Here is a 57,671-nt window from a genome sequence, read left to right as displayed (position 1 = left end):
ATGGGAATTTACTGCCTGATAGGGCTTTATCTTTTCCTTTCTAATCGAGGTTATTTTATCGGACCTTTCCTGGCCATTTACACGGGAGGTTTCCTATATGTTTCGCTGCTTACCTTCGTTCATTCTTTTTCCGGACAAAATGGGGTACTTTATAATCTTTGGAAGACCCTTACCCAACACAAGGGAATCTGGTTGGTCCTCTTGATAGGTTTTATTCTGCGTTTCCTCAAGGTCTTTCAAGGGGATTTTTCAAATCCGCAGGAATATGGTTTCATCCCTGCCAGTTGGATGGGAGTCCCTCAACATCTGGATCCGGATAAGTTATGGTTACCTCTCTACACCATCTTCAGCATATTTATCGACTGCCTGATCAGCTCCTGGAGCTTGCTGACCTTGAAATTGAGCAATATCTTCCTTTCTTTGATTATTATCTTTCTGGTTTATATCAATTCAAAGAACTGGAAATCCGGCCTGATTGCTTCCTTAATTCTCTCCCTAACTCCCATGGACATTCTGGCCTCCTCCATGTCTATCCGGGAGCCTTTGATGACCTTTTTCCTCCTGGTTGCCCTCACCCTTTTTCTAAAAAACGAACAGGTTTTCCTCCCCTCTATTTTCCTGGGTTTGGCTTCCCTGACAGGATATGAAGCCTGGATTTTTAGCCTCTTTTTTCTCGGATATTTTTCCCTGGCAACTCTTAAAAATCGACTCCTGGCATCCTACAAAAAGTTAAGATATCAGAATCTTACTGAAAAGGAACTCTTTACGCTTCAAAGAATTCTTTGGCTATCTCTACCTTCACTGCTCATTATGATAATAGGGTTGTGGGGCAATCGCTCCAGGTTTCTGGAAGCAGGGGGTATGGCGCCGGGTGTATGGAGTCCTTTTCTGGTTCCTGATTTCTGGTTCTCGGTCATAAGCTGGCGCTATTGGAATCCGTCGAGGTGGTTCCAGGCTTTTTCTTTCATGAAGCTTATACTCATCTCGGCTCTTCCCCTCTTTGTGGGATGGATTTTAACCTATAAAAACAGTCGAAACAATCCCATATGGAATTTCACTTTAGTTTATTTTTTGCTTTTCGTTCTCTGCATTGGACTGGGGCTTTTTTCTGAAAATTATCGCTATATTTATTTAATTCTACCCCTTATTGCCATGTATGCAGGGGAATATTGGTCGCGGCATCACAAACTCGTTATCTTGATAGTCCTGATCACCATGCTGGGAAGTTGTTGGTACTACTTCCATATACTGGAAAGGTTTGCAGACCTTAACTTCTACTTCTACAGAACCGTTAATTATTCGCTGGGTTTATAACGGGAGGGATTCGATAGAATTGTTCTTAAAAAGAAGATCATAGCGCGAGAATTATTCTCTCAAGACAACGAGTTCCCCAAACCAGATTTAAACGCTAATACTTATGAACCGCCACTTAAGATTATCCATTCTTTGCCCGATACTGCTCCTTGTATTAATCGGCTTCCATCTCCTTATCAACTATATCTGGCTCATCAGGGATACCGCGCCTCCTACCTGGGATCCAGCCGATTATCTTTACAAAAGCGAACTGCTTTACCGTTCCTTGAAAGAGGGGGGCCTCTCGCTCTTCATGAAAAATTTTATCTATGAAGGCTATCGAACCCTCTCTTTATTTTTGACATTCCCTTTTTACTTCCTCTTTGGAGAATCAGAAATGTCGGCCATGATGGTTCATATGACCAGCCTGGCGGTCCTTTGTCTTTCCCTATATGGAATCGGTAAAGTTCTCAAAGATGAAAAAACAGGCCTGCTGGCTGCTTACATCACAACGACCATGCCGCTCATATTCGGCTTATCTCGCATGTTTTTCCCGGAATTCCCCCTGGTAGCCATTGTAGCGCTGAACGTCTACCTGTTACTTAAATCCGATTATTTTAAAAAAACCAGGTACAACATCTACCTGGGTCTTTCCATGGGGCTTGGGATGTTAATCAAGATCACATTCCCCCTTTTTATGATCGGCCCCTTCCTTTTCATCCTTTTTAAACGAATTTCCGAAGAAATTTTCCTTCATAAGCAAACTCATCCCATAACCCCCTCCCGATTCATTCAAGATGTAGGCATCATGATCTTACTGACTCTGGTGATCTCCTCGATTTGGTATTTTCCGAACACAGCCTATGCCATCTGGATATTCCTATGGGGAGGATATGGACACTTAACGGAAGTTCATGGGTTTGATCAAAATGTTTTTTCCCCCAAAACGATTTTAGACTACCAACATCTTGTAATCTATCGAGGAATCTCCAATTACTACTTTACACTCTTCACGGTTGCACTTCTTTATTATGTCTTCCTCAGAAGGATCCTTCACAAAAATCTTACACTGAGTCAGACCCCTTATTTGCCGGTAATTGTACTCTGGTTTTTACTTCCCCTTTTCGCTTTTACCTTTGCCACAAATAAAGATCTGCGATTCTTCGCTCCTTCTTTACCGGCTTTCGGAATTTTTTTAAGTTTACTTCTGACATCTTTTTTTCAAAAGGATTTGTATCCTGTCTATGGGATTCTTTTAGGAATCCCTCTCTTTAGTTTCTACTCCCTTTCCTTTCTCCCTTCTGAGATGTTCAACCATAAACTTTATTACGTTTTGTTTGGAACCAAATTTGTAGCCATGGGACGAGGTTATTATAACCTTCCTCCAGTTCAGGAGGACTGGAAGACAGAACAGATCCTTAACACCTTACGAACTTCTATTGGAAACTCCAACGGTGCATCCCCTCAGATCGCAATTATTTCTAATCAAAAATATTTTAACTGGGACATTTTTAAGTACTTTTCCTATCACCAAAAATTAGGTTTAGGCATCAGGCACTGTGATCACTACTCTATCACATTTTCCCTTGAAGAATGCCTTTGGGTTGTGAACATGTCCGATTATGTTTTGTTTAAAACCGGAGATCAGGGACCGGCCTACTCGGTTCCTTATAATGCTTCCATTATAAAGATGCTTGAAGAAAATAAATTACCTTTTAAAGAAGTCGCCTGCGATATTAGCCTTCCAGATCAATCCAGGGTACGCCTTTTCAAAAAAGTGCCTAAAAGCCAAGCCGAGGCCATGAAAAATGACTCTCCAAAACAGGAAACTCCAACATCTACAAGCGTACTATGATTTGGTCTGGTCCTCTCCCAATACAGAGATCCTAACCAGACTTCGGTTCCAGACTTCCTGTAGGGAATTTGCCTTTGAGTGTTTGGGTGACCTGAAAGGTAAAAGACTTCTAGAAATAGGCCCAGGACAGGGACAGGAAACCCTCTTTTTTGCTAAAGAGGGTGCACAGGTTTATGCTGTGGATATATCCTGTAAAAGCCTCCGACTAATTAAAAACATATCTGTTGCCCATGAGATGGAGGATCTTACCCTACCTGAGGGGCCACGAATCACCCAGAGTGAACAACGGACAGTAAACCATAGACACATCACGCTCATTCAGGCCAATGCAGAACAACTGCCGTTTAAGGAAGAGACCTTCGATCGGATTTTTGCACAGACCATGCTGATGCATACGGACTTTCTCCAGGTTGCCAGAGAAAGCGCCCGAATCTTACGTCCTGGAGGAATAGCCGTTTTCATGGAACCTCTCCGACTCAACCCTCTTCTTTACTTCTATCGAAAGTTCCGATCAACATTTAAATTGACGTCTCCTCACTATATAAACCTGAAAGACGTCGAGCAGATGGGAAGTTTTTTTAAAACCTCCTTTCATCGAGAATTTTATTTAACTGCTTTGTTGGGTATTTGCTTAAACAGAGAGAGAAAGGTTTATCAGAAAATAAAACAAAATTTAGAATACATAGACTCCTGGTTAATCCAATGGGTTCCCTTTCTCCGTTCCTTTTGTTGGATGACCGTGATGAGGTTTGAAAAATAATCAATATGGAGACCCTCGATTTAAGTCTTGTGATTGCCTGTTACAATGAAGAACTGGTTTTAGAACAGAGTGTGAAGGAGATCCTTCAAGTTTTAGACTCCACCCGATATACCTATGAACTCATCTTTGTCGATGATTGTAGCCAGGATGGTACAAGAAAAATTATTGACGAGCTGGTAAGTAGATATAAAGACAAACCCGGACGGTCTTTACGATCCATAAAAAAAATCTTCCATTTAGAGAATCAGGGACGAGGTCAAACGGTAGCCGATGGTTTTCGGCAGGCAGAAGGGAGGGTGGTCGGTTATATAGATATCGACCTGGAAGCCCATGCCCGCTATATCCCCTCCATGATTATGGCTATCGATAATGGAGCTGATATTGCCGTAGGCTGGAGGATTTATAAGCTTCAGTTAAGAACTTTGCATCGGGCGATTTCCAGTAAAACTTATATCACCCTGGTTAATCGGCTCCTTCATACCCGACTCAAAGATACCGAAACCGGTTATAAATTTTTTAATCGAGAGAAGATTCTTCCCATTTTAGATGAGATCGAAGATAAACGGTGGTTTTGGGATACGGAAATTATGGTACGGGCCTATTACAAGCAGTTGAGAATCGAAGAAATCCCCATCCTCTTTATCAAACGCTATGAGGTACCTTCTACGGTAAGATTCTTTAGAGATTCCTGGGAGTATCTTATTAAACTTTTGAAATTCCGGAAGGTGGTTAAAACCTGGAAAGGCTATGAATCCTGAAGTATATCAACGGCATTATGATTTTGAAGAAGATTACTGGTGGTTCAGAGGTAGAAGAAAAATAATCTTCGATCAAATTGCCCTGTTGCCCCTTCATTCAGAAAAGTCCCTCATCCTGGATGCGGGGTGTGGAACGGGACTGACCACCAAACTTTTAAGTGCCTATGGAAAAACTTTTGGAATAGAACTCTCCAAGGAAGGACTTCTGTTTTGTAAATCTCGAAATTTAAAAAATCTGATTCGAGGAAATATCCAAAATTCTCCCTTTGCCTCCAATCAGTTTGATCTGATTACCATGCTGGACCTTCTGGAACATCTGGATGAGGATGTCGAGGTACTCAAAGAGATGCATCGGATCTGTAAAGATGGGGGGTATCTGCTTCTTTTCGTTCCGGCCTATGCATTTTTATGGAGCGGAGAGGATGTGGTCTCCCAACATCGGAGAAGATACACGGCAAAAGAACTCTTGAGCAAAATCCAGAAGAGTGGATTCCTGGTCAAGAAACTCTCCTATGTCAATACGTTTTTATTCCCTGTGATTTTCTCCATCATTACCTTCAACAAATTTTTCAGACCCAAAACCTTATCTAAATCTAACCTGGAACCTCTACCCATTTTTATTAATAACCTACTTACCCAAATCTTCAAGAGTGAATCCTTCTTCCTGAGAAAAATGAATTTTCCGTTCGGTACCTCGCTTCTCTGTTTAGCCGTAAAAACCAGGCCCCGGCCTTGTTTCAAGGAAGAAAGCGATGTTTAAATCTTTTTAAGTTCTTTAAGGGAATGACGGGTGAGGACATTCCGTCTCTTACGCCGGGTCCGCAACCCGGGATGTCTTTGTGAGGAGCGAGGTGAGCTGAAATCCAAAGTAAAGGGAAGGGGATAAAATCTTCCCATGACTTGAAGGGATGGCTTTGCTTGACTTGTCAGGACACGTGGAGGAATCCGTTATACTTTCTGAAACTATCATTATAAGATAAAAACACGAACTTTTTTCTTGAAATTATTTTGTAAGTGTGATTCAATTTTTCCTGAATGTCCTAAGGTTATAAGAACAAGATTGACAAATTTGTCCCTTGTCAAGGCCAGGTTCTGAGCTGGGTTCAGAATAGCCAGCCAAAACCTCCCCACAGAGGCCTTTATCATCAGCTTATATGCTCAAAAGCTATCGAGGTATCGTTCCTGAAGTTCATGAAACTGCTTTTGTAGAGGAAAGTGCCCAGGTTATTGGCGATGTAAAAATTGGAGCCCATTCCAGTGTCTGGTTTAATGCAGTTATAAGGGCAGATGTTAATTCTATACGGATTGGGGAAAGAACCAACATCCAGGATGGATGCCTTCTCCATGTTACCCTGGATAGACATGACCTTATCATAGGAGATAATGTGACGATTGGCCACGGTGCCATTATTCACGGATGTCATATTGAATCGAATTGTTTAATCGGTATGGGAGCCATCATCCTGGATGGAGCCAAGATTGGAGAGAATTGCATAGTAGCCTCTGGAGCCGTAGTGGCCGAAGGAAGCATCATTCCACCTAATACCCTTGTAATGGGTATTCCGGCAAAGCCAAAACGGGCCGTAACCGAGAAGGATCTGGAAAGAGTTCGGGCAGGATGCGAACGGTATGTTTTAAATAAGGAAACTTATAAAAGAGAAGTTCAGAATGTCCTAAGAGGGAGGTGAAGATGTGAAAGAAATTGTGGATGAAAAGACGGTGGTGATGATCATTAATTGGATAGCCGTTATAGGTCCCCTTTCAGGTATTCTTATAGGCTTTATCGTAGGGAAAATCCGCCATCGGGTCCATTCGGATACAATTAAAGGGTTTGTGATAGGATGCTTTGGGATTTTAAATTGGGTCATGTGGAATGTCTACGACCGGATAACAAACTATTATGGGTTGGATACGGTTAAAAATCTTGTGGTTAATCTTGTTATTTTCATCGCTGTAGGAATCATCGTAGGGCTTGTTTTGGGTATTTTTTGGAGAAAAGACTCTGTGGATAAATAAAGAGAACGGATAGGTGTCTTTTATCCGTGATGATGGGGTGGTGAAGCAGTGAGATGGTGAGGGGATAGGAACAGGATAGGAGATGAGACCCCACCACCCCCCTTTACCTCACCATCTCATATTGAACCAAAAAGGAGGTTTCCTTATGCGTTTCACAATAAGCTGTAGGGTATTTTTTCTTATAAGTTTCTTAATGGCTGGCTTATTATTAAATTCATATTTTGCTCTACCGACCGGAGCCCAGGAACGTTCTCTGGTTCCTTCAACTTCACCTCAAGAAGTTTATCCTTCTCGATGGTCGGATTATAGTTGGAGTTATCCCGAGTGTTATAACTCCCAATATCCTTATTCCTGTGGGGATAGATATAGAGGATGTAGTGAGATTTGTTATCGTTGGATCCCGGGCCATTATAAATACTACAAACGTTGGGTACCGGGATATTGGTCCTATCAGCCGATTTGGATACCGGATTATTGGAAATATGATAAAAAATGGGTACCGGGACGTTGGGAATCACGGTGTACCTCCCCATCTTGCTATGGTTACTACAACTATGGCTATTACAACTCTGACTATTACGACTCCTACCGTTCACCATGGCAGGATTATAGAAGTAGCGGGATGCCCGCAACAGTACCCGATACGGGAAGAGGGGGATCCACTCCCTACGGGTACTTCGATGCCAATGGGGTCTGGGTTCCCTACCGGCAGTAAAGACGCCCTTAATCTGTTGTCTGTTGTCCGTTGCTCTTGAAGAGCCATAACGGACAACAGATCACGGATCATGGAAAGTATTGATTTTATTTGAAGCTTTTCTGGCTATTATACAAAAACCCCTTCAATATGCTGCTAAAAATAACTTCGCCAACATAGAGCGCGTTCAAGATCTGGAGAAAACTGTTTTAAGTTGTATTCGAAATTTAGATATCCAATCCCTTCCTTCTGGAATTCAACAAAAACTTCAGGTCTTAGAAGGATTGTTCCAAGGATATGATACGGTTCCTCGACAGAGAAAAATAGAGATTATCACCGAAGCCTTACAGGTGATAGACGCCATTTCGGGACGTGGGGAGGAGGAGACCCGAAGATACGGAGACGAAAAAGTAAGCCCCGTATCCCAATCTCCCTACACCTCCGGGCCTCAGAACGCCTCAGAGTCTCAAAATGATGATTTCGATGTCTCCCCCTTTAGCTTAAGTACTCCACTTCAGTATATCAAGGGAGTGGGCCCAAAGCGGGCCCAAATTTTAAAGAAGCTTAACCTGACGACCGTTGAAGATGCTCTTTTCTTTCTTCCCCGACGTTATGAAGATAGAAGGCATATTAAAACCATTGCAGCGCTGGAAGCCGAGGCGTGGGAAACAGTTTATGGAGAAGTTAAAAATACCGGCGTGGTTACAACACCTCGACAGAAAACCAAAATCTTCGAGGCTTTCATCGGAGATGATAGCGGCACCCTGGTGGCTAAATGGTTTAATCAGCCTTATTTAAAACAGATCTTTAAAAAAGGAAGCAAAGTCATCCTCTATGGAAAAGTTAAATTCAGTAAAGGAGGGTTTCAAACCAGCTTCCGCTATGCTCCCAGGGAAATGATCCAACCGGAATATGAAATCCTGGATGAGGAAGAACCCGACCTGTCTGTTGGGGCAGGAGCCCGGCAAACGACCCATGTCCATATGGGACGCATTGTACCCATCTATCCCCTCAGTGAAGGACTCTACCAAAAGACTTTACGAGGGGTTATGAAGTCCATCGTAGATCGCTACGCAGATGCTTTGGAAGAAATACTTCCGCCTGGAATCAAAGAAAAGTACGGCCTGTTGGATCTGCCGGAAGCAATACGTCGGGTCCATTTTCCCGAGGAGGAGGATGACATTGAAAAACTGAATCGAGGAACTTCCGAACCCCATCGCCGATTGGTTTTCGACGAATTTTTTCTCCTGGAACTGGGACTTGGTTTGAAGAAGCGTGGGGTTGCCACCAAACAGAAAGGAATTCAGTTTCAGTTTACCGGAGAACTGGAGCAGCGCCTGAGAGCTTTACTTCCGTATCAATTGACCAAGGCCCAGGAGCGTGTGCTTTCTGAAATTAAAAGGGATATGCAATCCGTCCATCCCATGAACCGGCTGCTTCAAGGAGATGTGGGTTCCGGAAAAACAATTGTGGCCCTTATTGCGCTGCTCTGGGCTGTAGAAGCCGGCTATCAAGGAGCCATCATGGTTCCCACAGAAATCCTGGCGGAACAACACTATCGAAATATCTCCGGGTTTGTAGAAAAACTAGGACTTACGACCTGCCTGCTGACCAGCAAGCTTCGGAAGAAGGAACGAGAGCAATACCTGTCCAACATAAGGGAAGGACGGACTCAGATAATTATCGGAACCCACGCCTTAATTCAGAAAGATGTAGAGTTCCAGAAATTGGGACTTGTTATTATCGATGAGCAGCATAAATTTGGGGTTATGCAGCGAGCCACTCTAAAAGAAAAGGGATATCAACCGGATGTTCTTATCATGACGGCAACTCCGATTCCCAGGACGCTTTCACTAACAATTTATGGGGATTTGGATGTATCCATTATCGATGAGTTACCTCCGGGTCGAACTCCGGTGACAACCCTTTTATTTTATGATCGGGACCGGGATCGGGTCTATAACCGGATCAGACAGGAAGTAGAACAGGGCCGTCAGGCTTATGTGATCTATCCGCTGGTGGAGGAATCTGAAATCTTAGACTTGAAAGCCGCAACAGAAATGGCAAATCAATTAAGCACCGAAATCTTTCCCCAATTCAAAGTAGGATTAGTCCATGGGCGAATGAGTAGTGAAGAAAAGGAACAGATCATGACGGCTTTTAAAAACCGGGAGATTCAAATCTTGGTTTCTACAACGGTTTTAGAAGTAGGGATCGATGTGCCCAATGCCTCTGTGATGTTGGTAGAGCACGCAGAACGATTCGGTCTTTCTCAACTCCATCAACTTCGGGGTCGTGTCGGGCGAGGTCCTTATAAATCCTACTGCCTGCTTCTGGCCCATCAACCTGTTGGCGAAGAGGCTAAGAGGCGTCTTAATGCCATGATCGAAACTACCGATGGATTTATCATCGCGGAACGAGATCTGGAAATTCGAGGGCCTGGAGAATTTTTCGGTACCAAGCAATCGGGTTTGCCCGACCTGAGGGTAGCCAATATCCTTCGCGATGCGAAAATTCTGGAACTGGCCCGAGAAGAAGCCTTTCGGATTGTCCGACAAGATCCTACCCTTTCCCGACCCGAACATCAAAAACTTAAATGGGCTCTAGAAAAACGTTGGGCTAAGAAATTGGAGCTGATCAGCGTAGGGTAAGTAGAGGGGTGTGGAAGTGTGGAAGTATGGGGGTATGGGAGAATTTACACCCATACTTCCATACCCCCATACCCCCATACTTCCACACTTCCACACTTCCCTACTCTTTTATGAGTATGAACTGGCCTCCTATTTATGATGAAACTTATTTGCCGGAGTTGCATCAGAAATATTGGTTCCCACGAGAAGAAACCATGGATCCTGAAGAACGGGAGAAAATCATTTTGAAAAAGCTTCAGGCTCAAATTACCTATGCCTATCAACACGCTCCTTTCTATCGTAAAAAATGGGATGAAGCTGGACTTCAACCGGGAGATATTAAAACTCTGGAAGATTTCCACAAGATGCCCGTAGTGACTAAGCAGGAAATTCGAAAGGATCAGATGGAGCACCCACCTTTTGGATCCTATCTCTGTATACCCCGGGAGCAGGTGTTAAGAATCCATGGGACTTCTGGAACAACGGGAAAACCAACGGCTTTTGCCATTAGTCGGGACGATTGGAGACGAATTGCCAATGCCCACGCGCGGGTCATGTGGGGAATGGGATTACGACCAGGGGATACCGTTTTTATCGGCTCTTTTTTTAGCCTTTATTTGGGAAGTTGGGGGGCTCTCGTTGGCGCCGAGCGACTTGGTTTGACCTGTTTTCCCTTCGGAGCCGGAGTTCCCGGGCAAACCGAACGGGGAATTGAATGGATGCGAGACATCAAACCAACTGCCTTTTATGGGACCCCTTCCTATGCTTTATATATTGCCGAGAAAACCCGGCAAGCCGGATACGATCCCAGGGACTTCGGATTGAAAATCATGTTCTTTTCTGGAGAGCCCGGAGCCGGAATCCCCTCCACCAAGAAACTCATAGAAGAAACTTACGGGGCTATTTGTATTGATACGGGAAGTACGGCAGAGATGACTCCCTGGATGAGTAATGGGGAATGTGCAGATCGTCAGGGAATGCACCTGTGGCAGGATATTGTTTACACAGAACTCATCGATCCGGATACCCGGCAGGTCGTCCCCTATGGAAAAGAAGGTGTTCCCGTCTATACCCACCTGGAGCGGACTTCTCAACCTATGATTCGCTTCTGGTCCGGAGATTTATCTACCTGGACCCAGGAACCCTGCAGTTGTGGAAGGACGTATCCCAGACTCCCCAAAGGGATATACGGTCGGATTGATGACATGTTCATTGTTCGCGGCGAAAACATTTATCCCAGTGCTATTGAGGATGTACTAAGGGCCACCGAGGGATTTGGTGAAGAGTTTCGTATTTTCATTACCCGGGAACGGACCATGGACGAACTGACCGTCCAGGCCGAGTATAGCCCCCGCTTCCAAAAGGAAGCTGAAGAGAATCCCCAGATACTGGAGAGATTACGGGAAACCCTGGAAACCAGGCTACGGGTCCGCCTTGGAGTTCGAACGAGAGTTGAGTTGATAGAGCCAGGAAAACTAGAGCGGACCCAGTTCAAAGCGCGAAGGGTTATTGATAAACGTTAAAACCGGAAATCAGAATCCAGAAATTTACATCCTGAATTCTGATTTCTGGATTCTGAAAGCTATGACTTTTCAAGTCCAGAGCGCTCTCATCGCAGCTATCGTAAATCTCTGCTTTGCTGTTTACTTTATCCTTAAGGATCGAAAGAACCAACTTCACCGAACTTTCTCCTATCTCAGCTTTAATATTTTTGTCTGGAATCTAGGATTTTTCCTTTATAAGCTCACCCAAAGTGATTTCTGGTACCGGATTCTTTTTCTCGGTTCTCTTTTTATTCCTCCCAGCGCGCTTCACTTTACCCTTGTATTTCTTTCGGCTCGAAATCCCATAAAATGGAGACTTTTAAGATATACCTACGGAATCAGTATCGGTCTCTTCATAACCGTTCTGACTCCCTTCTTTTTCATGCGAGAGTGGAGTATCATAACGGTTTGTTATTTCTTTCCGGTTCTTTATCTTTGCCTGTATTTGATCTATAAACGGTATTCTGAAACAGAATCAACTACAGAAAGGGCTAAGCTCAAATACATGATAATCGGTGGAGTTATTGCCACAACTGCCGGAATCACAGATTTTTTACCGGGAATAGGAATTGACTTTCCCCAGTTGGGAAACCTGGCCGTTATGGTTTATATGTATTTTATCTCTCAATCTATTGTAAAGTATCGATTACTGGATCTCCACGAAATCATCGGAAGGGGAATCGTGCTTGTTACCCTGGCTTCTATAACTGGAGGTATCTATGGAGCTCTGGTGTTATGGATTGGGAACAAGCCGGGACTTGCTATCTTTAACACTTTTATTGCCTCTTTACTGATTTTACTTCTTTACGAACCGATTAAATTGAAAGTCCAGGACCGGGCAAATCGTATTTTTCTCAGGGAAAGTTATAATCTCCAAAATATTTTGAATACCTTGAGTCGAAAAATGGCCCGGGTTTTAACGGTGGATGAACTCTTTAGCCTGATTATCAGCACGATTAAAGAGTTTCCCCGTATAACCCATGCATCGGTTTACGTTTTGGATGAACGGGAGGATCTGTTTAAGCTGGTAGAAGCAATCGGCGATCATCGGGAGAGAATTCCCAAATTCCTTGAGACTAAAGTTCTCACCGAGTATATCAAGGAGAAAAGAGGTGCCTTGATTCTGGAAGAACTGGAACGGGAGTTGAGAACTTACGAGATGGAGAACGGGAGAGGAGAAGAGGGGGGAAAAGGATATACCAACAACCCATCTTCTTTGACTCGTTCCTCCACTCCCTCCCTCCCTTCTCCGGCTGTTATTAAGTCCATTTGTGAGTTGTTGAAGAAAATGGAAGCCCAGGTTTGCATCCCTCTGATGTGTAGACAAGACAGGGTCCTGGGACTCTGGAACCTTAAAGACGCAGGTTCTGAAGAGGCTTACTCCAGTCACGAGATTGCCTTGCTTATGACCGTTGCCAATCAGGCGGCTATCATTATTGAGAATTACAAAATCTACGAAACCATGAAAAGGAAAGATCGTTTAGCGGCCTTAGGAGAGATGGCTACGGGTCTGGCCCATGAAATAAGAAACCCCCTGGGAGCTATTAAAGGTGCAGCCCAATATCTTCAAGTAGAACCTTCCATAGAGGAAAGAAAAGAGTTTTTAAGTATTATTATTGAAGAGGTCGATCGATTGAATCATGTAGTTTCTCAGTTCCTGGATTATGCACGTCCCTTCAAGAAAAATATCACCCTTTGTGAAATCAATAAGATCCTGGAGAAAACCTATGCTTTGATTAAAGCCGAGGGGATTCCCGAACAGATAAAAGTAATCCTGGACTTTGAAGAAAATTTACCTTTGATCCATGCCGATGCAGAACAACTTCGACAGGTTTTTTTAAACCTTTTTTTAAATGCCATCCAGGCCATGCCGGAAGGTGGAAGTTTAGTTGTTTCTACGACTCTGGAGAATGATCCCGATAAAACCGGAACGTATTTAAGTATAAAATTTATAGACACCGGGGTTGGAATTCCTGCAGATCATATAGATAAATTGTTTAATCCATTTTTTACCACCAAAAAAGAGGGAACAGGGCTTGGCCTGGCCATTTGCCATCGTATTATCGAAGGACATGGCGGGGCCATTGAAGTTAGCAGTCAAATCGGTAAGGGAAGTCAATTTGTGGTAAAATTACCTGTTCAATGAGGGGGTAAAGTGATAAGGTAGTGAGGGAGCCCAGGAAGGTAGTTACGCGGGAGTGAGAGAGTGAAGGGGTAAGATAAGGATAAAGAGCCCCTTTTCACCCTTCACTACCCATAAAGAGCCCTTGAAAAAAAGGATCCTTATCGTAGATGACGAAAAAAACATGCGTCGGATTTTAGAGGCCTTATTAACCAAAGAGGGTTATGAGGTCGCCGAGGCCGTGGATGGGGAAAGTGCCCTCGCCTGGCTAAAAGGGAATATCTGTCATGCAGTCATCACGGATTTATTGATGCCGGGAATGGATGGACTTGTTCTTATGGAGCACATCTTAAAAGATCATCCCGGTCTCCCTGTCATTATTATTACGGCACATGGAACCATTGAGACGGCTGTAGATGCCATGAAAAAAGGAGCCTTCGATTATATCACAAAACCCTTTGAGCAGGATGAGATGAGAACCATTGTTTATAAGGCAGTTAAGACCCAGGAACTCAACCAGAAGGATATTCTCCCTGAATTTGAGTATCAGGAACGGTTTGGAATTATTGGGGATAGCCCGGTTATGAAAGAAATTTACAAAATTCTTGAAAAGATATGGGATAGTCCTTCAACCGTTCTGATTACCGGTGAAAGTGGTACAGGAAAAGAATTGATTGCCCGGGTTCTCCATGAAAGAAGTTTCAGAAAAGGAAGGCCTTTTATCAAAGTGAATTGTGCTGCCATCCCCGAAAACCTGGTAGAGAGTGAGCTTTTCGGTTATGAGAAAGGAGCTTTCACAGGGGCTGTGGGAAGTAAACCCGGTCGATTCGAGCTGGCCCACACCGGTACACTTTTTTTGGATGAAATTGCCGAGATCAAAAGGGAAGTGCAGGTAAAACTTCTGCGAGTTCTTCAAGAACAAGAATTTGAAAGGGTGGGGGGAATTAAGACCTTAAAGGTGGATGTGCGCCTCATCGCGGCCACAAACCGAGATTTACAAAAAGAGGTCAGGGAAGGAAATTTTCGAGAAGATTTATTTTATCGACTCAATGTAATTCCCATTAAAGTACCCCCTTTGCGGGAACGAAAAGAAGATATCCCCCTCCTCATTCACCACTTTATTGCCAAATACAATAAACGTCTGAATAAGAGCGTACAGGGTATCAGCGAAGAAGCTAAGGCCGCTTTGATGGAATATAACTGGCCGGGGAATATTCGAGAACTGGAAAATGTCATCGAACGAACTGTTTTGCTTTTAGATTCTGATTTTATTACCTTGAAAGATTTACCGGAGGAACTGAGAAGCCTGGTGAGTACAAGAGTTGCATATAATATTTCAACTGAATTACCCGGCAGAGTAGAACCTGATTTGAAATCTATATCTGCACCTCAGTCCGGAGAGTTGGTGGGAACCGGTTCCCCTCCCAATTCTACTTCAGAAGGCCAGATTACCGGTTCAAGGGAGGGTGGCTCCGATTTAAAATCAGATCTGAGTCTAAAAGAAGCTGTTAAACAGGCTACTGCTCAAGTGGAGAGAAATTTAATTATTAAAGCGCTTCAAGAAACCCGAGGAAATGTGACCCGGGCAGCTAAAAAATTGGGCATCAGTAGAAAGAGCCTTCAAACTAAAATGAAGGAATATGAGCTAAGGGAAAAAGAATGGAATAACTAGCCATGCAAGTATTTTCTTTATCCGATAGGGAAAAATTAGAACAGCTCCCTGCAGAGGACATCGTAGAGTATTTTAAAAAAATACCTGATATAACCGAATATACGCTGGATTGTAACGCTTATCCATTATCAAGATTAGAAAAATTGAAGAAAATCCTCAGTGAAGCCGTCGAATCTGTCTCCTCCCAGAGTGAGTCGTATAATACGTACGATAAAATCCTTAAGCGTCTGTCCGGTCTGATTACCACCCGGGTTGATTATGTAAAGGGCTTCATTCAACAGGTATTAGGGAAGGAATCCCCCTTAAATAGTAAATACTTCCTGGAAACGGCCCCTACGTCGGATATCCTTCACCATGTGGATCTTATGAAAGACGTTGGAATTTCTCCGGAGATGGAGGAAACAGAGTACAATGAAGTTCTTCAAAAACTGGTGAAGGTTTTAAAATTTCGATTTAACGAGGCTTTGAGCATTTACAAAGAACTTTATTCCACCACCTATGAAGAAATTGCGAAAAATAAGACTAAATTCCCCCAACAGGAATTAGAACAATATAAAAGATTTCTGGAAGACGCTCTCTTGATGACGAAGACCCACATTACCGTTAAACCTCAACAGATTCAGCAGCTCAAAGGAACTCTGATCAAAATTCTGGAGGCTTTGGCCGTTCGAGCCCTTGAATCCGTGGAGACTTTTGATAAGTCTCAATATAGACAGATCTTAAATCTTATTGAAACAAATATAAGTGGCCTGGAAGCAGAGTTTGCCCATGAAATTATCGAGCGTTTCTCCAATCTCATCCCCGAGGCTATAGCGGAAAAATATCCCCTCACCATTATCCGCCATAACAGGAAACTGGCCGAGTTACTGATCGAGATTTCTAAACCTTCAGAGTCGATTTTAGATCTGTACGACATTTTAATAAGTTTTACCATTGCCGAAGCCGAAAAAATCCGGAGCCTGAGAATTGAAAAGCAAGAACCTGCAGATTCGCCCCTGGAAGTAAAAATAACCCCGGGTGAGCGGGAAATTCAGGAAGAAATGAAGCACTTTGAGACTTTAACTTTAACCCAAAAAGCCCTGGCTTTAATTCGATTGTCCTTTTATGGACTTTTTGAAACCCTTTCCTCACTCACTTTAGAAGAATTAAATAAATATCCTATCGGAGTCCTTAAATCCGCCGAGAAGACTTTAAAGGAGCTGGAACAGCAGGAATTATCGGAGAAGGAGATTCAGATCATTCGGACCAATACCGATTATATAAAAGCCCTGGAACTTCTGGATAAGGCCATTGCAGATTATAAAACCTTGGGTGAAAAGTACGACTTTATAAGTCTTTATAGAGAAACCGACTATGAAGTCCAGGGAGTGAGTTACTGTACCTTTAACGACCTGATATTACGAATGATTCAGAATATTGGAGAAGCCAATTTTATCCTGAATTCTACCGGGGCAGGAATTTCCGCGGAGCGTCAGCACGAATTAACGGTTACAATCACCGAAAGATACCGTCAGGAATGGAAAAGACAGCGAGAAGCAGAAGAAAAAGAAGAAGAACTCGAACTGGTAAAATTAGCAGAGCGGAATGTCCTGCCTGACAAAGTCAAATAGCAAAGAAACACGAAGCCATCTCAGGCTGAATGGAAGGGAAGAAAGAGTTTACCCTCTACACATCAAGCCAGCTGGAATAAACCTGGTTCTTGATCCTTATTTCTTCTCTTCGGTACCCCTCAAAGCCCTGGTAAATTGACTTCCCATAGCCGTTTCCAGCTCGATCAAAGCCAGATTATAGTTATAGAGGGCTTCTAAAAAGAGGGTATTTGTTCGAATGAAGTCTTCTTCTGCCCGAGCAACTTCCAGAAATTCAATCTCCCCTGCCTGGAAAGCTTTCCGGTTTAACTCCAGATTTTCTCGGACCAGTTGGATAAGACCTCGCTGAAACACATCCAGATTTTTCTTACCGGTTTCAACCTTGGCAAATCCGATTCGTACCTCTTGCTCGATCCTATTTTTCAAAGCTGCCAATTCCAGGCTTACCTGATCCTTGCGGCTCAGAGACTTAGCAATCTCCCCCTGATTCCGGTTAAAGAGAGGAAGAGGAATAGAAACAAACCCCCCTATACGGCGCTCATTTCCTAACTCTCGCTCAAAAGTGCCCCCAACCTCGATATCCGGAACTCCTTCTGCCCGGGCCAGGGAAATATCGGCCTCTGCTGCTTTTACGGCTACTTGAAGACTTTTATAATCCGGCCGATTGGCCAGAGCAAATTGGATTAATTCGGTCAGATTAAACTGAATCTCTTCCTTAGAGAGGGTCCCTTCCACTTTGAGACCCTCCACCCCGGAAGGCCCCCCGGAATCCAGGATAACCCCCAGAGCCATTAAAAGCTCGGAATTCGCCTGACTGAGCTCATTTTGAAGGTTTAGACTTTCCGTAGTTGTCCTCTGTAATTCAATAGAGGCCAGATTGACTCCCATGAGAGGGATATCTCCGGCTTTATAGCGTTTGTTAGCAATATCTAAAATAATCCTGTTAACCTCCAGGACTTCCTTTATTAACTCCTGTCGCCTTTGATTAAATAACACGGCATAAAAAGCTTTTTTGACCTCGGCCGTTTTTAGCCGAACCACATTCTGAAAATCTAAATGGGCTTTTTCCAGTTTTAATTGGGCCACCCGTTTGCGATGTCCTATTTTCCCACCCAGGGGAATTTCCTGGCTTAAGTTCACATCATAATTAAACCCGGACAAATCTCCATCCGGAATACGCTGATTTCTTCCCGTAAACTCAATTCTTGGATTGGGAAGGAGTCCCGAGGTTATCAACTCTCCCCTGGCTATATCGATTTCTGCCTTAGCTGCCAATATTTCCGGATTATGCTCCATGGTAAAGGTCAAAAGTTCATCTAAAGTATAAGACTTAGTGGGATTGAGTTTAGGAACCTCCTGACCCATTACCTGTAATGGATCGTTCAACAAACCGTTCAGACTCACCAGTACAGAGAATAAGATTGAAAAAAAGGGTTTAACACGCTTCACAAGATAGGGTTCACACGCCAAGCTTTGTACTGATTTAGTCGAAGGAATACCGGGGAATTAGCATCCGGGTTCCCTTTCCAAAATTCAGGACAGAGCTCTTTGTGCTTTTATGAAAAAACAATTAAAGACCAACCCTAGGTAGGGTTCCCAACCCTTCAGGTTATAGTTTCACAGCAAATAAGCGTAACTTTCTTTTGTAGAAAGACTTTTAATTTTAAACAGGAAGATTGTTATAAAACAACTACTTCTATTTTAATTCTTCGAAGGCTTTGGACCCTGGTAAATGGGATAAGTATCTCCCCTCAAAGGGATCAAGGTGGCTGGATGAGAGGATAGGTAAAACCGGGAAGGATTTCGCCAGGGGTTGGAAGCGAGATCGTAGAAAGTACTACTATAAAAACCAATACTCCGGGGACCATCAGATGAAGATGCTGATAATAAAAATGAAAACAGAAGCCGTTTCCTAAGTTAGAAGAATCATTATGCTCTATATCTCTCCATTCATGGGGATTTAGAAAGCACCACAGGTATCCCACGGAAAATAGCAAAATAGCTACTATTAAAAGAAATCTGTAAGGTCTAGAATTCCGCGGCATAAATTTTGTAGACTTTTAGAGCGAAGAGGTTTACCAGAGAAATTTTTACAGGTTTGAAGTATAACCATCTATTTGGATCTCGTCAACGGAAATCTCTTCTAATTATCTGAATTTTCTTACTTAGTTAATTGAATTATTTATTTAATAGGGTAATTTAATAAAGTAAGGAAATGAACTTAAACCACTAACAAGAGTATTCATTGAAGTGGTAAAACGGGAGAAACCAGAGGTTGTGTGAATCCTCACATCGTACTCTGGAAGGTAGGTGAATCTTTCGCGCTTCAACGGCCCCGGTATTTGAAGTGCTTCGTGAGGAGTAAAAAGGACAAGCAGGCAGGGGAATTTATCCTTTTTTATTGTTTATTGGGCTCATCCTGAGAAGGGGAATTTCTTTTCATGGGTAGGGCGAATTCGTAGTTCACGAAAGACTCTTTGAGTGAATGGGATTCGCTTCATAGAGGGAGTTTCCCTTAATTTAGTTAAAGGAGACAACTATGTATTTTAGACAATTTTATCTGGGATGTCTTGCCCATGCTTCTTATCTCATAGGATCCGACGGGGAAGCTGCTGTAGTCGATCCACAACGTGATGTAGATATTTATCTTGAGGAAGCGAAGCAACAGGGACTGACGATCAAACACGTGATTGAAACCCATCTCCATGCTGATTTTGTATCCGGTCATTGCGAGCTTGCCAAACGTACCGGTGCAAAGATTTATCTGGGTGCAAAAGCCGGAGCGAAGTTTGAGCACGTTCCTGTCTATGAAGGAAATGAGATCAGGATGGGCAAAGTCGTTCTGCGCTTCATGGAAACACCCGGCCATACCCCTGAATCCATCTCAATCCTGGTGATTGATACAGAGAAATCCGACGAGCCCGAGGCAGTACTTACAGGTGACACCTTATTTATTGGAGATGTTGGGCGCCCTGATCTTCTTGGCTCAAAGATGAGTTCCAGAGAACTGGCTGGCCTGCTTTATGATTCGCTCCATGAAAAGTTGTTAAAATTACCTGATTCTGTGAAGGTTTATCCAGCCCATGGGGCCGGCTCTTTGTGTGGGAGAAATATTTCAAGCGAAACAAGTTCTACCATCGGAGAGCAGAGGCGGTTCAATTACGCCTTGAAGGAAATGCCAAAAGAAACCTTTATACAAATGGTTACGACCGATTTACCCGAAGCACCGGCTTATTTCAGCATGGATGCCCAAATAAACCGCCAGGGTCCCTCTTCATTGGATGAATTACCGGAGCTACCGGCTCTTTCACCGGAAGAAATCGAAAGGATGAGAAACCGGTCGGAAGAACCTGAAGGCCGTACCTGTGTAATTTTAGATACCCGATCCTCCGCCCAATATGGAACGGGTCATATTCCAGGCTCCCTTAATATCGGTCTGGGTGGTCAATTTGCCTCATGGGCAGGGTCCCTTATCAAACCAGAAGTTCCCATCATCATCGTTGCAGAAGATGAAGGACGGGTCCGCGAAGCCAGGATCAGGCTGGCACGTGTTGGACTTGAAAATGCCGCAGGATATCTGGCCGGAGGAATATCCGCCTGGGACAGGGCAGGGTTACCCCTTACTACAACTGAACAGATAACGGTTAACGAATTAAATGCCCGGATCCAAGAAGGTATGCCCTTGCAGGTAGTAGATGTAAGGCGTCCTGGGGAGTGGAACGCCGGCCACATTAAGGAAGCCATCCATATACCCCTTAATCATCTTGTAGAGAACACCATTCAACTCCATAAAGATAAGGCCATTGCAACTATCTGTGCAGGAGGCTATCGCTCTTCGATCGCTACAAGCCTTCTTGAGCAGCAAGGGTTCCGACACATTACAAATGTCGTTGGTGGGATGAGTGCCTGGCTCGCTGCAGGGTTCGAAGTGGTAACCGAAAACCCTTAGGCCTTTTAGAGATTATCAGGAAGCCTGATCCGGATACTTTTTCATCGAATTCCCCGATGCCAACATACCTTTCATGGGGTCATGGGACCGTGGGGGCAGGTTTGAAACCTCCCCCCCTACTCCATGAAATGCAACAAACTGACATAACCTCTGTCCTTAGCAGGAAAAGAGGGAACCCGATTCCCCTTTCTGCAGGTCCTCACCCTTACTCCTGAATTCTTACACAAATTTAAGAAATCCTTCAGTAGGAAGTTTGAAAATTTAGCTTACATTTTAATTAACAATGGGTCGTCCTTTCAGTCAGGAGGTATTTCTCAAGTTGAGAAGAACACTTTAAGTAGGACAAACGGCCCCGTTTGTCTTTCAGGTCCTTGTGGGCGACGAGGGGAGCGAAACCCTCTCTTACGAAGAGGGAAGCGGCTTTGGCCCCTTTGTTTTGCTCTGGACTGAAGTATTATATAAAACTGCAAAAGCCTAAAAACCTGAATGAAAAAGCTTTACTTATTGCTAACTCCGGTTATCCTGCTCGTTCTCAAAGTGCAGGCTCAGAACCCTCCACCCCTTCAACTGGTACAAACCATTCCTTTACCCCATGTTGAAGGTCGTATAGATCATCTGGATGTAGATCTTACAGGCCAACGACTCTTTATTGCTGCCCTGGGTAATAATACCTTGGAAATCCTGGACCTGCGGGCAGGTAAACCGGCCCATAGTATTACAGGATTGTACGAACCCCAAGGGGTTACTTTCATTCCGGAATTCAACAAGATTTTCGTAACCAACGGGCAAAGCGGTACCTGTGATATCTTCGACGGAAACTCCTTCAAGCTCCTTCAAAGTATCAAATCTCTAGATGATGCGGATAATATTCGTTACGATGCAACCACCCAGTTTATTTATATCGGCTACGGTGATGGGGCCCTGGCCCTGGTAGATGCAGCCAGTGGCAAGTACCTTGGGAATATCCAACTAGAAGGCCATCCCGAGTCCTTCCAGTTAGAGAAGCAAGGGCCGAGGATTTTTGTGAATATTCCATCGGCCCATCACATAGCCATAGTGGATCGAGAAAAACGCACGGTGCTGGCAAAATGGCCGCTCAAAAATGCTCAAGCAAACTTTCCCATGGCATTAGATGAAACCCATCACCGACTGTTCGTTGGCTTTCGAAAACCTTCAAAACTCATCGTTTTTGATACTGAATCAGGCCGGATAGTGACTGAATTAAACAGTGTGGGGGATAGTGATGATATCTTCTATGATCCTATACACCGACGGATATATGGGATAGGTGGAGAAGGTTTTATCGATGTTTTTGAACAGAAGGATGCAGACCACTATGAAAGGGTCACCAAAATTCCAACGGCTTCTGGAGCCCGTACAGGACTTTTCGTGCCTCAGTTTAATCGCCTTTACCTTGCAGTCTCCCACCGTGGAAATCAAAAAGCAGAGATATGGGTTTATGAAGTTTTGGGATGAAAGGAAGAAAATAGCTTTTTACCCCAACTTATGCTAGATTATAGGATAGAGAGAAATGTTAGGATTATAACGGAATTCATTTATGGAATTTCTTTCAAGTTAAAGGGTATTTCTGGATTTATAAAGAAAAGAAAGGAGTCTTTATAACATTTCTGTCCATATCTTTTCTAAAAAGGATTTTAGGAATTATGGATAAAAATGTTATACCTGTAAGCCTTATGGATGAAGAATGTGAGATTTGCTCTTGTTTTAATCCATTACTGGAGCGGCGTACCTTACTGAAAGCGGCACTGGGTATGGTCTTAGGGTTGCCATTTATAGATCCTGCTCTGGCTCAACCCACCAGTCCCACCGCAGCGCCTCCTGAGGAAGGGGATCAATTTGTTTTTGCCTTTGGAGATAAAAAGGGAGAAATTATTACCCCTAAAGATCTCCCTCTGGGCGGACCCCAGGTGATGGCTTATCCCATGGATCCTAAAACCAAAGTTGTAAAGGACGGCTCCCGTCTTAACAAGATTATTATTATCCACCTGGATCCGATAGAACTTTCTGAAGAGACCCGTGCACATTCCGTCGAGGGGATTGTAGCGTACTCGGCTATCTGCACCCATCAGGGATGTGATGTGACGGAATGGAAAAGCAAAGAGAAGGTTTTCCTATGCCCCTGCCATGAATCTGAATTCGACCCCAAGAATGAGGCTCAGGTTGTGCACGGACCGGCTTCTCGGCGGCTTGCAGCATTACCCCTTAAGTTAGTAGAAGGTGCTCTGGTCGCTGCAGGAGGTTTCATAGGTTCCATAGGTCCCAGAAGGAGTTATTAACCTCCGTATAGATTCCCGGTAAAATTTTAACTTCTAGATGGCGTCTCTTTTTATAAACTATCGATAACTTTTTTTAATTTATTTCGAACCTCTGTAGCAATTTTCTTTAGCGCAGGATTTTCGATTGCCTGCATGGAGGCCACGGGATCAATGGCAGACACCTCTACTTGTCCATCAGAAGTTTCCTGCACAATTACATTACAAGGAAGCATGGTACCAATTTTATTTTCTGCCTGTAAAGCCTGATAGGCAAAAGGTGGGTTACAGGCTCCCAGGATTCGGTACTTCTGAAAATCGACCCCCAGTTTTTTCTTTAGGGTCTCCTTGACATCTATTTCCGTAAGAACACCAAAACCCTCTTTTTTTAATTCTTCTGTTACTTTGGCTATTGCTTCATCGAAAGTCATTTCTAAAACTTTGCTAAAATAATAACTCATAGTACTTTCTCCCTTCATCTCGTTTAATAGGAAGAGTCGAGATAGCGGGGCATCCGATTTGTAAGGGATGCCCCTTCCCCCGGCTCTTCAGTCTTATTGTTGCTTCATCATCTCCGACATTCCCTTGTGCATCTCTGACATCCGTTCTTTCATCTGTTTTATCATATCCTGGTTCATCATCTTTCCGCTGCTCATCATCTCCGACATCTGTTTCATCATCTGAGTCATCTGGTTCATATATTCAGACATCTGTTTCATCATATCCTGGTTCATCATCTTTCCACTGCTCATCATCTCCGACATCTGTTTCATCATGGAAGACATGGCCCCCATCATCGTTCCCATATCCCTCATCATCCCCTGGTCCATCATCATTCCTCTAGATTGTCCAGAAGGTTGGGATTCCTGAGTGGTGGGTTGGGCCAGAATAGCCCCACTGAGGGCCAACCCCAATAGGGTGACTAAACTAAGAGTTAAAAAGTGTTTCATTTTTATTCTATTCCCCTTTTTGATTTAGTTCACATGACTACAAGTTTATAGCTTTGTCTTAGGATCGATAGTTTTAATGGTTTTAACAGTTAAAGAGTCAGATCTTTATTTATAATCCTCACCTCCTCCCTTTATTCTGGACTGCATCCGCAGTGATGATCCCAGCCAATCGGTACAATCCGGACAGTCATCGGCCCGGATACAGGTCAGATAGGCCACAAAAGGTATCGTTGCATACGACTTTTACTCTTAATTCGGTTATTTTGCCAACACGCGCGCCAACTCTAGCAGATGGAGATCCGGTAGTTTCTTGTTGACAACCACTTCGGCCAGCGGCGTAGCCGTAACTTCCCCTTTAAGCAAGCCTATCAGCCGCCCATGCTCGCCCCGAGCCAGGGATTCTACTGCTGTCGCACCCAGTCGGGTAGCCAGGAGCCGATCGAAGGCGCCCGGGGCTCCACCTCGCTGAACATGGCCCAATACAGTCACCCGTAGCTCAAAGCCCAATCGTTCCTGATGTTTTTGGAAGTAGCGTGCAAGTCCTTCAGCGTTATACCGGGCCCCTTCGGCTACCACCACCAGCGCATGGGCCTTGCCTCGCTCGTAGGCGGCTCGTAACTCGGCGGCTATAGTTTCCGGATCCGTTTCCACCTCAGGGATGACTACAGCTTCAGCACCGCCAGCAATGCCGGCCATCAGGGCCAGATAGCCACAATCTCGACCCATAACTTCAACCAGAAAGGCTCGTTGATGGGACGAAGCTGTAACTTTCAACCGATCTATAGCTTCCAGGGCAATGTTGAGGGCGGTATCTACTCCGATGGTGATTTCAGACCCATAGAGGTCATTATCAATGGTTGAGGCCATACCAATCACCGGGAAACCCATCTGAGATAGCCTGTGGGCACCGGTCTGAGACCCATTACCTCCGATGACAACCAGGCCGGAGACGTTTTGTTCTTGAAGCTGGTTCAGAGCTTTTAAACGCCCTTCCTCGGTCTTGAACTCGGGACAACGGGTACTGCCAAGTATAGTACCTCCTCGCTGGATGATACCCCCCACGTCTCGAGCTCCCAGGGGTATAAAATCACCTCTCATAAGACCCGTGTAACCATGGCGTACACCGAAGACCTCCCAGCCTTTATCGAGTCCGGTCCGGACCACGGCCCGGATGGCAGCATTCATACCGGGAGCATCCCCTCCACTGGTTAATACCGCAATACGTTTCATGTCATGTTCCCTCCCATTTTAATTGAGCCAAAGTCATTTCCTGGGTTTCAACAAATTTAAGCAAACCCTCGACCTCTTGTAAACTTAGTTCTAATTTAAGACTCCCTCCGACGCCTCTCCCTATAGCAGCGGGTAAACTTAGCTTAGACGGACATCACTAACTTTATGGCATCCGCCGGGGGGGAACGTGTCTTTACCCCATTACGTATCGACCCGGCCACTCTTCTCACAAATCGTGATTCAACTGGCGGTAGAGTTTAATGAGGCCATGATTCCGGGTTGATAATTCCTGGCGGATAGAAGCCATCTATGAACGACCTGACCGCCAGATAGACCATAGTAGCCCCAGGCCGAAAAACAGGACCATCCCGAACAGTAGCCCAAATACCCGGCTCCCGAATCGCTCCCAACCCGGAGGATGATAGACCAGCATAAGCAAGCCAAGTCCAATGATCAAGGCTGCTGTGAGGGTACTCATTGCCTGCCGGTTGGTAGCTCGATGGAGTTCTCTCAAGATCTCTTCTGGTTCCTCACGGCGGCTGACAATGGTAATCTCACCCCGTTCCAACTGTCCCAATAGGCGCCCGAATCGTCTGGGAAGATCAACCCCCAGATCGATCAGATCCAGCGCCCCTTCCGCAATCCGATAGGCTTGTGTTCTGGGAGAGTGACTCTGCCACCAGAAGCGCTCGAAGTACGGTTGTGCAAACTCCATCAGCTTAAATTCCGGATCCAACTGAGCTCCTAACCCCTCGCTCATGGCAATGACCTTGGCCATTAAGGTCCAATCGGTGGGGAGCTGCAGTCGGTGACGCAGGGCAATGGCCATCAGTTCGTTAAAGGCCTGCCCCGCCGCGATTTCTTTGATCGGCCGATCGTAATAGCGCTGGATGAAGTGATCCAGGTCTCGCTTAAGGGCCTGGCGTTGCACGCGCCTTCGAGCGATGCCAAAAGCCAGAAATTCGTCTACCAACCGATCTGCGTCCTGGCGAACCAGAGCCAGGAATAGTCGAATCAATCCCGCCCGTAAAGAGGTATCCAGGCGACCGACCATACCGTAGTCAATCAGACCAATCACCTCACCGGGCAACACAAAGAAGTTGCCAGGATGGGGATCAGCGTGGAAGAAACCATGCTCAAAGACCATGGTGAGCATGATGCGTGCACTGTTCTCAGCGATGCGGTGGCGGTCTAGCCCGGCAGCCTCCAGAGCTTCTAGATCACTAATTTTGATCCCCCGGATCTCTTCCATGGTGAGAACCCTTTGGGTGGTGTATTCCCAATAAATCCGAGGGACATGGAGAGCCGGCTCATGGGCAAAGTTTCGACGAAAGCGATCGGCGTTTTGACCCTCCCGCGTGTAATCTAACTCATTGCGCAAGGTAAAGGCGAACTCCTCCACCCAACCCTCAATATCGAGATACGTACCCAGCGTGGTATATTGAGTAGCCAGGTGGGCTAAATCAACCAATACTTCTAGATCCTGCTCCACCTGAACTTCTACACCAGGACGCTGTACCTTGACTACCACCGGAGTACCATCCGGCAAACGGGCCAGATGTACCTGGCCAATGGAAGCTGAGGCGCAGGGTTGGGTTTCAAAGGTTTTAAAAATCTCCCCGGGTGGCGCCCCCAGCTCGCGTTGGATCACTTCGACTACCTGGGAGTAAGATACTGGTGGCGCGCTGTCCTGCAGTTTGCTGAACTGAATAAGGTAATCGGGGGGTACCAGGTCAGGACGGGTACTCAACACCTGACCCAGCTTGATAAACGTTGTACCTAGATCCTCCAGAACCATACGCACATGTTCCGGCTGAGTATAAGGCTCCGATCGCCGGGGATGACCCAACCATCCCCAATGGAAGGGGACAAGATCACCCAGACCCAATTGCATCACCAGCCAACCAAGGCCATGACGAACCAGGGTGCTGGCAATCTCCCGATAACGCCGCAGATGACGAACCCGCCTTGATCCTATCAGCATCCTGCTTACCCTATAAAAATCGTTGTTGGATACCCAACGATTTATTCGTCATTTCTATGGATTCCTGGGCATTCTTAACCGTTCCTGTTAAGGCACGAATTGCATCGATGGTCTCAGGAATCACAATGGCTTGATTGTCCACCATGTAAGAATAAAAAACCTCATCTCCCTGTACCTTTAAAATATCCTCCCAAAGGGCCACTTCATAGAGGTTCCCTTGAGGTTTACCCAGATCCAGCATAAGCTCTTTTACAGTATTGAGGGCTTTTAATCCATCACTGGCACGAACCATCGCAATGCGGGAAGAGCTATGAAAGGCATCCAGGATTTCATCGTTGGAGGCCCTTCGGGTCAGTTTTACAGACCAATAATGGAGATGACCCAGGGTTTCGGGTACTTTAACGGCCATGGTCACAACATTCAGCTCCGGATCCACCGTTTGTGCGTCAGGACCTTGATGACTCGGAATACCTTCTTCGGGCACCAACGTGTTCATAATCCCATCCAAATGGCTTTCCCAGGGATCTGTAGCCCTTCTGAGTAAAGTTCCGCGAGCCTGTAAAAGTAATCCAGCCCTTTTTAAAGCGGTCAGGGTTCTAACAATGGAAGTGGTATTACAAGACACTACTCTTGTTGAATCCCGTCCAAGGGCACTTTCATAATTGGATTCAGCCACAAAGGAATGACCGGTTACTTCATGTTTTTCTCCTCCCTGAACGATGAACTTTACATGGGCCTGCCGATATTTTTTGGCATTTTCTGCACCAAACTTCTTCGGTGCACAGTCAACAATTACATCTACCTGCTTTAGCAAATCATCTAAAGTACCTTCCACTTTTAACCCGGCCTTACGCATAGCCAATACGGTATCAGGGGTTGAACCAAACAGGGAATAGCCTTTATTGACTGCAACCCGGATACGCCAATCGGTGGCCACATCGCAAACACCAACTAATTCCATATCTTCTTGTAGGGCCACGGCGTCTGCAACGCGCTTTCCTATGACACCATAACCGTTAACAGCCACTTTTAGGGTCTTTTTTGAGCTCATAACTTATCTCCTTTCGTTAAATAAACAGATATTAAATACCAAAAATTTACCCCTTATTAAAGATAAACAGTTTAAATATAAAGACACACGTGTCCCCAAATCACTGGAACCGATCCAGCAGCGATCAATAACCAGCCCAAAGCTGGCGTGGGGAGGAAGCAGCCCCCTGGCGGAGCCCCCTAAACACCTGACTACTAAAAATGGATATTCTGATAAATAAACTTGTCACAAACCTCTTAGTCTAAATCTGTTTACCCGTCGACGGCTCGGTCGGTGGTTTGTCTCGTTCCAGTCTCGCCTTTCGCTCTTCATACTCTTCGGTAGATATCTCCCCCGTTGCATAGCGACGTTGTAGAATCTCCAAGGGCGTTTCGCGGTGAAGTCGCGCCTTTTTTTTCGGTACCGGAGTTAGTAATGAAAAGAACAAGATGATTAAGATTATCCAGAAAAGCCACCAAAATATATGCATTCCCCAAAACCATCCTCCATCATGCATCATAGTTTTACCTCCTTTAAATTGAAAAAACATGTATTCTTCATCCTAAGAACAACTCTAAAGATCTTGTTTTATTCCAACCGGACCCGTTCCAGATACTTCAGTACCCGACAGGGCTATCTCGGCTGTTCCTCGATCCGATATCGCAACGGGTCTGTCATGAATAATCGGGGAGGAGCATCAAAATGCTCCAACCAACCTATAATCTCAACCTATCATTTACTGTGTGCAATTGCACGGCCAAGGCACGGAAAGAAAGCCGGTGTTGTCTCAGCATAGTGGGCATATTCTTCACCAAATTCTGCCAACATCTCGCGTTCCTCCTGGCGCGCCAGTCGAACGTACCTATAAACCAGTACAGGAAACATAAGCAATGTCAGTAAGGTTGGCCACTGTAGAAGGAATCCCAACATGATCAATATAAAACCATCATACTGGGGATGACGTACGTAGGCGTATGGGCCGGTCACCGCTAATTTATGGCCTTGCTGTGCCTTGTAGAGCACCTGCCAAGCAGATGCAATCAGGAAGAAACCGCCGAAGATGAGCAGATTACTGAGGATATGAAACATGTCAAAATGAGGATCCCCTTTCATACGAAATAACGTATGCCAGAGGTGCCCGGCATTGTGCGAGAGGAGGTTAAGCTGGGGATAGCGGCTCTCCAGCCAGCCCGAAAGCAGGTAAAGGGTTAACGGAAAACCATACATTTCGGTAAAGAGTGCCACGATGAAAGCTGCAAAAGCACCGAACGACCGCCAGTCACGGCGCGTATGCGGACGAGTAAAGCTAAAGGCAAAGATGATGAAGACTAAGGAGTTGATGATGACCAACCCCCACAGGCCATAGGCAGGGGTATCGCTCATTTTTTACCTCCTTGAGGGTTATGATTGGGGTTTTCGGCGTGATTCATAGGTTCTTTCCTGTCTTTGCTATGCCCGCCACGTCTTCCGTGGAGGAAATGCAGAAATGGGCAGGCAAACAGCATCAACCAAGGTAAGATACCGAAGAGATGAGCGGTATGCTCGGTCACGAGAAAAAAAGCAATAATAACAAGGAAGGCAATCAGCACAAAACCACTCCGTGAGGAGAACAGGCCATTTGAATTTTGTTGGGTTTCCATGTTTTTTCTTCCTATTCGACGATAAGTTTGCCACGGAGCATACCCATCTGACAGGCGAATTCATACTCACCGGGTTTTTCTGGCAGGAATTCGACTGCCACGGTTTCACCGGTAGGTAGTCTGGCACTTTTGTTGAAGTCTGGAAACAACACCATCTCCGAACAAGAGGCAGTCTCTTCTCGGCGGAAGTTGAGACGCACCGGCTTCCCATGCTCCACGACAATCACATCTGGTGTGTACCCCCCCTTGACCAGGATCATAGCTTCTTGATAGCCACTACGGGTAATAGCTGCCCGCGTACCCTTAGGCTTCTTGAGCCAGAAAAACCAGATAATAAAGGCTATCAATAGTAAGCCAAATACCGTAACGATCCAGCGATCTGGGGTCATAGGACTCCTCCTTTCGGTTTAAAGTAGCGTAAACGGTTGGCGTTACTAACCACCGTTACAGAACTGAAAGCCATGGCTGCTGCGGCGATCAAGGGAGAAAGTAAGATACCAAAAAATGGGTAAAGTACTCCCATGGCAATGGGAATACCCAACACATTATAAATGAAAGCACCAAACAGGTTTTGATATACATTGCGCATCGTTGCACGGCTGATCTCAATAGCTGTTACCACTCCCATAAGACTTCCTCTGATGAGAGTAATGTCACTGGCTTCTATGGCCACATCCGTACCAGTACCTATGGCTATTCCCACATCTGCTTGGGCTAAGGCCGGAGCATCATTGATCCCATCACCCACCATAGCCACTGTCTTACCTTCCAGTTGTAGTTTTTGTACTTCATGGGCTTTGTCTTGGGGTAGGACTTCTGCCAGTACCCGGTCCACGCCAACCTGTCGAGCAACAGCCTGAGCTGTACGTTGATTGTCCCCGGTGATCATGATGACCTCTAATCCTAACTTGCGCAAGGCAGAAATGGCAGTCTTGGAATCCGGCTTGATGGTATCCGCTACGGCTACCAATCCTACCGCCTGACCATCTACAGCCACATACATGGCTGTTTTGCCCTCCCCGGCTAATCGCTCCCAATAACTGGAAAGGGCTTTAATATCAATGTGGTGATCCTGCATGAGCCGGATATTACCCAGCAGTACCTCCTGCTTACCTACTCGACCCTTAACTCCTTGACCTGGAACAGCAACGAACTCCGATGCTTCCATAAGTGGAAGGTCTTTTGCCTTTGCGGCCTTGACAATAGCATCTCCCAGGGGATGTTCTGAGCCACGTTCCAGTGAAGCCGCAAGGCGTAGGATTTCGGCTTCATCAAAGCTTGGCTTGAGCCCTGGAAAGCCTGTTACCGGAATTACATCGGTCAGGGCAGGCTCACCCTGGGTAATGGTACCCGTCTTGTCTAATACGATCGTATCCAACGCCTTAGTGGTTTGCAAGGCATCACCAGAACGAATCAAAATACCATTTTCTGCAGCCTTGCCGATACCTACAGTGAGTGAGGTAGGCGTGGCAAGACCTAAAGCACAAGGGCAGGCAATAATGAGTGTGGTAACAAACACGATGGTAGCATAGATGATACGCGGTTCAGGACCGAAATCGTACCAGATTATGAAGGCGAGCACCGCGAGAATCATCACGGCCGGTACAAAATAGCCAGAAACGGTATCCACCACACGTTGAATAGGAGCCTTAGAACCCTGAGCATCTTGTACCATACGGATGATATTGGCAAGTGCTGTATCCTTACCTACCTTAGTAGCCCGAAATTTGAAGCTACCGGTTTTATTGAGGGTAGCACCAATCACCTCATCACCTACATGCTTCTCTACAGGAATGGACTCACCGGTGATCATGGATTCATCCACGGCGCTACTTCCCTCAATGATCGTTCCATCCACCGGAATCTTCTCACCCGGTCGCACCACGACTATATCTCCTACCACAACTTCTTCTACCGGCAAGTCGAGTTCCTTACCATCCCGTATGACCCGCGCAGTTTTAGCCTGCAAGCCGATGAGCCTCCTGATTGCTTCGGAAGTCTTACCCTTGGCTTTTACCTCAAGGGCCAGACCTAATACAACTAAGGCCGTTACAACTACACTTACATCCCAGAATACTTCGGCCAGTTCCTCTTTGGGAAATAAGCCAGGAAATGCCACAGCTACCACAGAATAGAGAAAGGCAGCAGAAATGCCCATGGCAATTAAGGTATGCATGTTTGCAGAGCGATGTTTCAAAGCCTCCCACATCCCTATGAAGAACTGGGAACCGGACCATAACATCACAGGTAATGTCAACACTCCCAACAGTCCCCACACAATACGTCGTTCGATGCTCCCCCTGGGCATCCATTCCCGCAGGCCAGGAATCAAATCTGGATAGCTGAAAACAATCACAGGAAGCGACACAATAGCTGCAAACCAAAATTTGCGCATAAGAGTTTGATATTCTTCAACCCTATTCTGTTCCTCCTCAGTAATTGCATTTTGTGCCAGGCCAGAGATAGACTTGACATGATATCCGGTAGACTCGATGGCCTCGCGTAGGGCCGCCATATCTACCTTGGCAGGTAAATAGGTTACATGGGCTGATTCCGTTCCCAGGTTAACCGAAGCTGTCAGGACACCGGGCGTTTTTTTCAGCGCTTTTTCAATAGCGACCACACAGGAAGCACAATACATCCCAGAGATCGGTATAACTGTGCTCACAAATCCGGCTTGATACCCATTCTGTCGGATCACTTTGACAAACTTCGCGATTCCGGTCTCATGGGGATCAAAGGTTATACTGGCCACTCCTGTAATCGGATTAACGAATACTCGTTTTATACCTTTGACCTTTTTAAGTTCACGTTCAAGGGCCTGCGCCGAACTGGCATAATCGATACCCTCGATAGGTAGATGGACCGTGGTTTCGGCAGCGTCTTTATTTTCTTCTTCAGTAGTTTTTTCAAGATATTCCCCAGGGTTCGCTTTAAACTCACCCAGACATTTATCCGAACAAAAATAATAGACGGTCCCGTCATAGGTGGAAGTACCTGCAGCCATATTCTCTTCCACCTGCATACCACATACTGGATCTTTCACCTGGGCCATGTTACTTACTCCTTTGATCTAAAATCACAGGAATTGTGAAGCAGGCAAGATGCCTGCACCCTCTGATTCATAAGGTATCCGACTTATAACGAATACCTCATAGGCATCACCCTAAGAAGGGGGAAAGCCCTATTTTCTGCCTGAACACCCCCTTCCCCCCCCCTTTAACCATTACCCACATTTTTTCATTTTTACTCGATCCCCCCTAGCCCCCCAGTTCCCCCTCTCCGTAGGGGCGGGAGGCCTCCCGCCCCTACGGAGAGGGGGTGAGGGGAGCAGGGAAAGGTCAGGAAAGGGGGCCTTAACTTAATACCACGGGGGTAAGGGAGGTGTCTAGACCCCAGGTCTAATTCTTATTCTTAGCTTGGTGCGTATCGTATAGCAGATACCTTATCTATAGATACTTTCTCCAATCAGGGTTGTTTCCCCCCTTGCATCCTCTTCTGCATCTCCGACATCCGCTCCATCATCCGTTTCATCATATTCCCACCGCCCATCATCTCTGACATTTGTTTCAGCATCTGGGCCATCTCCTGCATATTCTCAGACATCTGCTTGGCCATTTCTGGCGTTATACTCCCCTGCGCCAGATCTTTGGACATCTGCTCCAGCATGGAAGACATGTTTTCCATCATCGTTCCCATATCCCTCATCATTCCAGGACCCATCATACCACCCCCCATCATGCCTCCCATCATGCCGCCTCCCATCATACCTTGCTGGGGTTGTTGAGGCCTTTGGGATGGTTGAGGTTGTTGAGACTCCTGGGATGATTGGGAATGATGTTGTTCATGTTGCTCAGATTGTTGAGCCAGAGCAATTCCAAAGGGAACCAGGAAGAATAGAGAAATTAAACTAAAAGTTAAAAAGAGTTTCATCTTGACCCTCCTTTTCAATTTAAATTAAAGAGCCGGAGAAAGGACCCTCGTTGGGGGCATAGGGGGAATGGTCCTCCAGGTATAGCCGTCAGAGGATCCTATCCCCAGAGTTTAAATACCTCGACTCTTTTAGTTCAGATGATCCCTTTCCTCTATAACTATCAAAACTAATGCAAGAGAGACTCCAAACTTCATAAGAGGTGACAGGACTTATGATGATAGTTATTAACCCTCTACAAATTCAAGATATAAATCCAAGATTTGGATTTAATTTACCTGTCCTGAAATCTTACATTACCCTCAAAAACCTAATATTTACAGGTTTATCCTGGGATGTCAGATATCAGGACAAAAACAAGTACCTTTAATGATCCCTGTGAAGAGGAGCTGGCTGTTGGGGGGGTTGTTTCGTCTGTCTCTCTTTCATCATAGCCATCACTTTTTCGTACATATCTGGTGGAAGGACACGGACTAAGGTCATCATACCCTGTATGCCGCCTGACCATCCCGGGCGTAACCCGTAGGTCTCCGGTTTAGCAACGGCTTCATCCATAAGCATGAACATGTCTTGCGGAAATCCGGGTACCCGTTTTTTGTTCCCATTTTCGGTAGGAGTCCCGTGACCCTGGTGGGGTTCGGTGCTCTGAACACCTACGAGATGAGAAGTCGGTTTTTCTCGGGTGACCATGCCGGTACCACGTCCCAAAGCAGGTCCAAGATCTTCATCCAGAGCGTTCCCTTGCCGGATTATCCCCATCCCTTCTTCCATTCCCATACCGGTAGGCATCCCAGAACCTGCGTGTGCTATGGGGCCTACCATAGAGACCATATTGTTCATCATGTGATGAGGGAGGTGACAGTGCAGTAGCCAATCCCCCGGATACTTCGCATCGAACTCAATATCACGAGCCTGGGCCACGCCGACCAGCACGGTATTTCCAGGGTACCAGGCAGATTCTGGTATACGTCCTCCTTCTGTTCCGGTAACATAGAACGTGTTCCCATGTATATGCATGGGATGATGGTTCATACCCAGATTCACCATACGAATGCGAACACGTTCTCCCAATTTGACGATCATAGGAGTCGTGGCGGGCCCCGCTTTGCCATTTATGGTCAGCCAGTTAAATTCCATGGAAAGGGAGTTGGGAATGGTATTATTGGGTAACACGGCAAACTCCTGAAGGATCAGCCCAAAATCCTTATGAACAGGGGGTTGGTAAGGTTTTTTGGGATGAATGATAAAAAGTCCTATGAGGCCCATCATTTCTTGCATTGCCATATGGGAGTGGTAGAAGAAAGTACCGTTTTGATGAAGGGTGAATTCATAAGTGAACATCTCACCCGGTTTAACCAAAGGTTGGCTGATAGCCGGCACACCATCCATCTCCAGGGGGACCTCCAGACCATGCCAGTGTATCGTCGTGGCCTCGGGTAATTTGTTATGAAAGAGGAAGCGTACCCGATCTCCTTCCATTACCTCGATGGTAGGCCCTGGTACATGGCCGTTGTAACCCCAAATATCAAAGACTCTCCCCGGAATAAACTCTTGCCGGACCGGCTCGGCAATCAGATGAAAAACCTTGATACCATTCTCCAGTGTGTAGGGAAGTTTAGGAACATCGGGCGTGATAACCGGAACAAATCCTTCTGGTGGCCGGATAGTTGCTTGACTGGATGATATCCTTCTCTTAGAAGGAGTGTTCTGGGCTATGGCTTTTCGCCCTGTCAATAACCCTGTAGCTCCAAGAAGTACCAAACTTTTCAAGAAATTACGCCTGCCTTTATCCATGGGATATTTTCCTCCTTGCTATACTTTTACATTTTCTTGTAAGTTATGGATGTTATTTATCCACGAAGAGTGGAGAAGTATGGACACCCCCACACTCCCACACCCCCATACTCCCATACTTTTTAGGGTTCTTCGATTGTTTTATTAGCTGCTTCATCATCGTTGTTCCTGCACCTCGTGGATTCTAGGGCTTGGCATCCCGGGACTGCTCCCCGGGGTCTCACCGGTCTGGATTTCGCCTCCAGTTGGAGACATGTCCGGTGCATTCAGTCCCCCTGCCAGCAGCAATCCTCGGAGTTGAATCACATTCTGCCATAGATCCACAAGGGCTCTTACGTATTCAACACGCACCTGGAACAGGGTACGCTGTGCAATAAGCACCTGAGGATAGGCTACAGCCATCTCTCTAAACCTCGTTAAATAAAGTTCATAGGCTTTTTGGGCCGGTGGCAAAATATCCTTCTGATAACGCTGTACCATACTTAGGGCATTGAGGTAACGTGTAAAAGCCAAGGCCAGATTTGCCCGCAGAGCTAACTCCAAACGCTTCACTTCCTGCTCGGCCCTATCGACTTCAGCCCGGGCTGCTGCCACATTCCCCTGGTTACGATTAAAAAGTGGGACCCGGACCCCTACTTCAATGGCTCCTTCCAGTCTTGTAGGCCCACCCAGTGCTTCCAACGGCTCAAAGTTGTATCCAAACGCACCCCGCACCAGGAGATCCGGAGTAGGCTCTGCCCGGGCCCGCTCCAAATCTGCCCGGGCCTGCTCCACTCTGGCCTGTGCCTTCTTGATCTCGGGACTCTCACGCAGAAGAGCGGCCAGGATTTCCTCCCGGTTAAGCATCGGTATCTCTTCTTCCAGATTCCCTACCAATCGAGTCGGCTTGAGGGATGGATCACCCACAGCGGCTGCTAATTGCTGCCAGATACGCTCTCGATCATTTTCAGCTATCCTGAAACCTAATTCGGCTCTCTGTGCCTCAATCTGGGCCTCAAGGACGTCTGGTTGATCAGCCTGACCCACGTTGAAAAGCTGCTCAGAAATATCCACTGCTTCCCGGGCGATTTTAACCAGTTGATTATGCAACTCGATCAACTGTTGGGCCCCCAGGGCTTCATAATAGAGAAGACGAACGGTACTGAGCACCCGAAGTTTCTGGGCTTCTGCTTCAGCTTGAGCCTGAGCCTTTTCCTGAGCAAAAACATTGCGACCTTTCCTGAGTTTTCCAGCCGTAATGATACGCTGTTCCAGGAAGAACATATGCTCACTGGTCTTTGAAGGAGCCCGCAAGCTGAGCTGTTCACCCCTGTAGCCCATCACTGGATTGGGGTATAGACCTGCCTGAATCCTTCGTCCTTCGGCTACGCGGATGACAGCCTCCGCCTGAACGAGAGTCGGGTTATTCTGCAAGGCCTTCTGTTCCAGGTCTTCAAGGCGTAAGGTGGGCTCAGAGGTTACGGTTTGTGGGTTTTCTTGAGCTCCCACTTCTGGAAAGAAAGACATCATATACCACACCAGGATAATTGCTAAGAATATGGACTTGCCATAGAACTTCATCCATTGAATTTGCTCAATAAATCTAGAAAGGTTTTCAGTCTTTAGTGGAAGAACGATGCCGACCACGTCTTTTTGTACAGAGTATACATTAGCCAGCCACTTGTCTGAACCCATAATTTTTTTCCTCCTTGATTTAACACCTTATTTAAATAACTTCCAATTCCAAGGGGAAGAGCCTCAGTTACCACCGTGGTTAGTAGCTCGATAATGTCAAATTAGGTTTTAACCTTAGAGGCTCCTACGGAGCTAAAAGATCTGGGAGTAGGACCCTATGGGTAACAAACAGGTTGCCCCGCTAGGGCTTTTCGGTAATTTAACCTGGTCAAGGCAGGCTTCATCCCCTCTTACCATTTACCTCTATTGATGATGTTCTTGCCCGGCTGGATGGCCGAACCTTAAATTCTCTTTCTTATCCCCTCTCTTTAAACTGACTACGGCTTCACTATAATCTTTCGTCCCGAGGTCTACGTTTCCCTTAAGGAAGGTTGTGTCTTTTTCTTTGACCGGGGCCAGTTTGGATTCTCTTCTGCTGTTATCTGTTAATCTGAAATAAACGACTCCTTCGATCCCTTCCGCTGAAATGGGTTTCAGGTTTTTATCGTAAAGATAGACGTAAACTTCTTTTCCTCCTTTTACTAAAAATTCCACATGTTTCTCCCCGGTATCCAACAGTTGACCCTGATGGGGCGCTTTCTCGGTATGGCCTTCCTTACCGGTTTCTTGAGCAGACCAGGTTAAATGGGCGATGAATACCGGGCTGAATGCAAACAGGATTGATACAATCAATGGGCAGTAGATTTTAGATCGTTGTAAGTACTTCATAGTGTTTTCTCCTTTCCTTATTAACAGAGCTGATCTCTGGGGGTTCTCTACCCTAGAGACGAGCCGGTTATCTGCTAACAACTGTGAACTGATCGCCAGTTCCTGACTTTTTACTTTCTACCTTCTTTCCACGTCCCTCTATCAGGCGGTACAAGACAGGTAATACCAACAGGGTTAGAGCAGTTGCCGAGAGGGTTCCGCCTACAATAACTGTAGCCAGAGGCTTCTGAAGTTCTGATCCAGATCCCTGTGCCCAGATCAAAGGAACCATTCCCATAGCCGTTGCCAGCGCCGTCATCAACACCGGCGTCATTCGCTCCTCGGCTCCTTGTATGATAGCTTTATCCAATTCCAATCCCTCGTGGTATCGGAGATCGTTAATATGGGAAACCATAAGTACTCCATTTCGGACGGCAATACCGAAGAGCAAGATAAAACCTACCAGGGAGGAAACGTTAAGTACGCCACCGGACAGGTATACACTGATAATCCCCCCTACCACAGCTAAAGGAAGATTCAGGAGTACGGCGATAGCCAGCGGGGCGGAGCGAAGGCTGATGTACAGCAAGCTGAACATAACAAGGGTTACCAGAACAAACTCGATAGCCAATCGTTTGAAGGCACGCTGCTGGCTTTCAAATTGCCCTCCATAGATAATAAAATAACCTTCCGGGAGCTTTACCTGATCTGCGATCTTCTGCTGAACTTCCTGGACAAATCCTCCCAGATCTCGCCCGGATACGTTACTCTGAATCACTATACGTCGGGCTACATTTTCCCGATTGATGGTATTAGGGCCGGTGTTTATCTGTATCGTTGCCAGTTGTTCCAAAGAAACCCGAGATCCCGTTGGGGTCTGTATAATCAGATTCTTGAGCTTTTCCAGGTCCGCCCGACTCTTTTCATCCAGGATCACAACCAGATCATACTGCCGTTGTCCCAAGAGAACCTGGCTTACCGCTTCTCCTTTAAAAGCGGTTTCAATAAAATGGGAGATGTCTGCGATAGTCAAGCCGTAACGAGCCACAGCTTTTCGATCAACCTGAATCTTGAGCTGAGGTACCTCCACCTGTTGCTCTACAAAGAGATCCGCAACTCCTGGAACGGTAGAAACAACCCGATGAATCTCTTCCGCTTTGGTCCGAAGGACATTCAAATCATTACCAAAAAGCTTGATGGCAACCTGGGCATTGACCCCAGAGAGTAAATGATCAATACGGTGTTGAAGGGGTTGTCCGATGGTAATGAGAACCCCTGGAAACTCCTTGAGCCGTTCCCGCATGGCAGTAAGAAGTTCTTCTCGGGACCGCTTTCGTTTTTCTGGCGGGAGGAGACTTACCAAAATTTCAGAGGTATTAACCCCTTCGGCATGTTCATCTTCTTCGGCTCGACCCAGACGGTTAGTGGTAGAAACTACTTCGGGAAACTCATGGAGAGCCTTCTCAATCTGTACTCCGACCTGCAGAGTTTGCTCTAAGGAAGTTCCCGGGGGTAGTACTGCATTCACCAACAAAGTCCCTTCGTCTACAATAGGGAGAAACTCCCGACCCATAAACGGAATTAAAACCAACGAACCTAAAAATAGGAGAATAATGGGAATCAGAACTTGTCTGGGTTTTTTAAGGACCCTATGGAGGGTGGAACGGTATCTTTTTTTAAGCCAACGAACCAGAGGACTTTCCCGTTCGTTAAGATACTTGGGTTTTGTTAACATCAAATCGCTCAACACCGGTGTGACCGTCAGGGCTACCAGCAGAGAAGCGGCCATAGAAATGACTACGGCCAGACCCAGGGGATAAAACAATCGACCTTCAATCCCTTCCAGGGTAAACAGGGGAATAAAAACCAGGATGATGATGAGGGTCGCGAAGACGACTGCGCTTCGAATCTCGTTAGAAGCCTTCAAAACAACCTCACCGGGAGTTTGGGCCATTTTAGATAGTAACGTAAAAGCCCTGTTATGGGTATCCCCAGGGCATGGAACCTGTCCTGTTCCTGCCCGATCTGTACCGAAGAAATATTCCCTCAGGCGTCGAAAGATGTTCTCTACATCGATGATGGCATCATCCACAACCATTCCTACAGCAATGGCCAACCCGGCCAGAGTCATATTATTGATACTCAATCCGTACCCGTAGAGAATCATCAAGGTTAAGACAAATGAAAGGGGAATCGCGGTCAGGCTGATGAGGGAAGTTCTAAGATTGAACAGAAAAACCACAATAATAACAACGACCAGAATACCTCCTTCTAAGAGAGCTTCTTTGACGGTAGCCAGGGCACGTTCAATGAGGTCCGATTGAAGATATTCGGGTTTGATAACAATCCCCTCGGGGAGGGATTTCTCCAACTCCTTGAAAGCTTCCAGAATTTTTTTTGTCAAAGTAAGGGTATTGGTGTCAGGTTGTTTACTTATCTTCCCCAATACCGTCTCCTGGCCGTTTAAAGTTCCTGCTCCCCGACGGATGGCAGGTCCTGCTATTTTGACGGTGGCCACATCCTTGATTAAGACAGGTATTCCACCTTCTTTGGTGGTGATAACCGTGTTTTCAATGTCACTTACCTCCTGAACACGCCCAAACCCTCGGATTAAGTATTCCTGGGTGGGAGTTAAAAGAAACCCGCCCGAGGCATTCATATTTCCCTTTTCCAGAGCCTCCCGAACCTCCATCAAACTGAGTCCATAGCCCAACAGCTTATCCTGGCTCACCTGAACCTGGTACTGCCGGGGAAGTCCTCCTTGATTGATTACATTGGCAATCCCTCCGATGGATTTTAACCGAAACCGAATGATCCAATCCGCTACATCCCGCAAATCCATGGGGGAATACTTTCCGGTTTTATCTTCTAGAGCATATTCTACAATCTCACCTAACCTGGAGGTAATAGGGGCCATGAAGGGGGCTTCCACACCGGCTGGTAATTTTACCGTCTGAAGCTTTTCTGCAACCAACTGTCGGGCCTTGAAAATATCCGTTCCCCATTCAAATTCAACAAACACCACAGAAATCCCGATTCCCGAAGAAGAGCGAACCCGGGTCACAAAGGGGGTTCCATTGAAAACACTTTCCAGGGGAAAGGTCACTAAAGCCTCTACCTCCTCAGGAGACCATCCAGGCGCTTCGGTTAAAATGGTTACCCGGGGGTTATTGATATCCGGATAAAGATCTACAGGAATCTTCTGGAAAAGGTTGTAACCCCAGATGAGAGTAATACCTGCTGTTATCAGAACAAATAGTTTATTTTTAAGTGAAAACTCGATAATTTTAGCCCACATAACTTCACAATGCAGGGGTATGGAAACGCGGGAACTTGGGACTGGGAAACATGGAGACTTGGGGATATAGCCCGGTGTCGCCACGTCCCCCTGTCTCCGTATCCCAAAACTCCGTGTCCTTATATCTTTCTGTCCCCGCGTCTCTCTCAATGAGTGTGTGCATGCCCATCCGTTCCAACAGGAACTGCTTTGGGAGTACTCGCCAGGCCAAGCTCATAAGCTCCTTTGGTAACAATAACATCGCCCGGGAAAAGCCCATCTTTGATCTCTACATATTGATCATCGCTGATTCCGGTTACAACACTCTGTTTAACCAGAGTCGTACCATTTTTGACAAATACGTATCGCTCAACCCCTTCGGTGAGGAGAGACTCTTTCGGCACGGCCAGGGCTTCCACGGCTTTCTCTACAACTACCGTAAGGGTTGCAAAAATCTCTGGTTTTAGTTTCCGATCTGGATTGGGAACCTCGGCCAGGATATGGATCGTCCGTTTTACCGGATCGGCTACATCCGATATATAATTGACTTTACCTTGAAAAACCTCATCCGGATAACTGGCTACCCGAACCCTTACTTCCTGACCTTGCCTGAAAAGAGCTACATTTTCCACCGGAACATCTCCTTCCACATAAACCACCGAAGGATCTACAATCTGGAAGAGAACTTTCCCGGGCTCTGCAATGATCCCTAATGTTGCGTCCACGCTGGTTACAGTTCCGCTTAAAGGAGAGGTTAAATCAACCATAGCTTCATCTTTGGTCGGATGACCCGGATGGGGAGGATGGCCTAAAACCTCAAGCCGCTGTTTCTTTCCTTCTATTTCTACCTGAAGACTCCGATATTCGGCCTCCTGATTAAGGAGTTCATTGAGAGCTTCATTACTCTCCAGGGGGGTGAACTTCTTAATAAGCTCCTTTGGAGAAAGGGAAAGACTGTCTATCGCCGATTTGCCATCGGCCTTTGAGTTCAATCGGTCAATCTCTTTATCTGAGAGTCCTAAGAGCCTTAACTTCTTCTTCACGCCTTCTAACTCTCCTAAGGCCATCAGGTATTCTGACTCTCGCTGTTGAATTTCCTTGGCCGGAAGAATCTTATCAGAAAGACTTTTAGCCCGCTCCATGCTCTGTTTAGCCAGTTTGACTTTGTTGCTGGCATTGATCAACTCAATCCGATTTCGCTCCAGTTCGTTTCCAATGGCCCGCTGAAGTACCTCCCGGCGGAGGGTCAGAGATGCTTCCAAAGCCTTGAGCCGATGAGTAGCCTCGGTCAATTCTACATGGAGGTTTTCAATTTCCAGGCTTCGAAGCGTAGCCAGTTTTTGTCCCACTTCCACTTTATCTCCCGGCTTGACCAGAATTTCTTCTACCCGGCCTGAAATCCGAGGGCTCACTCCAGTCATACGCTGAGGAGGAAGTTTGATAATTCCAGGTACCTCGACCACTTTTACAAGGGTTCGGATATCGACCTCTGCAACTTGAATTCCCAGGCTGGTCATGGCCTGCTGGCTCAATTGAATTGCCCGGGTATTCCCGGCACCACAGGCATCCGAATTTTCATGATGGTGATCTGGCCGGGTTTCCTCTGAAGGATTATGCTTATCCAGATGGTTATCCCCATTTTTTTCTGTAACCGATAGGGATTCCGTTACGGAACCTTGAGGGTCAGTCACTCTACTCGTGGAAGTTCTTTGAGATTCAGAGTAACCTATCAAAAACCCTATCAGGACTATGAATAACAAGAGATAAAAAAGTCTAGATTTATCTATTTTTTTGCTCATAATACCCCTTAAACACTCCTTTTAGGCGATCAAACTAAATACTTTACCCTTATAGGTCTATAAACGAACTCTCTTTCCGGTTTTAAACTAAAAATCGGATAGTGATGGCTGAGTTAGAATTATATCGGGCGGATGAATTTGAGGACGGGAGAAACCAGGCAGGATAGAACCCAAACGGGAGGATAAAACAGTGAAAAGTAAAAACAAAGAAAAGGGTTCCTTACAGGCTGTCGAAGGGATGGCTACACTGGTACAAAATCCATCTGGGGAGTGAAGAGATCCATGATTAGGCCCTTGCAAGCTTAGTTCTTCAGAATCAAAAAAACATCCTATCACCGTGACAAAAAGAATTAAAATAACCCCACCTATCAAGAATTTAAGGTACTTATCCATAAAAAGAATGCCTCTGCAAGAGGGGCTTCTTAAAGCTAAACCCCTTATTCAGAACAGATCTAAGTTAAAAGCCTCCCCAGATAAAAATTCTATTAAACAAAAAAGGGGAAATTTCCGGAAAAAGACACTAAAAAGCCTTATAAGGGGAGGAATCTAGGTGGTTCGATGAGAGGAGAGGTAAAACCAGGAAGGATTTCACCCAGATTTGATAGGAAAAAGGTGAAAAGTAAGATGATAGAAAGGAAGATGAGAGGTATCTCAATATGAACCGTTTGATTATAGAAGTGAAAGCAGAAATTATTACCCGATCCGTGGGAGTCGTTATGTTGCTCGCCCTTTATTTCTTCCGGGTTTATAAAACACCACAGATATCCCACTGTAAAGACCAGAATAACACCCACTAAAAGAAACCTGTAACGGACAAAATGTGTAAGCATAAAGGAAGTAAATTAAAAAACTTCTATTCTAACTTTAAGATAGAATTTATCTGCCATCTGTCAACTTTAATCTTTCTTATTCATTCAAAAATTTAACAAAACCCTTGACCTTCCCGTATAGGGGAAGGTTTATCTTAAAAGTATCCAGAAGATCGGGGAAAGCTATGGAGAAACTACTTTATATTGGACAAGTAGCTAAAAACACAGGAATTTCACCAAAAACGCTTCGGTACTATGAAGAACTGGGACTTCTTCCTCAGCCGATACGAACGGAGTCCGGATACCGGATTTACGACCCGGATATCCAGGAGCGGTTAGTTTTTATTAAAAAGGCTCAAAGACTGGGATTAACACTTTCGGAGATCAAACAGATTCTGGACATTTATCATAGAGGACAAACCCCTTGTTCCCATATTCAAAAGATGATCCGTCAGAAAATCTCTGAAATTGATATTCAGATCAAAGATCTGCTGACGCTCCAACAGGATCTCCGAGACCTTCTATATCGGTGGGAATGTTCAGACGAGAGGACTTCTGAAAGAGAAACTATCTGTCCCCAGATCCAGAGGTATTCCCCGGTTCCTGGTCGTGAACAAACCCAAACGGTGAATAATCTAAAAAAGAAAGGAGGGAAATCCCATGAAGGCTAAGCAAATTATCTCCCTGTGCCCTGCCTGTAGTGCCTGTCCAACGGTAACAGTTTATGAAGATGAAGTCCATATTGGAGAGGAAGGAAATCTTGTAAAACTCTCCAAAGAAGAATGGAACCTGTTGGTAACCAGCATTTTGAAGGGAGAACTTTCTGAGTTGAAGTAACAGCTTATACTTGGCAGGCAAACAGGACCTACCTATTTTGATAGGCTGGTTTCATCTTAGGGCATATTCATCCGGTTAAGGATGAGACGACACCTCTTTGTCCCCATACGGGCCAGGATAAGGAGGTTAACCGGGGACGGTTAACCTCCTTATCCTGGCCCGTATGTCTTCGAGGGGGGAAAGGAGATGTTCAGGTCGAAAAAAGGCTTTTCCCCTTCTTAGCCGGATGCGTATGCCCGTTAGGGTGTAACTTTTAAACCTGTAAAAAAATACCAAAATCTGACTACTACACTGTTTACTTAATTTTGGCCTCATAGGGCTGCTTTCACTCCTCAGCTCTCCTCTCCCGCAGCGTGGGAGAGGGGCCGGGGGTGAGGACCACTTAAACGTTAAACAAAACTAGGTAAACAAAGTACTACCTTGTAAAGTTAATCTTGATAAATCCTTAAAAGCTCCGTCAGGAGCTGACGGTTTGGAGTAGGTCAAACGTCTCGTTTGACTCCCCAGACGTCTCGTTTGACCCCCCCCAGCGGCGATCTGTTCCGAACCGGTCGCTCCTGACGGAGCTTCCTCTCATAAGGTTGGGGAGCTGTTTTGCTATAAGCAGATCCCCCTAACGGGGTTTTTAAGGTATATTAAAACCAACCTTTACAAGGTGGTAGTCGCTATCTTAGCGACCCAGAACACATTCGCCAGACTTACTGACGAAAGGTAGGGCCAGCATCCAGGGTAAAGTTAAGTACCCGGCATTTCGAAATTCGGGTAATCCAAGAGTCATTTTTTCATGGCCTTCACTGGGCTGATCCCAATAGGTACCGAACAAATAATCCCACCAGGACAAGTTAAAGCCAAAGTTTCTGTTTCTTTCATGCCGTAACACGGAATGATGGACCCGGTGCATATCCGGGGTAACCACAAAAACCCGTAGAATTCGATCTATATAGAAGGGTATTTGAACGTTGCTGTGATTAAACAGAGCCATGATGTTGAGTAATACCTCAAAGATGACCACAGCCAAAACAGGAGAACCAAGTACCGATACTGCCACCAGCTTAATACCTGTGGAAAGAACCATCTCAACAGGATGGAAGCGAATTCCGGTTGTTACATCAAAATCTAAATCGGTATGATGAACCCTATGCAACCGCCATAATACTGGAACGGCATGAAAGAGAACATGTTGAAGATAAACGACCAAATCCAGCACCACTACACTACCCAGGACCGCCAGCCCGTAGGGTACCTTCCAATAGTTCAAAAAGCCCCATCTTTGTTCATGGGCCCAAATAGCCATACCCAGCACTCCCATGGGAAGCAACAATCGTAAAGTCAAGGTATTGAGAAAGGCAATGCTCAGGTTATTTATCCATCGGGTAATTTTAGATATTGTTAGAGTGCGGCGTGGTGTTACGGCTTCCCAGGTAGCCATAAGGGCAAAGACGCCCAAAAAGAAGCTAAGCCGAATGATCATTTCATGGTTTAGAACCAACGTGTCCATTGGATTTCTCCTCGTTAAGAAGCAGAGGGGATCTCTCCATACCTCGCCTGCTTCTATCCGTTCACCGTGAACAGATTTTCGTTGCTGATTTAAAAATTAACTTCTAATGTATCATTAGGGAAATGAATTGTTTAAATGATTATAATAGTTTTTCTTAATGGTAAGAATCATGGATATTCGGGATTTGGAAGTTTTTCTGGCAGTGGCCAAATACTTAAACTTTACACGTGCAGGAGAGGAAATCCACCTCAGTCAGCCAAGTATCTCTGTACGTATTCATCAGCTTGAAGAGGAACTGGGCGTGAAACTTTTCGAGCAGGCAGGTAAGAAGGTGTTATTGACGGAGGCCGGACATCTCCTGGTACCCTATGCCCGACGGGTTGTAGCGGACCTGGAGAATGTCCGGCAGGTGATGAAAGAGTATCAGGGTTTGGAACAAGGATCGTTGAGAATCGGAGCCAGTACAACCCCGGGTATGTATTTGATCCCCAGGATTATTACCCAATTTAAAGGGGTCTATCCAAAAATTGATATCTCCCTTAGCATTGAAAATACGCGTCGGGTCGAAGAAGGTATCGTAAAAAACGAATTTGATTTAGGTTTTGTGGGCGGTCATCTGATTAACGAGGAAGTCGAAACTATCCCCTGGCTCATAGATGAAATTGTACTGGTTGTTCCATCCAGCCACCCCCTGGCATTACAGCAGCAGATAAAACTTATCGATTTGGCAAAGGAACGTCTGATTTTCCGGGAACCAGGTTCCGCTACCCGGGCCGTGATAGAGAATAATTTCCGTACCAGGAACCTTCAAGTCAAGGCAGCCGTTGAATTGGGAAACCCCGAAGCGGTGAAGCAGGCTGTTGTGAGTGGACTCGGTATTGCTTTTCTTTCGAAGTTCTCAGTCGAAACAGAACTCAAAGCAAAAGTTTTGGTGATCGTAAAAGTTCAGGAACTCTCTATCTCGCGAGAGTTGAAAATGGTTTACCGCAAAGGTAAACACCTGAGCCGGGCTACAAAAGCTTTCATTGAAATGGCAAAACAGGGGCAGTGACAATCTTAGCCTATTACCTAAATCCCGGATTTTGAAGAGGGGCAAAAAGCTAAGGGCTATACAAAATTCATTCATTATAGAAAAAGTAAAAAAGGACTTGACATGGGGAGAATCTTTAGTAAATTCTAAGTTGAATGCAGGGGTGCTGGTTTATATTACCCAGTGTCGATATTTTATGGATCAGATAAATCGGAGAAAACAAATAAGCATAGGTCTCTTAGCGCTCTTGATTGCCGGGATTAGTTGCATGTACCTAACCTTATTTATGCACCTGTGCTGCTCTTCTACCTTTGAGCCTTATCATTCCCTACCTTCTTTAAACTGTAATCTATCGTCCAACACCCTGGTCCTTGAAGTTGGTCTTTTTATGTTATTCGGCTTAATCCTTCTCTTTTTCTTACCCCCTGCCGATATTATCCCCCATTTATCAGAATTTATCGATTCCCTTTTTAAACCCCCTCAGCTCGTAATCTGCTTTTCCTAAGACTTTTCTTTTTTCTTCTCACAATCCCTTTAAGTTGAGGTTGTTGGGTGTCTTGCTCAGGAAGTTCCAGCCTGCAGGTAGTCAGGCTGCTTCCAAAGAAGCAGGATAGTAAGGTCCTTCTCCCATTTACGATCTCCGGTTTATCCCAATAAACCGATAGAAGTGGATCTGAAAGGGCGATGACCGTATGGACCCAGAACCCTCTGAGGACCTTTCTGGGATGTGGGAATCTTACTCCCTAAAAACAGCCTGAAAGGATATTTATGCTTAAAAAAATCATAGTAAGGATTTTTATCTTGATCCTGGTCAGTGGAATAGCTCTTTTGTTGCTGATCAGTGGTTCCTGGTCAGTTATTAAAGGCCCGTTGTCAGAGGTCAAGGTATGGATACAACAGACAACGGAGAACCGACAAGGGACAACAGACAAAAGACCGGCCGGTCTCCAGGTAGATGAGTCCCAGGCCGTGGAAGTCGAGACGCTCTTAGCTTCAGCCGAAGAAGATCTCTTTGTTAAAGCTGGTGTGCAGAAGTTCAAGGAGAAAATTGAAGCCCCAGACTTTACCCTGAAAAACCTGGAGGGGCAGGAGGTTAGTTTAAAGGAGTTTCGGGGTAAACTGGTATTTTTAAACTTCTGGGCTACCTGGTGCGGCCCGTGCCGCGCTGAGAAACCAACCATTGAAAAACTTTATCAAGAATTTAAGGATAAAGGGTTAATTGTTTTGGCTATTTCCGTCGACCAGGGAGACTCGGCCCACTTAGTTCAATCTTATATGGAGGAGCACAAGCTCAGCTACCAGGCACTTTTGGATCCTGAGCAAAGGGTAGCGAAGGCTTATGCAGTAAGAGGAATTCCTGTCACGTATTTGATTGATCCAGAGGGGTTTATTATCGGGGCAGCTATGGGAGCACGGTTGTGGGATAAGGATGAGCCGAGAAAGCTGATAGCCCATTTGCTTGAAAAACCTGAAAAATAAGCCGGCATCCTATCTCATACTGATTCTGAATAAATAAGCCGTATAACCTGTTATAGCAACACTCTCTGGAACTGCCCTGTTTAAGGGTAACGAGAAAATTACCCCTATGTAATCAGATAACCTTTTCGGAAGGGATATTACCTATAAACAAGGAGCGAGACATGTTACTTGAGTGGTACACTTTTCTAAGTAAATTCTATGCTTCGGTTGCCGATCCCATTACAAAAATAAGCGATGCCCTTAATATTCCGGTTCTAAGCGCGTTGCTCATGGGAGTTTTAGGAACTACGGCCCCTTGTCAGTTGACCACCAATGCCACCGCCATTGCCTATGTATCTCGACGACTCTCTAACCCTTTCCAGGCTGCCAGGACTGCTTTGGCCTACCTGTTGGGGAAGGTTCTGGTGTATTCCTTGATTGGGGGCCTGGTGGTCTTCTTTGGGACTCAGGCCCAAGCCCTTTCCATCCCGGTGATCATCGTGGTGAAAAAAGCTCTGGGTCCCCTGATGATCCTGGTTGGATTATATATGCTGGGGGTGTTTAAACCAGGGATATCCCTGGGACAAGGTTTCAGCCGGTGGTTGAAAGAACAAGCTCAACAGCAAGGTATCTGGGGAGCTTTTCTCCTAGGCGTGGCTTTTTCCTTTGCTTTCTGCCCGACCTTATTCCTGTTGTTTTTCAGTGTTGTCATTCCCTTGAGTTTATCCGCTACCGGAGGATGGGTCTTCCCGGCTATCTTTGCGCTGGGCACCACTTTGCCACTCCTGGTCTTCACGTCCATCTTTCTTTTTGGATCCGAGCTGGCTGAATCCTATGTGAAAAAAATGAAAAATCTGGATAAGTACCTGCGTCGAATAGCCGGGATCATTTTCCTGTTGGCGGGATTTCATGATACCTTTCTTTATTGGATGTTATGAACCCAGGGTGAGAGGTTAAAGGTTAGAAGGACTTTCACCTTTCACCTTTCCAGGGTTGGAAGGAGATAACAATGATGATCATTCAAACCACAGAAAGATATTGTCCGATTTGCGGACGAGAGGTTCGAGATCTCAACATTAAACGATTCGGAGAGTACTTATGCTCAGAAGAGCATGCCGAAGAATATGTTAAGGAGGTTCGAGCTCAGCGAGCCGGAGTGACCCGATTCAGATCCGAGCCGGAAGAACAGATTACTTATAGATCTTGTCATCGAGTCGGGTGTTGCTAACTTAAACTTTTCACGGGGAGGGAGACTATGAATTGCTGTAATAAGAACGAGGATGATAAGAGTAGTCAAGGTACGAATAACCTGCAAATGGGTGTAAAAGACCTGCTCAAAATGGGAGCGTGTTGTGTGGGCCCTCTGGCAGGGGCTGCAGTTCTGGGGGCATTTGGAATTAATGCTTCTTTCCTGGCTGCCCTGGCCTGTCCTCTCATGATGGGGTATATGATGTGGAGGATGGGAAGGATGCAACCCTCTAAAGGCCAGTCTTCAGAAGTAGAAGGGGCACCTGGAGTCAGAGCAGGTTTAAAACCTGCCCCTATGGACAAATCTGCCGAACAATTTTCCCCAAAATCAATTAAAGAATTGCCTGACTTACCAAAAGCCCAGGAGACTGCTGGAAAGGATCTACCTGGAGAAGGGGAACAGGGTTGGGATGAAAGCAAGATGAATGAGGAAAAGGTCCAAACAAAGGTTGTGACGGAGATTAAGCCGGTATCTGCCGGTCCTGACGGGGCGAAAGGAGAAAGAGAGTCCTATGAAAGAACCTAAGGGAAAACAGAGTAAGATGAAACGATCTAAAATGCAGCGGTATACTAACCTATATAAAATTATAACGGGTCTGATTATAACCTTTGTGCTGGCTTTTGTTGGTTTAAAGATTAGTATTCAGGTTTCCGGTAGCGCTATAGGAAGAGAAGAACTTCTTATCAAAGGACAGCATCTCCACTCTCTGGCTGTTCTGGCTGGAGATCCAGATACCCTCCTGGTAGGGGCTCATGGAGGGCTTTTCAAAAGCACCGACGAAGGAAAAACCTGGGAGGTAGTCCCCGGAGAAGCCACTAAAACCGATGTGATGGGACTTTATGTGCATCAGAGATCCGATCAGGTGATTTATGCCAGTGGCCATGACATCGGCATTATGAAAAGTCTCGATGGAGGGCAGAGGTGGATTTCCCTGGTCAAAGGGTTGCCTGAACACCCCGATGTCCATGCCATGACCTCTAACCCCCATAATCCCCAGGAGGTCTATATCTGGGTAGTAGGTGTAGGCCTCTTTAAAAGTTCGAATGGAGGGGAACGCTGGTCATTGATCAGCCCGGGGTTAGCCAAGATAAATGTGTGGTCTTTAGCCGTTCATCCGGAAAAGTCGGAAACCCTTTATGCCGGAACCAGTGCCGGTTTTTTAGTGACCCGTAATGGAGGGTTTAGCTGGCAGCCAGTCAGGGAGAGATCCCCTGAGAAGCCGTTATTTTCTTTGTTGATAGATCCCGAAAATCCGAAGGTGATTTTAGGGGGGACGCAACAAGGGATGCTTAAGACCGTGGATGAGGGGTTAAGCTGGAGTCCTGTAGAAGGGGTTAGGGAAGACATACTGGCTCTAGCCCGGCATCCTGTAGAATCCAGGAGGGTTTATGCTTTAACGGCCAGGGGAAACATTCTTAAAAGTCAGGATGGTGGAAACACCTGGCAATAAATAGAAAGCAGAAAACAGAAGGTAGAAGGCGAAAGGTGACCAGTCATTATGGCCTACTGCTTTCTGAATTATAAGGGAGGATATGAAAAAATGATGAGAAAAAATCTGTGGTTAATCTTGACCCTGTTGACTATGGCAGTTTTTGGAGGAAGGATCTCTTTCTTGGCTCTCAATAGGGAAGTTTCTGCCCAAGAGAAGGAATCCTCCTTACTTGAAAGTCATAGGATGGAGATGACCGAAATGGAGCATCTCCATGTTTTAGTTCTTAACCCCAAGAATAATACCCTTTTCAAGGGAACTCATCATGGACTTTATAAAAGCACCGATGAAGGAAAAACCTGGCAAAAGCTGGATCTCAAAGGGGATCTTAAAAACTTTGACTTTATGGCTTTAGTACTAGATCCGACAGATCCTCAAGTGATGTATGCAGCGGGCCACGACATGTGGGTAGTTAAGAGTACCGATGGAGGGATAAGCTGGAAGACGGTTAAAAATGGACTTCCCAGTAGCGATGTCCATGGACTCTCCGTTCATCCTACGGATAAACGGCTTCATGCCTGGGTAGTAGATAAAGGGCTATACCGATCCAAGGATGGAGGAGCGAGTTGGCAACGGGTGGACGATGGGCCTCCTGCTGATGTAAAGACCCTAACGGTAGCCAACGTCCCCACAGGAATGGGAGGAATCTGGTTGATAGCTGCGACAGCCGATGGTCTTTATCTAAGCATGGACTGATTTTGAGGATGGAGCAAAGCGGGTGGTCTACCTGCAAACCAAACGGTTTATACGTTTATATTGGATCCCCAAGATCCTCAGGTGTTCTACGTGGGAATGAAAGATGGGGTTTATAAATCCCAGGATAAGGGACGGAGTTGGAATCGAGTGGGGGAAGGGTTAAGCAACATTACAACTCTGGTCATTCACCCTGAAACCCGGGTATTATATGCAGGAAGTAGCGATGGAAAGGTTTTCAAAAGCTCGGATGGGGGAGCGCACTGGAAGGTTACAGATTAGTTCTACCTGTATAGAGTCAGAAGAGGGAAGATCTCTAACCCTGGAGAAGAGCCCTTTAAATTAAAAAATCGGAAGTAAGGAAAGATCTTTTTAACCTTTTTACCGAATTACCGACAAATAGGAGGTAAGTAACCATGTTTAGTTTTAAAAAAATTATATCCACTATAAGTGCAATTCTTTTGATCTCCACAGCAGCCGTAACCATGGCTGCAGAAGAAACCCAGACCCTTACCGGTCATATTTATTGTGTATTGCCAACAGATACCGGTGTAAAACTTGAGCCTGGAGTCTGCCCCGGAGGGGAAGGCCATGGCGCCCATGTCCTTAAAACACCCGATGGCAAACTGATTCTCTTACAGGAAACTCCGGATCTGGAAAAAAATCTGTCGAAACTCACTGCAGAGCAAAAGAAGAATGTGACTATGGAAGGTAAAATGATAGGTCCTACAATTTTTAACCCAGAAACTATCAGATGGCCCTGGCTTCAGAGGTAGCTTGAAGCCAGCTAACTTAAAAAGCCTGAAGGGAGACAAAAAGTTCTACTTTCAAACTTTAAAAGGAGAAAAGTGGAAGTCCGGGCTAATCTCAACTTTGTTGGAATATGACCGCATCAGGTATGGAGAAAAAGCTAATTTTGATCCTTGTGATCAGCCCGATCCTTCTGGTTCTAACTGTGTTTGCGCTGGCTTTTATACAGAGGGATAAAAGCTCAAAAACCCTTCAAAAACCTGAACCTCTTAAAATAGGGTCTTTGGCCCCGGACTTTACTTTCCCGGATTTAAATGATTCAGAAAGAAAGTTGTCAGATTATCGAGGCAAGGTGGTATTTATCAACATCTGGGCCACGTGGTGCCCTCCTTGTATTTACGAGATGCCGTCCATGCAACGGCTTTATGATCAGTTAAAAGGAGAAGATTTTGAGATACTGGCGATCAGCATCGATGCCTTGGGAAAGCAGGTTGTTGAACCCTTTATACAAAAGTATCATCTGACTTTCCCCGTTTTGCTGGATCCCACGGGAAAGATAAAAAAACTTTATGCAACCACCGGGGTTCCCGAAAGCTTTATTGTAGATAAGAACGGGATACTGGTTTTGAAAGTTATAGGACCTCAAGAGTGGGATTCCGAGGATGCCCTAAAATTTTTTAGAAGGTTGATTCAAGGTGAGAGGAGCTAACCCTTACCTTTCTCACTTCCCCTTTCCCCTCTTCTCCTGTCCCCTTCTCCCAACTTGGGAAAGGAGAAACGAGGGCATAGGCGCCAGGAGAAGGATAAGAAGCCCTGTCAGGGGCGAACTGTGGGTAGCTTCCAACGCAAGTCGGGGGATTCAGTCTTCAGAATTTTCTTCAAGCTCCGGAGGAGCGGCCTGTGAAACAGGTCGCCCCGCTGAGGTTAACCTTCTTATCCTGGCGCTATGGAAAACGAGGGGGAGAGAAAGCGAGAACCCAGGCAATCTGTGAGTCCCTCCTTCCTGACACGGAAAGGGGATCCGGTTAGAAAAAACTATCCCTGAGGGGGGGGAGAAGGCAGGAGGAACCTTTTAATGAATAAACCTTCCATAGAAAGTAGGAGGAACGGAATCATGAAAGATCAAGGGCATTTAAGGGATAATGCCGGAATAACAGCAATAAAGGAGAAGTCTTTCTCACGGCGAGAGTTTCTAAAAATATCTGGACGGGTAGGATTAGGTACTCTGGCCCTCATAGCTGGTGATGGAGCCCTGCTCCTGGAACAGGAGGGTGTCAGGCAACAGAAGGGTGCTGTTGGAATCCGAGAGATCTATCTGGAGGCACGGGAAGTGGACTGGGAGCTGGCTCCGGGTAAAGTTATCAAGGCCATGGCGTACAATGGTCAGATTCCGGGTCCCGAGATCCGTCTCAAGGAAGGGGAGCGGGTTCGGATCGTCTTGAAGAATGCACTTCCTGAATCGACGACCATCCACTGGCATGGGGTGGATGTGCCCAATCCCATGGACGGAGTGCCAGGAATCACCCAGGATCCCGTCAGGCCCGGAGAGACCTTTGTTTATGAGTTCGAGGCCCGACCTGCAGGGACTCGCTGGTACCATACCCACTTCCAGGAGCATCGACAGCTCGACCTGGGTCTCTATGCCCCCTTCATCATCGAACCTGCGGAGGAAAAGGAACCCACCTTCGATCGTGAGTACACCTTGATTCTCGACGACTGGGCCACCGGGATAGGACGCCCACTCCCGAGCACACGGGCAGGGACCGCAGGCCGTCGTGGTAGTATGGGAGGGATGATGAATGGCATGATGGGCCAGATGATGGAGAACATGATGGATCGTGAAGGAATGGAAGATAGAATGGGTGGCATGATGGGTAGCAGACAGAGGCCCATTTACGATACCCTGACCATTAACGGAAAGGCCTATCCTGCCACCGAACCCCTTCACGTCCACAAAGGAGAACGCGTCCGGCTTCGGATTATCAACGCAAGTGCCGACCACACCCATGTCCTCCGCCTGGCGGGACACCGCTTGAAGGTAACCCACACAGATGGGAATCCATTGGCGCAACCTGTAGAGGTGGATGCAATACCCATTGCCCCCAGCGAGCGATACGATGCCCTCTTCGTAGCAAACCGACCCGGTACCTGGTTCCTGTTTTGTGCCGAGCCCGGCCATCCTGCTGCAGGTGAACGGGTCCTGGTAGTATACGATGGATACGAAGGAATAGAACCAGACAGGCCACCAGAGGGGATAACCGGCTTGAACCTTTGGCACTACCGTTTAGGTCTGGGCAAGGAAATCTTGCCAAAACCCTTCGGGCAGGAACGAACCTTTAACCTTACCCTAAGCGGCGGGATGATGGGCTCTGATACCTGGACTATCAACGGCAGGCAGTATCCCAAGACCGAGCCTCTACGCCTCCGGAAGGGGGACCTGGTCCGGGTTCGTTTCTTTAACCACAGTATGGAAGCCCACCCCATGCATCTACATGGCCAGTCCTTCAAGGTCCTGGCAGTAAACGGCCAGAAACTTTCTGCTCCTATCGTGAAGGATAGTGTGGATGTGGAGGCCCATATGGGTTCGGTAGATATCGAATTCACCGCCTATAACCCAGGAGATTGGTTCTTTCACTGCCATAAGCCCATGCACATGCAAGGGGGAATGATCACCCTTACCAAGATCGGTTGATAGCTGGAGATCAAGAGGTCTAACCTACCTAAGACTGTGATGTAGAAACCCAGCTTACACCAGAGACTTTAAGGAAGTAGAGTTAGGTAAAGAGGTCCAGACCAGCAGAATTCTCACCTTTTTTGTGAACAGGAAACCACTCTATTCCCTGGGTTTTGAAGCTTTTCAGGAGGCAATCCAAAAGGAGTTGGAAAAGAAACCTCCCGATGCTGAAAGCTTTCTTTCTCGTTCAGCGCATACATATACTTCCAGATTATGGTCGATAATGTTTTCAAGTGTTTTCTTGTATAGACATCAGGTATGGTGATGCCCACCGGACTTGTCGCCCCCTCCACACCCATCTGAAAGATTCCAAACTTCTGTGACCTGTTCTCCTGTAAACTTATAATTTCGAATTAAATATTTGCCCAACCCACTGTATACATACCATCGCCAACACTTACAACAACAGGGTCCCCCCTCATCAGCGTGCTGCATCGCATAATCATACGCCCTTTGTTCCTCGGAAGTCAATTGGAGGCTCCGGTCCGAAGTAAGTAATTTTTTAGCAAGTTTTACCTCAATGTCATAGGGATCCGATGGGATTTCCGGGATAGAGCTATATTTTTTTAGACCTTTAATCTGTTCGCTATAACGATGTAAACTCATAGGACTGCAGCATGAGCCCTGCAGACGCGCTGTATCTGGCATGGAAGGAATAGAGTTAAGAAACGATAGAGAACAAGATGAATTGCCGTGTTTGCTTAGATACTCAAACCGTTGAACCAGGGCTTCATCAGCCGGATCGTTCGAAGGCTCTTTAGAAACTTCTTTTGAGGAACCGGCTAGGGGGGGAAGATACGTAATTCCCGATACTATTGAAAATACAGTTAACAGGATTAAATAGTTTGAAATTTTATGCCTCATAAACCCTCCTTTTTAAGCCTTGTTGCTGTTTCCCCTTCGAGCTTTTGATATTTCTTCTCAACTTTTTACCCGTTCCATGTTTTGATCTAACCCGTAGGGGTAACAGGGTGTGATAACCCTGTTGAAGGATGATCCTAAAGAATCACCCTTACTCTTCAGGCAGCCTTTTAACGGGGAATGGGTATAAGGCATCCGATTTTTAACAGATGCCTTATCTATCGGGGCTTACAGAATTTTTTGATTAAGGTTGTTTCATGCCGGACATTCTCTTCTGCATCTCCAACATGCGCTCCATCATCCGCTTCATCATCGCTCCGCCACCCATCATTTCAGACATTTGCCGCATCATTTGGGCTATTTCATTGAGATCCTCAGACATCTGCTTGGCCATATCCGGAGTTATATTTCCCTGGGCCAGGTTTTTGGAAATCTGTTCCAGTACAGAAGACATATTACCCATCAGGGTTCCCATATCTCTTATCATACCGGGTCCCATCATCCCTCCCCCCATCATACCAGGTCCCATTATCATACCGGGTCCCATCATACCAGGTCCCATCGGGCTCCCGGGTTGTCCCGAAGGTTGAGGAAGTTGAGAAGGCTGAGGTTGCTGAGGACTTTGGGCCGGTTGCGGATGATGTTGCTCTGGTTCCTGAGGTTGCTGGGCCGGGATAGCCCCGTCAAGAATTACTATCAATGCCACGGTCAAACTAAGAATTAAAAACTGTTTCATAGATATCCTCCTTTTTCTGATTCTTTATGAATATAAAGCCTTAACAGAATGCAAAAAATAATACCCCTTCTGACTGAAGAAGTCGTATCCTGTCCATGCCCGCTGAAGAGGCTGCATGCTGGATAGAGGTGCTCCTGCAGGGTCCTCAAACAGGCAATCCCTCCCCTTCCCTCCCTGCATGGGGGAGGTCCGGGGTGGGGTTGGTTTTATTCTTTCTATCTCATTTCCCTATTGACCTGGTATTCCTCTACAGGATAGATTCAGATTTTATTTTTAAAACTGCAAACCTTTTTCATTATTGTTATCGAGATTATTATCGAGTCAGGGGATTTTTACAAAAAAAGGCCTACAGGTAAGAACCTGTAGGCCTTATTGG

The 57,671-nt window shown here is 45.9% G+C and carries 50 protein-coding genes (1 of these 50 only partly in view); 30 read left to right on the top strand and 20 right to left on the bottom strand.

Features of this window, described 5'->3' with window-relative positions:
- From VNM22_16140 to VNM22_16080, 13 genes are all read left to right on the top strand, one after another.
- On the top strand, window positions 1–1,314 hold the 3' portion of the coding sequence (locus VNM22_16140; GenBank protein ID HWP48687.1) for a glycosyltransferase. It extends 1,350 nt beyond the left edge of the window; 1,314 of the gene's 2,664 nt are visible here — the last part of the coding sequence; the start codon falls outside the window, past its left edge; the stop codon is at window positions 1,312–1,314.
- Window positions 1,315–1,606: 292 nt separating this feature from the next.
- The gene (locus tag VNM22_16135) at window positions 1,607–3,148 is read left to right on the top strand and encodes a glycosyltransferase family 39 protein (GenBank protein ID HWP48686.1); all 1,542 of its coding nucleotides are present in this window, start codon (window positions 1,607–1,609) and stop codon (window positions 3,146–3,148) included.
- Complete coding sequence (locus VNM22_16130) at window positions 3,102–3,908, top strand: class I SAM-dependent methyltransferase (protein ID HWP48685.1); 807 nt, start codon at window positions 3,102–3,104, stop codon at window positions 3,906–3,908. Before VNM22_16135 ends, VNM22_16130 begins: the two co-directional genes overlap by 47 nt.
- Before the next feature lie 5 nt (window positions 3,909–3,913).
- Window positions 3,914–4,666 (top strand): glycosyltransferase family 2 protein, encoded by a 753-nt coding sequence (locus tag VNM22_16125; protein HWP48684.1) that lies wholly within the window; start codon window positions 3,914–3,916, stop codon window positions 4,664–4,666.
- Window positions 4,656–5,426, top strand: a complete 771-nt coding sequence (locus tag VNM22_16120) for a class I SAM-dependent methyltransferase (protein HWP48683.1) — start codon at window positions 4,656–4,658, stop codon at window positions 5,424–5,426. The genes VNM22_16125 and VNM22_16120 overlap by 11 nt, the downstream gene beginning before the upstream one ends.
- Before the next feature lie 394 nt (window positions 5,427–5,820).
- Complete coding sequence (locus VNM22_16115; protein ID HWP48682.1) at window positions 5,821–6,354, top strand: gamma carbonic anhydrase family protein; 534 nt, start codon at window positions 5,821–5,823, stop codon at window positions 6,352–6,354.
- Between the two features lie 4 nt (window positions 6,355–6,358).
- Window positions 6,359–6,682: a hypothetical protein gene (locus tag VNM22_16110; protein HWP48681.1), complete on the top strand. Its 324-nt coding sequence runs from the start codon at window positions 6,359–6,361 to the stop codon at window positions 6,680–6,682.
- Between the two features lie 145 nt (window positions 6,683–6,827).
- Window positions 6,828–7,397 (top strand): hypothetical protein, encoded by a 570-nt coding sequence (locus tag VNM22_16105; protein ID HWP48680.1) that lies wholly within the window; start codon window positions 6,828–6,830, stop codon window positions 7,395–7,397.
- Between the two features lie 80 nt (window positions 7,398–7,477).
- The gene (recG, locus tag VNM22_16100; GenBank protein ID HWP48679.1) at window positions 7,478–10,027 is read left to right on the top strand and encodes an ATP-dependent DNA helicase RecG; all 2,550 of its coding nucleotides are present in this window, start codon (window positions 7,478–7,480) and stop codon (window positions 10,025–10,027) included.
- Between the two features lie 116 nt (window positions 10,028–10,143).
- Window positions 10,144–11,529: an AMP-binding protein gene (locus VNM22_16095; protein HWP48678.1), complete on the top strand. Its 1,386-nt coding sequence runs from the start codon at window positions 10,144–10,146 to the stop codon at window positions 11,527–11,529.
- Entirely contained in the window at window positions 11,516–13,696 is a 2,181-nt protein-coding gene (locus tag VNM22_16090) for an ATP-binding protein (GenBank protein ID HWP48677.1), read from the top strand. The genes VNM22_16095 and VNM22_16090 overlap by 14 nt, the downstream gene beginning before the upstream one ends.
- A gap of 121 nt (window positions 13,697–13,817) precedes the next feature.
- Entirely contained in the window at window positions 13,818–15,344 is a 1,527-nt protein-coding gene (locus tag VNM22_16085; protein HWP48676.1) for a sigma-54 dependent transcriptional regulator, read from the top strand.
- Window positions 15,345–15,346: 2 nt separating this feature from the next.
- The gene (locus VNM22_16080) at window positions 15,347–16,954 is read left to right on the top strand and encodes a hypothetical protein (protein HWP48675.1); all 1,608 of its coding nucleotides are present in this window, start codon (window positions 15,347–15,349) and stop codon (window positions 16,952–16,954) included.
- Window positions 16,955–17,050: 96 nt separating this feature from the next.
- On the opposite strand, the gene VNM22_16075 is transcribed toward VNM22_16080, so the two are convergent.
- The gene (locus VNM22_16075) at window positions 17,051–18,322 is read right to left on the bottom strand and encodes a TolC family protein (GenBank protein HWP48674.1); all 1,272 of its coding nucleotides are present in this window, start codon (window positions 18,320–18,322) and stop codon (window positions 17,051–17,053) included.
- Between the two features lie 1,150 nt (window positions 18,323–19,472).
- Here VNM22_16075 and VNM22_16070 point away from each other — a divergent pair.
- From VNM22_16070 to VNM22_16060, 3 genes are all read left to right on the top strand, one after another.
- A complete protein-coding gene (locus VNM22_16070) occupies window positions 19,473–20,882 on the top strand; it encodes a rhodanese-like domain-containing protein (GenBank protein HWP48673.1) in 1,410 nt (469 codons plus the stop codon).
- Window positions 20,883–21,368: 486 nt separating this feature from the next.
- Entirely contained in the window at window positions 21,369–22,358 is a 990-nt protein-coding gene (locus VNM22_16065; protein HWP48672.1) for a hypothetical protein, read from the top strand.
- A gap of 188 nt (window positions 22,359–22,546) precedes the next feature.
- On the top strand, window positions 22,547–23,179 hold the full coding sequence (locus tag VNM22_16060; GenBank protein HWP48671.1) for a Rieske (2Fe-2S) protein: 633 nt from the start codon (window positions 22,547–22,549) through the stop codon (window positions 23,177–23,179).
- Between the two features lie 50 nt (window positions 23,180–23,229).
- Here VNM22_16060 and VNM22_16055 read toward each other — a convergent pair whose 3' ends face one another.
- From VNM22_16055 to VNM22_15980, 16 genes are all read right to left on the bottom strand, one after another.
- Complete coding sequence (locus VNM22_16055) at window positions 23,230–23,616, bottom strand: DUF302 domain-containing protein (protein ID HWP48670.1); 387 nt, start codon at window positions 23,614–23,616, stop codon at window positions 23,230–23,232.
- 93 nt (window positions 23,617–23,709) lie between these two features.
- On the bottom strand, window positions 23,710–24,105 hold the full coding sequence (locus VNM22_16050) for a hypothetical protein (protein ID HWP48669.1): 396 nt from the start codon (window positions 24,103–24,105) through the stop codon (window positions 23,710–23,712).
- Between the two features lie 258 nt (window positions 24,106–24,363).
- Entirely contained in the window at window positions 24,364–25,335 is a 972-nt protein-coding gene (pfkA, locus tag VNM22_16045) for a 6-phosphofructokinase (GenBank protein HWP48668.1), read from the bottom strand.
- A gap of 307 nt (window positions 25,336–25,642) precedes the next feature.
- Window positions 25,643–27,319, bottom strand: a complete 1,677-nt coding sequence (locus tag VNM22_16040) for an AarF/ABC1/UbiB kinase family protein (protein HWP48667.1) — start codon at window positions 27,317–27,319, stop codon at window positions 25,643–25,645.
- Window positions 27,320–27,329: 10 nt separating this feature from the next.
- Complete coding sequence (locus tag VNM22_16035) at window positions 27,330–28,370, bottom strand: type II glyceraldehyde-3-phosphate dehydrogenase (protein HWP48666.1); 1,041 nt, start codon at window positions 28,368–28,370, stop codon at window positions 27,330–27,332.
- Between the two features lie 241 nt (window positions 28,371–28,611).
- Complete coding sequence (locus VNM22_16030; GenBank protein ID HWP48665.1) at window positions 28,612–28,869, bottom strand: SHOCT domain-containing protein; 258 nt, start codon at window positions 28,867–28,869, stop codon at window positions 28,612–28,614.
- Between the two features lie 212 nt (window positions 28,870–29,081).
- Window positions 29,082–29,732: an isoprenylcysteine carboxylmethyltransferase family protein gene (locus tag VNM22_16025; GenBank protein HWP48664.1), complete on the bottom strand. Its 651-nt coding sequence runs from the start codon at window positions 29,730–29,732 to the stop codon at window positions 29,082–29,084.
- On the bottom strand, window positions 29,729–29,989 hold the full coding sequence (locus VNM22_16020; GenBank protein HWP48663.1) for a DUF2933 domain-containing protein: 261 nt from the start codon (window positions 29,987–29,989) through the stop codon (window positions 29,729–29,731). The genes VNM22_16025 and VNM22_16020 overlap by 4 nt, the downstream gene beginning before the upstream one ends.
- Window positions 29,990–30,000: 11 nt before the next feature.
- Complete coding sequence (locus VNM22_16015) at window positions 30,001–30,378, bottom strand: cupredoxin domain-containing protein (protein HWP48662.1); 378 nt, start codon at window positions 30,376–30,378, stop codon at window positions 30,001–30,003.
- Entirely contained in the window at window positions 30,375–33,044 is a 2,670-nt protein-coding gene (locus tag VNM22_16010; GenBank protein ID HWP48661.1) for a heavy metal translocating P-type ATPase, read from the bottom strand. Before VNM22_16010 ends, VNM22_16015 begins: the two co-directional genes overlap by 4 nt.
- A gap of 413 nt (window positions 33,045–33,457) precedes the next feature.
- Entirely contained in the window at window positions 33,458–33,922 is a 465-nt protein-coding gene (locus tag VNM22_16005) for a hypothetical protein (GenBank protein ID HWP48660.1), read from the bottom strand.
- A gap of 364 nt (window positions 33,923–34,286) precedes the next feature.
- Complete coding sequence (locus VNM22_16000; protein HWP48659.1) at window positions 34,287–35,714, bottom strand: copper oxidase; 1,428 nt, start codon at window positions 35,712–35,714, stop codon at window positions 34,287–34,289.
- Window positions 35,715–35,870: 156 nt separating this feature from the next.
- A complete protein-coding gene (locus VNM22_15995) occupies window positions 35,871–37,388 on the bottom strand; it encodes a TolC family protein (protein ID HWP48658.1) in 1,518 nt (505 codons plus the stop codon).
- Between the two features lie 243 nt (window positions 37,389–37,631).
- Window positions 37,632–38,096, bottom strand: coding sequence for a hypothetical protein (locus VNM22_15990; GenBank protein HWP48657.1), 465 nt, complete (start codon window positions 38,094–38,096; stop codon window positions 37,632–37,634).
- A gap of 67 nt (window positions 38,097–38,163) precedes the next feature.
- Window positions 38,164–41,373 carry an efflux RND transporter permease subunit gene (locus VNM22_15985; GenBank protein HWP48656.1) on the bottom strand — a complete coding sequence of 1,070 codons (3,210 nt, stop codon included), beginning with the start codon at window positions 41,371–41,373 and terminating at the stop codon, window positions 38,164–38,166.
- A gap of 146 nt (window positions 41,374–41,519) precedes the next feature.
- Window positions 41,520–43,151 (bottom strand): efflux RND transporter periplasmic adaptor subunit, encoded by a 1,632-nt coding sequence (locus VNM22_15980; GenBank protein HWP48655.1) that lies wholly within the window; start codon window positions 43,149–43,151, stop codon window positions 41,520–41,522.
- A 656-nt stretch (window positions 43,152–43,807) separates the two neighbouring features.
- Here VNM22_15980 and VNM22_15975 point away from each other — a divergent pair.
- From VNM22_15975 to VNM22_15965, 3 genes are all read left to right on the top strand, one after another.
- Window positions 43,808–43,948 (top strand): hypothetical protein, encoded by a 141-nt coding sequence (locus VNM22_15975; protein HWP48654.1) that lies wholly within the window; start codon window positions 43,808–43,810, stop codon window positions 43,946–43,948.
- Window positions 43,949–44,145: 197 nt separating this feature from the next.
- Entirely contained in the window at window positions 44,146–44,631 is a 486-nt protein-coding gene (locus tag VNM22_15970) for a heavy metal-responsive transcriptional regulator (protein HWP48653.1), read from the top strand.
- The gene (locus VNM22_15965) at window positions 44,621–44,797 is read left to right on the top strand and encodes a hypothetical protein (protein ID HWP48652.1); all 177 of its coding nucleotides are present in this window, start codon (window positions 44,621–44,623) and stop codon (window positions 44,795–44,797) included. The genes VNM22_15970 and VNM22_15965 overlap by 11 nt, the downstream gene beginning before the upstream one ends.
- Before the next feature lie 670 nt (window positions 44,798–45,467).
- Here VNM22_15965 and VNM22_15960 read toward each other — a convergent pair.
- Window positions 45,468–46,295, bottom strand: coding sequence for a sterol desaturase family protein (locus VNM22_15960; protein HWP48651.1), 828 nt, complete (start codon window positions 46,293–46,295; stop codon window positions 45,468–45,470).
- A 169-nt stretch (window positions 46,296–46,464) separates the two neighbouring features.
- Between VNM22_15960 and VNM22_15955 the strand changes: the two genes are divergently transcribed.
- The 11 genes from VNM22_15955 to VNM22_15905 all read left to right on the top strand — a co-directional run bounded on the left by VNM22_15955 (window position 46,465) and on the right by VNM22_15905 (window position 55,656).
- Window positions 46,465–47,346: a selenium metabolism-associated LysR family transcriptional regulator gene (locus tag VNM22_15955; GenBank protein HWP48650.1), complete on the top strand. Its 882-nt coding sequence runs from the start codon at window positions 46,465–46,467 to the stop codon at window positions 47,344–47,346.
- Between the two features lie 747 nt (window positions 47,347–48,093).
- On the top strand, window positions 48,094–48,804 hold the full coding sequence (locus tag VNM22_15950) for a TlpA disulfide reductase family protein (protein ID HWP48649.1): 711 nt from the start codon (window positions 48,094–48,096) through the stop codon (window positions 48,802–48,804).
- A 161-nt stretch (window positions 48,805–48,965) separates the two neighbouring features.
- The gene (locus tag VNM22_15945; protein HWP48648.1) at window positions 48,966–49,721 is read left to right on the top strand and encodes a sulfite exporter TauE/SafE family protein; all 756 of its coding nucleotides are present in this window, start codon (window positions 48,966–48,968) and stop codon (window positions 49,719–49,721) included.
- A gap of 71 nt (window positions 49,722–49,792) precedes the next feature.
- Window positions 49,793–50,011, top strand: coding sequence for a hypothetical protein (locus VNM22_15940; protein HWP48647.1), 219 nt, complete (start codon window positions 49,793–49,795; stop codon window positions 50,009–50,011).
- 27 nt (window positions 50,012–50,038) lie between these two features.
- A complete protein-coding gene (locus VNM22_15935; GenBank protein ID HWP48646.1) occupies window positions 50,039–50,557 on the top strand; it encodes a hypothetical protein in 519 nt (172 codons plus the stop codon).
- A complete protein-coding gene (locus VNM22_15930) occupies window positions 50,544–51,482 on the top strand; it encodes a hypothetical protein (GenBank protein ID HWP48645.1) in 939 nt (312 codons plus the stop codon). Before VNM22_15935 ends, VNM22_15930 begins: the two co-directional genes overlap by 14 nt.
- A gap of 90 nt (window positions 51,483–51,572) precedes the next feature.
- A complete protein-coding gene (locus VNM22_15925) occupies window positions 51,573–52,217 on the top strand; it encodes a YCF48-related protein (GenBank protein ID HWP48644.1) in 645 nt (214 codons plus the stop codon).
- A 90-nt stretch (window positions 52,218–52,307) separates the two neighbouring features.
- Window positions 52,308–52,496 carry a hypothetical protein gene (locus tag VNM22_15920; protein ID HWP48643.1) on the top strand — a complete coding sequence of 63 codons (189 nt, stop codon included), beginning with the start codon at window positions 52,308–52,310 and terminating at the stop codon, window positions 52,494–52,496.
- Between the two features lie 134 nt (window positions 52,497–52,630).
- Window positions 52,631–52,990, top strand: a complete 360-nt coding sequence (locus VNM22_15915; GenBank protein ID HWP48642.1) for a hypothetical protein — start codon at window positions 52,631–52,633, stop codon at window positions 52,988–52,990.
- A 122-nt stretch (window positions 52,991–53,112) separates the two neighbouring features.
- Window positions 53,113–53,673 (top strand): TlpA disulfide reductase family protein, encoded by a 561-nt coding sequence (locus tag VNM22_15910; GenBank protein ID HWP48641.1) that lies wholly within the window; start codon window positions 53,113–53,115, stop codon window positions 53,671–53,673.
- 405 nt (window positions 53,674–54,078) lie between these two features.
- Entirely contained in the window at window positions 54,079–55,656 is a 1,578-nt protein-coding gene (locus tag VNM22_15905) for a multicopper oxidase family protein (GenBank protein ID HWP48640.1), read from the top strand.
- Between the two features lie 294 nt (window positions 55,657–55,950).
- Here the strand turns inward: VNM22_15905 and VNM22_15900 are convergent, their stop codons facing one another.
- The gene (locus tag VNM22_15900; GenBank protein ID HWP48639.1) at window positions 55,951–56,562 is read right to left on the bottom strand and encodes a hypothetical protein; all 612 of its coding nucleotides are present in this window, start codon (window positions 56,560–56,562) and stop codon (window positions 55,951–55,953) included.
- 241 nt (window positions 56,563–56,803) lie between these two features.
- Window positions 56,804–57,295 carry a hypothetical protein gene (locus tag VNM22_15895; GenBank protein HWP48638.1) on the bottom strand — a complete coding sequence of 164 codons (492 nt, stop codon included), beginning with the start codon at window positions 57,293–57,295 and terminating at the stop codon, window positions 56,804–56,806.
- Window positions 57,296–57,671 lie beyond the last annotated feature (376 nt).

The sequence above is a fragment of the Candidatus Limnocylindrales bacterium genome, assembly GCA_035559535.1.
GTDB lineage: Bacteria > Moduliflexota > Moduliflexia > Moduliflexales > JAUQPW01 > JAUQPW01.
The sequence above is the reverse complement of the archived record's forward strand: the minus strand, read 5'-3'. Positions and strand labels throughout refer to the sequence as shown.

Coding starts and splice junctions, on each gene's coding strand:
- VNM22_16135 (HWP48686.1), top strand. CDS start 1,607: ATGAAAAATTTTATCTATGAAGGCTATCGAACCCTCTCTTTATTTTTG.
- VNM22_16130 (HWP48685.1), top strand. CDS start 3,102: ATGACTCTCCAAAACAGGAAACTCCAACATCTACAAGCGTACTATGAT.
- VNM22_16125 (HWP48684.1), top strand. CDS start 3,914: ATGGAGACCCTCGATTTAAGTCTTGTGATTGCCTGTTACAATGAAGAA.
- VNM22_16120 (HWP48683.1), top strand. CDS start 4,656: ATGAATCCTGAAGTATATCAACGGCATTATGATTTTGAAGAAGATTAC.
- VNM22_16115 (HWP48682.1), top strand. CDS start 5,821: ATGCTCAAAAGCTATCGAGGTATCGTTCCTGAAGTTCATGAAACTGCT.
- VNM22_16105 (HWP48680.1), top strand. CDS start 6,828: ATGCGTTTCACAATAAGCTGTAGGGTATTTTTTCTTATAAGTTTCTTA.
- VNM22_16095 (HWP48678.1), top strand. CDS start 10,144: ATGAACTGGCCTCCTATTTATGATGAAACTTATTTGCCGGAGTTGCAT.
- VNM22_16080 (HWP48675.1), top strand. CDS start 15,347: ATGCAAGTATTTTCTTTATCCGATAGGGAAAAATTAGAACAGCTCCCT.
- VNM22_16070 (HWP48673.1), top strand. CDS start 19,473: ATGTATTTTAGACAATTTTATCTGGGATGTCTTGCCCATGCTTCTTAT.
- VNM22_16065 (HWP48672.1), top strand. CDS start 21,369: ATGAAAAAGCTTTACTTATTGCTAACTCCGGTTATCCTGCTCGTTCTC.
- VNM22_16060 (HWP48671.1), top strand. CDS start 22,547: ATGGATAAAAATGTTATACCTGTAAGCCTTATGGATGAAGAATGTGAG.
- VNM22_16055 (HWP48670.1), bottom strand. CDS start 23,616: ATGAGTTATTATTTTAGCAAAGTTTTAGAAATGACTTTCGATGAAGCA.
- VNM22_16050 (HWP48669.1), bottom strand. CDS start 24,105: ATGAAACACTTTTTAACTCTTAGTTTAGTCACCCTATTGGGGTTGGCC.
- pfkA (HWP48668.1), bottom strand. CDS start 25,335: ATGAAACGTATTGCGGTATTAACCAGTGGAGGGGATGCTCCCGGTATG.
- VNM22_16040 (HWP48667.1), bottom strand. CDS start 27,319: ATGCTGATAGGATCAAGGCGGGTTCGTCATCTGCGGCGTTATCGGGAG.
- VNM22_16035 (HWP48666.1), bottom strand. CDS start 28,370: ATGAGCTCAAAAAAGACCCTAAAAGTGGCTGTTAACGGTTATGGTGTC.
- VNM22_16030 (HWP48665.1), bottom strand. CDS start 28,869: ATGATGCATGATGGAGGATGGTTTTGGGGAATGCATATATTTTGGTGG.
- VNM22_16025 (HWP48664.1), bottom strand. CDS start 29,732: ATGAGCGATACCCCTGCCTATGGCCTGTGGGGGTTGGTCATCATCAAC.
- VNM22_16020 (HWP48663.1), bottom strand. CDS start 29,989: ATGGAAACCCAACAAAATTCAAATGGCCTGTTCTCCTCACGGAGTGGT.
- VNM22_16015 (HWP48662.1), bottom strand. CDS start 30,378: ATGACCCCAGATCGCTGGATCGTTACGGTATTTGGCTTACTATTGATA.
- VNM22_16010 (HWP48661.1), bottom strand. CDS start 33,044: ATGGCCCAGGTGAAAGATCCAGTATGTGGTATGCAGGTGGAAGAGAAT.
- VNM22_16005 (HWP48660.1), bottom strand. CDS start 33,922: ATGAAACTCTTTTTAACTTTTAGTTTAATTTCTCTATTCTTCCTGGTT.
- VNM22_16000 (HWP48659.1), bottom strand. CDS start 35,714: ATGGATAAAGGCAGGCGTAATTTCTTGAAAAGTTTGGTACTTCTTGGA.
- VNM22_15995 (HWP48658.1), bottom strand. CDS start 37,388: ATGGGTTCAGACAAGTGGCTGGCTAATGTATACTCTGTACAAAAAGAC.
- VNM22_15990 (HWP48657.1), bottom strand. CDS start 38,096: ATGAAGTACTTACAACGATCTAAAATCTACTGCCCATTGATTGTATCA.
- VNM22_15985 (HWP48656.1), bottom strand. CDS start 41,373: ATGTGGGCTAAAATTATCGAGTTTTCACTTAAAAATAAACTATTTGTT.
- VNM22_15980 (HWP48655.1), bottom strand. CDS start 43,151: ATGAGCAAAAAAATAGATAAATCTAGACTTTTTTATCTCTTGTTATTC.
- VNM22_15975 (HWP48654.1), top strand. CDS start 43,808: ATGAACCGTTTGATTATAGAAGTGAAAGCAGAAATTATTACCCGATCC.
- VNM22_15970 (HWP48653.1), top strand. CDS start 44,146: ATGGAGAAACTACTTTATATTGGACAAGTAGCTAAAAACACAGGAATT.
- VNM22_15965 (HWP48652.1), top strand. CDS start 44,621: ATGAAGGCTAAGCAAATTATCTCCCTGTGCCCTGCCTGTAGTGCCTGT.
- VNM22_15960 (HWP48651.1), bottom strand. CDS start 46,295: ATGGACACGTTGGTTCTAAACCATGAAATGATCATTCGGCTTAGCTTC.
- VNM22_15955 (HWP48650.1), top strand. CDS start 46,465: ATGGATATTCGGGATTTGGAAGTTTTTCTGGCAGTGGCCAAATACTTA.
- VNM22_15950 (HWP48649.1), top strand. CDS start 48,094: ATGCTTAAAAAAATCATAGTAAGGATTTTTATCTTGATCCTGGTCAGT.
- VNM22_15945 (HWP48648.1), top strand. CDS start 48,966: ATGTTACTTGAGTGGTACACTTTTCTAAGTAAATTCTATGCTTCGGTT.
- VNM22_15940 (HWP48647.1), top strand. CDS start 49,793: ATGATGATCATTCAAACCACAGAAAGATATTGTCCGATTTGCGGACGA.
- VNM22_15935 (HWP48646.1), top strand. CDS start 50,039: ATGAATTGCTGTAATAAGAACGAGGATGATAAGAGTAGTCAAGGTACG.
- VNM22_15930 (HWP48645.1), top strand. CDS start 50,544: ATGAAAGAACCTAAGGGAAAACAGAGTAAGATGAAACGATCTAAAATG.
- VNM22_15925 (HWP48644.1), top strand. CDS start 51,573: ATGATGAGAAAAAATCTGTGGTTAATCTTGACCCTGTTGACTATGGCA.
- VNM22_15915 (HWP48642.1), top strand. CDS start 52,631: ATGTTTAGTTTTAAAAAAATTATATCCACTATAAGTGCAATTCTTTTG.
- VNM22_15910 (HWP48641.1), top strand. CDS start 53,113: ATGGAGAAAAAGCTAATTTTGATCCTTGTGATCAGCCCGATCCTTCTG.
- VNM22_15905 (HWP48640.1), top strand. CDS start 54,079: ATGAAAGATCAAGGGCATTTAAGGGATAATGCCGGAATAACAGCAATA.
- VNM22_15900 (HWP48639.1), bottom strand. CDS start 56,562: ATGAGGCATAAAATTTCAAACTATTTAATCCTGTTAACTGTATTTTCA.
- VNM22_15895 (HWP48638.1), bottom strand. CDS start 57,295: ATGAAACAGTTTTTAATTCTTAGTTTGACCGTGGCATTGATAGTAATT.